The sequence below is a fragment of the Leisingera sp. McT4-56 genome (genome assembly GCF_020514995.1).
Taxonomy (GTDB): domain Bacteria; phylum Pseudomonadota; class Alphaproteobacteria; order Rhodobacterales; family Rhodobacteraceae; genus Leisingera; species Leisingera aquaemixtae_A.
The window spans coordinates 1-57,671 of sequence record NZ_JAJALF010000025.1; the positions used below are offsets into that span (position 1 = coordinate 1).

Genomic DNA, 57,671 nt, shown 5'->3' on the forward strand with positions numbered 1-57,671 from the left:
ACGTATCTGGAATGCGGGCACACTAAAACTGAAAAAATGCTGAGTGACGCCTGTCTGTGGCTCTGCGGATGCAAGTCGCGCCAGGCAATATTGAGCCCAATCATTGGCAGGTCAAAATGCTGCACTGAGCGCAAACGCCCGATCTGGGAACGCTGCGCTGCGGCCTCGGACCTGTCCGCCAAAGGCCGGTTTGGGCCGGCCTCGTCCGCCAGGGTCTGAAGGACGCGCCCATGGCCGCTGCGACGCAGAGATCGGCCGGTTTGAGCCCTTCTCGGTTATCGACCTCCAAGAGAACCCTCGCGTGTGCTGCATGCCACGAAAGACGCACTGCGGACATCCAGTTGATGATCGAGGTAAGTCAGCTTTGTGAATGAAACTTTCCTGTTGAGGCGGATGTGCTTTGCCCTATCACCGGCAGCAATCGTTGATCAAATTCTCCATAAACCACCATCCCTCTTGGAACTGGTCCATTAGAATATATTCGTCCGGCTGGTGCGCCTGGGCAATATCGCCGGGGCCGCAGATGACCGTGGAATAGCCGCTCCGCTGGAACAGGCCGCCTTCGGTGGCGTAGCTCACAACACGGGCGGAATTGTCGCCGGTGAGTCGACGGGCCAACTCCTCGGCAGCAGCATTTGGTTCAGGGGCCAATCCCGGCGCGTTAAAGTCTTGCAAAAAGGTGATCCCGGCCTCCGGATGAACTGCTTTCATTTGCGCGTCCAGCCGGGCGGCCTCAGCCTCGAAACGGGATTCCCACTGGCCCTGATCCTCGCCCGGGACTACGCGGAAGTCGATCTCAAAGCGGCAATTGCCGGCGGTTATGTTATGGGCGGTGCCGCCCTTGATGGTGCCCACGTGGACGGTGGTGTAGGGAGGCACGAAACCCGCATCCAGCGGCCCGGGAGTGCGGGCGGCGTTTGCCGCGTTCACCCGGTTGGCCCAGCTGACCAGCTCTGCCGCCATCATCACCGCGCTGACGCCTTCGTGCATGATCGAGGAATGCACCTCATGTCCGCGCACATCAACGATGTAGCCGAAGCCGCCCTTGTGGCCCGAAACCACCTGCATCATCGAAGGTTCGCCCACGATCACTGCCTTCGCCTTAGGAAACCTGCTTTGAAGCATGCGGTCGATCATCGGCGGCGCGCCGGTCATACCGACCTCTTCATCATAGCTCAGCGCGATCTGGATCGGGCGCTTCAGCGGGCTTTTCCGCGCCAACGGCACTGCGGCCAGCGCCAGTGCATCGAAACCCTTCATGTCGCAGGTGCCGCGGCCATAGAGCTTGCCGTTCCGCTCCGTCATCGTGAATGGATCGCTGCTCCAGTCCTGGCCTTCGACAGGCACCACGTCGGTATGTCCCGATAGCACCACGCCGCCCTCAACCTCAGGTCCGATATGGGCAAAGATGGACGCCTTGGTGCCGCAGGGGGACGGCACGCGGACAGGCGTCACCCCATGCGACCGCAGGTAACCCTCGACGAAATCCACCAGCGCGAGGTTGCTTTCACAACTGACGGTAGGGAAGGACACAAGACGGTCGAGAATCTGGCGTGAATTGAGTTCCATAGAGGTCAGCCTTTCGCTCGGGTCAGCATGCCGAACAGATCGCGGGGATCATCCGGGTCGGCCAGAAGGTCCAGATCCGCGTAGAACCCGGTGCCTTGAATTGCGCGGTGGATGTAGCGCAGCGCGCTGAAATCCTCGATTGCGAAGCCCACGCTGTCGAACAGGGTGATCTGGCGGGCGTCCTTGCGGCCCTCCTGCCGACCGGTGATCACCTGCCACAACTCGGTGGTGGGGTGGCCCTTCTCCAGTTGCTGGATCTCGCCTTCGATCAAGGTCTGCGGCGGGTATTCGACGAAAATGTCCGAACGCAGCAGGATGTCGCGGTGCAGCTCGGTCTTGCCGGGGCAGTCGCCGCCGATGGCGTTGATGTGGACGCCGGGGCCGACCATGTTGTCGGTAAGGATCGTCGCATACTGCTTGTCAGCGGTGCAGGTGGTGATGATCTCCGCGCCTTCCATCGCCTCTTCACTGCTCTTGCAGGAAACCACGGTGAGGCCGCGGTCCGCGAGGTTGCGGGCCGCCTTTTCTGTGGCGACCGGGTCGATGTCGTAAAGCCGCACGGTGCCGATGCCGCAGACGGCCTTGAAGGCGAGGCATTGGAACTCCGCCTGCGCGCCGTTGCCAATCATCGCCATGCAGTTCGCGCCCTCTGGGGCCAGGTGTTTCGCCGCCATGGCCGAGGTCGCCGCGGTGCGCAGCGCGGTCAGCAGCGTCATCTCGGTCAGCAGTTTCGGATAGCCGGTGTCGACATCTGACAGAAGGCCGAAGGCGGTGACGGTTTGCAGCCCCTCCTTAGTGTTCTTGGGGTGGCCGTTCACGTATTTGAAGCCGTACATCTCGCCGTCCGAGGTGGGCATCAACTCGATCACACCGACAGGCGAGTGGGAGGCCACCCGCGGGGTCTTGTCGAAGCTCTCCCAGCGTTTGAAATCGCTCTCGATCTCGGCGGCCAGATCCTGCAGCAGCCGTTCGATGCCAATGTGGTGGACAAGGCCCATCATGTGTTCGACAGAGACAAAAGGCACCATGGCAAGATTGGAAGGAAGCGGGGGCATCAGGCATCTCTTTTCTGCAGGAGGGACATAGCCAGGCCGGAGGCGATGATCACCACGATCCCGGCCCAAACGAGGTTGGTGGCCGCCGTGCCCCAGAGCAGAAAGCCCCAGAGGCAGGCGAAGATGAGGAAGGAGTATTCGAAGACCGATACAAAAGCCGGCGTGCCGATCCGGTATGCCTGCGCGATGAGCGAGACGGCCACCACGGCCCCGGCGGCCTGGAACAGGGTCAGCCACAGGAAGCGCGGGCTGGGCGAGACCCAGGCGCGGGTCAGGAAGGGCCCGGCAGTGTCGGCACCGGGCATCAGGCTGACGACGGCCAGCATGACAATGCCTGCCGTGCCGATGAAAAGGAAGATCCCCATTGCCAGTGCCGGGGCGCTTTCGGTTGCGCAGATGTGGCGCGTCAGCAGCATGCCGAGCCCGTAAAAAAGACCCGCGGCCAGCGGCATCAGCGAGGCAGGCGTCAGCGCCGCGAAATCGGGCTGAAGCAGCATCAGCGCGCCGCCGAAACCCGTCAGAATCGCCAGCAGCTGCAGGCCGCTCAGCCGCGTGCCGAACAGGAGCGCTGACAGCAGCAGCACCCAGATCGGCGCGCTGAACAGTCCCGCACCGGCCTGCGCAACTGGCAGCGTGCCAAGGGCGGCAAAGTAGATCAGCAGGCCAATGGATACTGCCGCGCTGCGCAAGGACAGCCGCGGCAGGTTCACCGCCTTCAGGGGCTGGCGCAGCAGATGCGCGCCGAGCAGCAGCATGGGCACCGCAAAGAGCGTGCGGAACAGCTGGAACTGCCAGAGCCCTGCCTCCTGAGAAACCGCAAAAACGAAGTTGTCGATGAAGCTGAGGATGGCGGAGGCCGCCATCGCCAGCCCTGCGGCTGCAAGGTTGCTGTTGGTCTGCATTGTCGTCGTCCTTGGCCGGGGGTCAGCCGCCCGTTTGATCCATGGCGCCCAGAACCTCATCAATCGACCGGATCGCACCGTGCTGGAGGTATTCCATCGCCTTCAGAGAAGCATTGTGAGCTTCGATGCTGGACCCGGCAACGCAGTCTTCGACCACACGGCAGAAGTAGTCGCCCTGGTGGCCGTCAACGAAAGTGTAATGCACGCAGACGTCGGTCAGCCCGCCGGTCAGGATCAGGGTTTCGGCTTTAAGGCCGCGCAGCAGGATCTCCAGATCGGTGCCGTAGAACGCAGAGTAACGCCGCTTGGAGATACGGTAATCGTCGGGGCGCATGCCCAGTTCCTCTTCGGCAAAATCCGTGAGCGGATTGCTGTCAAGACAGTGGATCTCCTCGTCCCCGTCCAGCTCGCGGCCGAAGTCGATCTGATTGGCGCGGTGGATCTCCTGGATGAAAACAACGGGGATGCCCTTTTCGCGGGCCTTGTCGATCACCACTTTGGTGCGCGCCATGCGTTCCGCATAGTCAGGCATATGAGCAATGGAACGTTCGTCGTCGGGGATCGGAGCAAAGGTTGATTTCTGGATATCAATGACGATCACTGCAGCACGGCCTTCGATCAGCTCGCGTTTCTTAGGATTTGCATTGGTCATCGGTGTACCTTTCGACATTTGTTTTGGGATGTGCCAGCGCGGGAGGGTCCGGCACGAGAAGGGAAATTCAAGCGGTGGCTTTGGCCTGATCTGAGGGGGTGGTCTCACGCGGACGCAAGTGGCGCAGGTAGCGTTTCTCGGCCATGCGGAAGGCAATGGAGATCAGGAAGACGATACCCATGTAGAAGACCATCGCGGTGATGAAGCCCTCGTAAGCCAGATAGTAGCGCCCGTTCAGCCATCGGCCCACACCCAGAAGATCCTGAAGGGTCACGGTGCTGGCGATGACCGATCCATGCAGGGTGAAGATCACTTCGTTGGAATAGGCCGGCAGCGCTCGGCGGAAGGCGCTCGGCAGCACCACCAGCCGCATCCTTGTAAAGGGGGACATGCCGCAAGCCTTGGAAGCTTCGATCTCGCCCTCGGGGGTGGTTTCAATCGCGCCTTTCAGAAACTCTGTCGTGTAGGCGGCGGTGTTCAGAGTGAAGGCTATCAGCACGCACCACCATGGGTCGCTCAGGACGGGACCCCAAAGGAAGGAGTTGCGCACTGCTTCAAACTGGCCAAGGCCGAAGTAGAAAAGATAGGTCTGTACCAGCAGCGGCGTGCCGCGGAAAGCGTAGGTATAGCCCCAGATCGCCTGGCTCCACCCCGGCTTGCGGTACGCGCGCGCAATGGCCATGGGAATTGCCAGGAGGCCGCCCAGGAACAGCGCCAGGAATGTCAGTTGCAGGGTGAGCAGCGCGCCCTCGAAGAATTTACCGGCGTTGTCATAGATCAGCAGGAAATCCAGCGGCGAGAGGTTCTCGCTGATGTGGCGGAGGTACTCAAGGAAAGTGCGTTCGGTTTCCATATCGTCAGGCCCTTTTCACGCCAGCGCTGTAGCGGCGGTCGACCCAGCGCAGCAGGAGATCGGAGATGCCGGTGATCACCAGGTAGATGACCAGCACCGCAATCATGAAAGTGAACAGCTTGTGTGTGGAACGGCCCGCAGCAAAAGCGTTCCAGACCAGATCGTGCAGCCCGATCACCGACACCAGCGCGGTGGATTTGATAAGCACCAGCCAGTTGTTGGTGAAGCTCGGCAGAGCATAGCGCACCATCTGCGGCCAGGTGACCAGCCGGAAGATCTGGCGCGGGCTCATGCCCACCGACATCGCCGCTTCGATCTGCCCGCGCGGGATAGCAAGGATCGCGCCGCGGAAGGTCTCGGCCATATAGGCGCCGAAGATGAAGCCCAGTGTCAGTACGCCCGCAATGAACTGGTTGACGTCCACATAGCCCCAGAGGCCGGTGATGCGTCCGATATCGTTCAGCATCACCTGGCCGCCGTAGAAAATCAGCATCATCAGCACCAGGTCCGGCACGCTGCGCACGAAGGTGGTGTAGGCATTGCCGGCCCGGCGGATGCCGGGGGACTGGGACAGCTTGGCAAAGGCGCCTGCCAGCCCGCAGATCACCGATAGGATCAGCGACAGAATAGCAAGCGAGACGGTGACGCCGGCGCCTTCCAGAAGGATCTGCCGGTATTCGTAAATCAGCTGCATGTGCCTCTGCCCCTTGCGGTGTCAGTTGGAGAATGAAAGGGCGGCGGGGACGCGGACCCCCGCCGCCAAGGCGCATCCGGCGGGATCAGTTCCCGTAGATGTCGACGGGGAAGTACTTGTCGTTGATGGTCTTGTAGGTGCCGTCTGCACGGATTTCCTTGATTGCCGCGCTCAGCTCTGCCGCCAGCGGATCATCCTTGCGCACGGCAATGCCCACCCCCTCGCCGAGGCAGGCCGGATCATCCAGGTCCTCACCGTAGAAGGAAAAGCCTTCGCCTTGCGGTGTGTTCAAAAACCCGTCCAGTGCGCCCAGCGTGTTGTTGAGCTGCAAGTCCAGACGCCCGGCGGTAAGGTCGGCAAAGACATCTTCCTGAGTGTTGTAGAGCTTGATGTCGGCATCGGGGAAATGCTTCTCGACATAGCACTGCAGCGTGGTGCCGCGCAGCACACCGATCTTCACGCCCTTGGTGCCTTCGGCGGTGAGCTCGAAGGACGCACCGTCCTTGGCGATGAAACGCGACGGGGTGTGGTAATACTTCTCCGAGAAGCTGACCTTCTTCTTGCGGTCCTCGGTGATCGACATGGAGGCGATGATGGCGTCGTACTTGTTGGCGATCAGCGCCGGGATCATGCCATCCCATTCCTGCTCAACCAGCACGCATTCGCGCTCCAGCTGTTCACACAGCGCATAGGCCATGTCGATGTCGAAGCCGGAGAGAGTCCCATCTGCCTCTTTCTTGGAGAACGGTGCGTAGGCGCCTTCGACGCCAACGCGCAGCGCCTCGGCCATTGCAGTGCTGCCCATCAGGGTCATAGCTGCCGCAGTAGCGGCAAGGATAGTTTTCTTGAAAGTCATGCGGATGGTTCCCTGTTGCTTGTTGTGAAACTGCATGTCCGGCGCGGTCATTGCCGGGTATTGGAGAGGAAGTCGCTGAACCGTTCCGAATTCGGGTTACTGAACATCTGAGAGGGGTGGCCCTGCTCCTCGATCAAGCCCTGGTGCAGGAAGATCACCTTGTTGGACACATCCCGGGCAAACCCCATCTCATGCGTCACCACGACCATGGTGCGCCCCTCTTCGGCCAGCGAGCGGATCACCTTCAGCACCTCTCCCACCAGCTCAGGGTCAAGGGCTGAGGTCGGCTCGTCGAAGAGCATCACCTCGGGCTCCATCGCCAGTGCGCGGGCAATTGCCGCGCGCTGCTGCTGGCCACCGGAAATATGCGAGGGGTAGTAGTCTCGCCGCTCGTACATGCCGACGCGCTGCAGCATGGCTTCGGCCTTTTCGATGGCTTCGGCACGAGGCTGTTTCAGGACGTGGATCGGGGCAGCGATGACATTTTCCAGGATGGTCATGTGCGACCACAGGTTGAAGGATTGGAACACCATGGCCAGGCGCGACCGGATGCGCTCTACCTGCTTGGCGTCCGTAGGCTTGAACACGCCGTGCCGGTCAGTGCCCATCCTGATGTCCTCGCCATGCACGGTGATCGTGCCGGCATTGGGAGTTTCCAAAAGGTTGATGCAACGCAGGAAAGTGCTTTTGCCCGACCCGGACGAGCCCAGCATGGAAATCACGTCGCCCTCGCGTGCCTCCAGCGAGACGCCTTTCAGAACTTCCAGCGCACCGTAGGACTTGTGGAGGTCCGTCACCCGAAGCGATAGGCCGGTATCCGGTTTTGCTTGCTGATCGGCCATGCGGCCCTCCGTTTTCCTCTGTGTGCCTTGTGTTCCAAAACGGTAGCGGTGGGCGGTAAATTCGAAAAACGGGTAAATCTTGCCCTCAGCGTCGGTTTTTTCTACGGTGATCCATGCTTGGTTCGCTCCGCCACTTGAACGCTCTGCGCGCCTTTGAGGCCGCCGCCCGCCACAGCAGTTTTGCCAGGGCGGCCGCGGAGCTGAACGTGAGCCACAGTGTAATCAGTCAGCATATCAAGACCTTGGAGCAGTGGCTGGGCACGGAGTTGTTCCGCCGCCTCGGCAACCGGGTGGAATTGAGTGAGGACGGCCGCGCCTTGCTGCCGCAGGTCTCCAACGGGTTTCAGGTGCTGAATGACGCCTGCGACGGGCTGCTGCGCATGACACAGAGCGGCACGCTGGTAGTCAGTGCGGAACCGGCGTTGGCCTCACTCTGGCTGCGCAAGCGGATCACGGAATTCTGCGAGGAGTATCCCAAGATCGACATTGATCTGCGCCCGGCGTGGCAGCCCCCGCAGCTGGGTGAAGGACACGCCGATGTTGTGATCCATTTCGAGACACGGCAATCGGCTGGCGAGGGGCAACAGCAAAGGTTGTTTCCAATCATCGGCTTTCCAGCTTGCACTCCCGAACTGCACAACCGGCTGCTGGCTGACGGGCCTTGTGACTGGAACAGCGTGCCGCTGGTCCACGACAATGGCAGGGAGATCTGGCACAAGTGGTTTTCCGCGCATCAGCCGTCATCCCTGTGCTGGCAGGAAGGGCGGGTCTACTCTGACTTGTCACTCGCTATCGAAGCGGCTGTAGACGGTGAGGGAGTGGTTCTCGCGGACGAGGTTCTATGCGCCAAGGCCTTGCAGTCCGGAGCGCTGGTAAAGCTCGATCCGCGGCAGATCGAATGCGTCTGGTATACGGTCGCTTCGCCAAACAGCACACGTGAGGGAACAGCAGCTGACAGCTTCGTGTCATGGCTCGGAAGCGGTGTTCCGGTGATAGAGACACAGAAAGACTAAACCTTTAGTCCCAAAGCCGCCATAGGCGGGCAGGTCAGCGAACTCGCGCTGTCCACCCTTCGCGACCGATAGATGCTCGCTTGGCGCCAAATTCTTGGACCCGCAGCGAATATATGGAAGGTCCCGAGCCCTGTCATTGGCAGGTCAACAATGCTGCACTAAGCACAAATGTCCGATCTGGGGACGCTGCGCTGCGACCTCGAACATGTCCGCCAATGGCTGATTTGGGCCGCTTCTTCCTTACGCAAAGTGATCATGCGCCTAGATGCTTCAGGCCTGCGGCTGACGGGTCGAACTGAAGCTGAACGATGCCAATGATACTCTAATAGCAGTATTGCAAGCTCACAGATTGCGGGCGTTTGCTACCGGTACTGGCCTCGGCTGCTTGCCGTTTGGAGTGTTGTCATAGTGAAGTTTTCATTGACTCTATGACGTCATGATCATAAATCGTACTTAGCGTTCAGTTTTTGACGAAAGGTCAAAACTGCCGCGTGGAGGTTGCTAGTCGCAACATCAACCGGAGGAGGGAGGCGCGACAGAAATTGCTGTTTTTACAGTTCGAAAGTCTGGTCAAACAGCTTTTGGATGGCTCGGTCGCACCCTCAGACCCATAGGGAGGAGATTATGGTGTCGAAATTTTTCACCCTGGTTCAGGCAGTTGCTCTGGCATGTGCCGCAGCAACCGCGTCGGCCGAGACTGAACTGACGGTTTATACTGCTCTGAACGCAGATGATCTGGACCGCTATGCTGCGTCCTTCAATGAAACTAACCCGGACATCAAGATTAACTGGGTCAGGGATTCCACTGGGATCATCACAGCGAAGCTGCTGGCCGAGAAAAACAACCCGCAGGCAGATGCGGTGCTGGGGCTGTCTGTCAACTCAGTGATGGCCCTGAAGCTGGAAGGCATGCTGGAGCCCTACACCCCCTTAGGCGCCGATACGCTGAATGCCCAGTTCGTGGACAATGGTGATGCCCCTAGCTGGGTTGGCATGAATGCCCTGTTTTCCGCGATCTGCTTCAACACCGTCGAAGGCGAGAAACTGGGCATCGCAGCGCCGCAATCTTGGGATGACCTGCTGAAACCAGAATATGCAGGCCATATTGTGATGCCGAACCCCAACTCTTCGGGTGCGGGGCTGCTGAACGTCACTAGCTGGCTGTCGCTGAAAGGGAGCGAGGAAGGCTGGGGTTACATGGCCGGATTGCATGAAAATATCGCGCGCTACACGCACTCCGGGTCGAAGCCCTGCAAGTTGGCCGCTTCGGGTGAAAACCTTATCGGCATCTCCTATGCGCTGGCGGCAACCAAGCTGAAGGGCAGCGGCGCACCGATCGACATCATTATCCCGACGGAAGGTGTTGGCTGGGATATGGAGGCAACCGCCATCGTCGCGGGCACGCCGAAGCTGGAGGCCGCCCAGGCGCTGATGGACTGGACGGCGACAGAGGACGCCAATGAGGTTTATGCAAAAGTATATGCCGTCGTTGCCAAACCTGGCGTGTCCAATCCGAACGAGCACTACCCGTCCAATGTCGTGGACGCGATGATCCCCAGCGACTTTGCGAACATTGCCAAGAACCGCGACACCATTCTGAGCGATTGGCAAAGCCGTTTCGGCCATAAGTCCGACCCTCAGAACTGAGGGGCGGCATTCACCCCGGGCTGCTGCTCCCTGGCCCGGGGTTTTTTCTTTCTTCACCAAAAGTGCGGCGGCAAATGATCGCGCAATGAACCAGCCCCGGTCGTCCGGCAGCGGAGAAATCCCATGGCAAACCCATATGTTGAGATCTCCGATCTCGAAAAATTTTATGGCAGTTTCTGCGCTCTGAAGGGCGTGTCGCTGACCATTCTGGAATCCGAACTCGTCTGTTTTCTTGGCCCGTCGGGGTGCGGCAAAACCACATTGCTGCGTGCGATTGCCGGGCTCGATCTGCCCAGTTCCGGGCAGATCCGGCAGGGCGGGGACGACATCACCAGCCTGCCGGCCTCGTCCCGTGACTACGGGATCGTGTTCCAGTCCTACGCGCTGTTCCCTAATCTCACCATCTCCCGAAACATCGGGTTCGGGCTTGAAAACCGGGGGCTTGGAAAGTCCGAGATTCAGGCCCGTGTTAACGAATTGCTGGCGCTAGTCGGCCTGCCTGACCAGGGCGGGAAATACCCGTCTCAGCTTTCCGGCGGGCAGCAGCAGCGCGTGGCCCTGGCCCGGGCCATGGCGGTTTCGCCGGGCCTGCTGCTGCTGGATGAGCCGCTGTCGGCCCTGGATGCCAAGGTGCGGACCCACCTGCGCCACGAGATCAAGGAACTGCAGCGGGACACCGGTGTCACGACAATTCTGGTGACGCACGACCAGGAGGAAGCCCTGTCGATGGCGGACCGGATCGTGGTGATGAACCACGGTGTGATCGAGCAGATCGGGACTCCAACCGCAGTCTACCGGGAACCGGAAAGCCTGTTTGTGGCCGATTTTGTGGGGGATACCAACCAGCTGCCCGTCGCGTCTGTGGGTCCTGATTCAGTATCGAACGGCATTTCGACGTTCCGCTGCCGCAATCACGGCCATGCCGCAGGCAAGGATCTGGTGGCGGTTATCCGGCCGGAGGATGTTGTGCCGGTTGAAGCCGGCGCGGCACCGTCGCAAGGCGCCAGCCGGATTGAGGTGATGATCCGGGAGATGGAATTTCTCGGCTCCTTCTGGCGCTGCGACCTTGACAGTGCGGCCTTTGGAGGCGCGCATTTCTATGCGGATTTCTCAATCAATGCAGTGCGCCGGCTAGGGCTGGCGCAGGGGGCAAACCTGACGGTTGAACTGCCGGCGGACCGCCTGATGGCGTTTGAGCCGCTGCGGGAGGCTGCACAATGACTGATGCCGCGCACCCGCTGCCCAAAACCAGCGTGAAGGCCAGGATGTCCCGCGACGACCTGGTCATACGCGGCGGTATCGTCGCCATTTTCCTGTATTTGCTGGTCGCCTTGGTCTTCCCGATGGGGGCCATGCTGGCAAAGGCGTTCTCGACCTATGCATTCCAGCTGGAGCAGTACGAATTCCAGGTCAGCGATGAAGCCGGCACATTTGATGATACGGTCCATACGGCTGCAGTCTTGAATGCCGCAAATGAGACGCTTCCGCAGGAAAAGCTGACAGCAAAGTCGACCAGCAGCATTTCGGCCACGGCGTTTTTTCCTGAGTTCAGCTTCCGCAGCCCGGAGCTCTACCGGATCCGGACCGCGTCTGAAGATGCGGCTTTCTTGAAGGGCGCCCAGCTCCATTCCGGCCCGGAGTGGGTTGAGATGAGCTCCAACGAGTTTCGTCAGGTGCTGCTGAAACCGTCGCGCAGCTACGGGTTTGGTAACTTCACGACATATTTCTCGACGCCGGTACTGTTCAAGTCCATCCGTAATTCTTTGCTGATCTCGGTGATCAGCACTGCGGTCACGGTTTCGCTGGCTTTTGCCTTTGCCTATGCGCTGCACCGGTCCTGCATGGCCTTCAAGGGCACGTTCCGCCTGGCGGCCATGGCACCGATCCTGGTGCCGTCGCTGCTGCCCGGCATTGCGCTGGTCTATCTGTTCGGCAATCAGGGCATGCTGAAATGGATGCTGATGGGGGAGACTATTTACGGACCTATCGGGATCTTGCTGGGATCGGTTTTCTTTTCCTTTCCCCATGCGTTCATCATCATCGCCACAGCGCTGACCCTTTCGGACGCGCGTTTGTATGAGGCCGCCGCCTCGCTGCGCAGCAGCCCGTTCAAGACTTTCATGACGGTGACGCTTCCCGGCGCGCGATTCGGCCTGATTTCCGCAAGCTTTGTGGTTTTCAGCCTGGTGATGACAGACTTCGGCCTGCCCAAGGTGATCGGCGGGCAGTACTCCATGCTGGCGGTCGACATCTATCAGCAGGTGATCGGGCAGCAGAACTTTGAGATGGGTGCGGTTGTATCCTTCCTGCTGATCATCCCGGCGCTTATGGCGTTTACCGTGGACCGGCTGGTGCAGGGCAAACAGCAGTCTTTGCTGTCTGCGCGCTCCGTGCCATATGAGCCCGCACCGCGGCCTCTAACGGACAAGCTGTGCTTTGCCTTCTGTGCAGCCATGTGCGTCTTTTTGCTGGGGATCATCGGCGTCTGCCAGTACGCGGCGCTAGTCAAATTCTACCCCTATGACCTGAGCCTCAGCCTGAGCAACTACCGCTTCGACCTGCTGGACGGCGGCTGGGCGTCCTATTTCAACTCGATCAAGCTAGCGCTTCTGTCGGCCGTCTTCGGAACCGCCGTGGTGTTCCTGGCCGCCTACTTCGTGGAGAAGGGCAATGCCTTTTCGGCGGGGCGGGGGCTGCTGCAGGGGATCGCCATGCTGCCGATGGCAATTCCAGGCATGGTGCTGGGACTGGCCTACATCTTCTTCTTCAACGATGCTGCCAACCCTTTCCACTGGCTGTATGGAACCATGGCCATTCTTGTGGTCAGTACGGTGACTCACTTTTTCACGGTTGCCTACCTGACATCGGCCACGGCCCTGAAACAGGTTGATGCAGAGTTTGAACCGGTGGCCGCGTCACTGAAGCAACCGGTGTTCCGGCTGTTTTCGACGGTGACGGTGCCGATGTGCGCGCCGGCCTTGCTGGAAATCGGTATCTACCTGTTCGTCAATGCGATGACCACAGTGTCGGTGGTGGTGTTCCTGTATTCACACAATACGCCCCTTGCTTCGATCGCGATCCTGAACATGGATGATGCGGGCGATATCGCCCCAGCAGCTGCCATGGGCATGATGATTTTCTACACCAACCTGGCGGCGCGGCTGTTCCATCTTTGGGTGTCCCGCGTTGTCCTGAAGCGGTCGCAAGCCTGGCGGACGCGCTGAGTTTCACCACCGGCGACGGGCCAACCTGTCTATGCTCGCCATCGTTGAAAATTCAGGGAAAGGTTACTCTGTGCAGATCCTGAGTTTTATCTTTCAATTGGCCGGGTCGGTCATGATGCTTTTGTTCGCAGTCCGTATGGTACGAACCGGCATTGAACGGGCCTTTGGTTCGGCATTCCAGAGATTGCTGACTGCGCCGCGAAATCCGCTGATGCTGGCACCGCTTGGGATATTGCTGGCCTGTGTCCTGCAAAGCTCGGCCGCAGTTACACTCCTAGTGGCGGGCTTCTCAGGGGCTGGGGCACTTTCCTTTGTGCCTGGCATTGCAATTGTCCTGGGTGGAGATCTGGGCTCAGCCATGCTGATCCAGGTCTTGTCGCTTCGGTTGGACTGGCTCATACCTGTGCTTCTCACCACGGGTGGTTTCCTGTTCCTAAAGACCGACCAGCGCAGTTTGAAACAAGCCGGCCGGATTCTACTCGGTATTGCCTTCATTCTGGTCTCGCTGAGCTACCTCCGGCAAACAATGGAACCGTTCCGCGAAAGTGCGTTTCTGCCAGCTGTCGCAGGATACCTGGCACAAGACTTTGTGACGGCATTCCTAGTTGGGGTGATTTTGGCATTTGTCATGCACTCATCTGTGGCCGCCATACTCATGATCGTTGCGGTCGTCGATATCGGGGCAATTTCGCTAGCGACTGGCCTGTCCCTAGTGCTAGGCGCCAATGCGGGCTCTGCTTTGATACCTGTCTGGTTGTCTCGCGGTATGGAGCCAGTAGCGCGGCGCGTGCCAGTGGCAAACATGCTGCTGCGCGGAAGCGGCGCTATCTTGGTTGTTTCTCTTTTAAACAGCAGTGCTGGTTCTGATGTGTTCCTGGCGAGTGGAGATCCGGCCCAAACCGTGATTATTGTTCACATCGCCTTCAATGCAGCACTGCTATTGACTGTGCCTATTGCTGTTCAACTGGAAGCACCAGTTGCGGCCATCTTCCCCAAAAACGAAGTACGGGGTGAGGAACTTTCATCGCGCTACCGGTCGGTTTTAAACCGCGCAGACTTGGCCAGTCCTTCGCTAGCATTGGCCGGGCTGAGGAGGGAAGTATTGCGCATGGCAGGGTTGGTGGAGGAGATGACTGCCCCTGTTATGGATTTGTACAGGCGGGCTGATGAAGACACACTGGAACGGCAGCGGGGGTGCGAGGACGCGCTTAATTCTGCCTTGAATGAGGTGCGCAACTATTCCGCCGAGATTGATCAAACTGTGATTGGTCGGGAACTTCGCGCGGAATTGCGAGCTCTGGTAGACTACGCAATCGCACTGGAGGCTGCGGGGGATATCGTGGTTAAACGGCTGGTTCCTTTGACACAGGAAAAACACCGCAGCAGCTTGGAGTTCAGTCCGGCTGGTTTTTCCGAGCTGCTTACGCTTCATGCAAAGGCAATGTCTAACTTAGACAAAGCTACTAATGTTCTTATTGGATCTGACTTGGAGGGCGCGCGCCTTTTGCTTGAAGAGAAGGCCGAAATAGCCCGCATAGAAAGGAACAGCCGCAAAGAGCATCTCAAGAGATTGGCAGAGGGAGAGCTAAACAGCTTTCGCACAAGCGACCTTCATTTGGAGACCGCTTATTCTTTTAAAGAATTCCATTCGTGGATCGTTACAGTAGCTCACCCGATCTTGCAGCGCGAAGGACAGCTGCTTGAGACTCGTTTGATCCGCAAACCGGAGCCAGCGCGAGCAAACGCTAAGGCATGAATGGTCAGGCGGCAGGATCGCTTTCGGCTCGCAGTGCAAACTGGAATGGAGAAATTCCGTATTTTTGCCGGAAGGAATTGCGGAAGTTGGAAGCCGAATAAAATCCGACACAGGCTGCGACCTCGCCTACGGTCAAATCGGTCTGCATAAGCAGAAGTCGGCCACGGCAGAGGCGGGCATCCTTAACGAACCGGGCAGGCGTCATCCCGAGTTCACTGGAGAAGAGCCTCTCAAGCTGGCGTCTTGAAATGCTGTGGCGCAGGCACAGGGTTTCGATGGAAATGTCGCTGCTGAGGTTGGCGCGTATGTCGTTGAGAACCGAAAGTAGCGTTTTGTTCCGGGTTGCAAACCGCTGGTTCAGAGGCATCTTCTGCGCTACGCCGCTGTTGCGCGGGCCGTTGTGCAGGCAAAGGTCGGCAATCTCCTGGGCAAAATTGAACCCATGATCGCGTTCAATCACTTGCAGGATCAGGTCGCTCGCCGAGATGCCGCCGCCGCATGTTAAAATCCGCTGGTCGATGCAGAACCTGTGATCGGAAGGGCAGAGATGCCAATGGCTTTCAAAGAATGACGCGCGGGATTGCCAGTGCAGGGTGAACTCCCTCTCTGCGAGAATACCGGCATTGGCAAGAAGCTGCACCGCGGTGCCAACCGCGCCAATACGTGCGCCGCGCCGCCAAGCGGCGCGCAGATCGCCTCCCAGCTGTTTGGAAACCGGGTGGTCCGCAGCAGGGCCGAACACCAGCATGATGTCTGCACTGCGAAAATCATCAAACCCGGATGCCACGCCGAGTGCTGCCCTGTTTGTGTCTGTGACTGGCTTTCCGTCCGGGCTGTGCAGTGTCCAACGGTACAGCTCGTTTCCAGCCAGAAGGTTGGCTTCTCTAAGCGGTTCGGTCACCGCACCGAGGGATAACAGGTCGAACCCAGGAACCAGAAGCAGAGCCAAGGTTGTTGCATCTGCAGAAACTGGGTGTTCAGGGATCATGGCAGAATTCTTGTTTTGAACAAGGTGGGTGGCATGCGCCGGCCAAGGGGGGACAAAAACCGGCGCATGCGCTCTTACTACGACAGAAGCTTCTTGCTTTGGGGGTCGTAGAATCCGCGCAAGCTGACAGTGGCATCCACGGCCTCGCCTTCGATCAGAACCTGATAGTGGCCGTCTTCAAGGTCAGCCTTGCCTGACGCGCCTTCCGGCAGGTCAAGAAGGCACAGGCCGGTGGCGGTGCCTTGAATGTAGCTGTAGGCCGCACTGTTGATGGAGCCGAGCACCTCGCCATTGCGAAGAACAGGCTCGCGCCCGAACAATAGCGGTTCGGCATTGTTCAGCTTGATCGCGCACAGGAAAGGCCCTTGTGCCTTTTCCTTGCGGGCCAAATAGGCATCGCGCCCGATGAAGGGGATGTCCTTTTTGGTTTTGCATAGGAACTCGACACCCAGCTGATGCGGGGCTTCCATATAGGCCATGTCGGTGCCCCAATGCAGGTATCCCTTGTCGATACGCAGAGCGTTGAGTGCATCCGTGCCCAGCAGGCGGATGCCGTATTCGTTCTGTTTCGCCATGATGGTATCGAACACATGCTCGGCCAGATCCGGGGTCATGTAGAGTTCGAAACCAAGTTCGCCGCTGTAGGACAGGCGCTGGGCCCAAACCTCGGCATAGCCAATGCGGATGGTCTTGCCGGAGTTGAAGGGGAAGGCCTCATTCGACAGATCGGCATCTGTCAGCGAAGACAGTAGTTCCCGGCTTTTCGGCCCCATCACCGACAAGGCGGCATAGGCGGTAGTCACGTCGCGGATACGCACGTCCTCGCCGGGATTGACATGATCGCGTAGCCGGTTCAGGTCGCGGCGGCGGCGTCCGGTTGAGCTGGTGACGATGAAGCGGTCTTCGGCATGGCGGGCGACCGTCATGTCGGTCTCGATTCCTCCGTCTTCGTTCAGCATCAAGGTGTAGGCCAGGCGTCCTGGGGCAATTGCCATGTTGTTGGTACACATGCGCTGCAAGAAGCTTTCGGCGTCTTTACCTTCGACTTCGGTCTTTCCCATCGGGGAGTAGTCGATGATGGCCACGGCCTCACGCGCCGCCTGCTGTTCGGCCTGGGCGTATTCGAACCAGCTGGTGCGGCCAAAGGAGTATTCGGCCTTCGCCTCGGCCCCGGCAGGCGCGTACCAGGCCGGGCGCTCCCAGCCCATGGATTCACCGAAATATGCGCCGCGGTCCTTGAGCAGGTGATGGAACGGCGTCTTGCGGATGCCGCGCGCGGTGTGCCGCTGGTGATGCGGATAGTGCAGGGCATAGGACAGGGCGAGCGTTTCAGGCGCGCGCTGCTGCAGATAGGCATCGCCTGCCTGGAAGCTCTCCAGACGGGCCGGGTCGACACCGCTGAGATCGCGCATCGGCTTGCCGTTGACGATCCATTCCGCCAGAGCGCGGCCCGCGCCTGCACCGCATTGGATGCCAGTGGAGTTGACGCCTGCGAGAATGAAGTACCCTTTGATGTCCGGCGCTTCGCCAATGGTGGCGCGGCCGTCGTGGGTGAAGCTTTCGGGGCCGTTGAAGAAGGTCCGGATGCCGGTTTCCTGAAGCACCGGAACCCTTTCCAGCGCCTCCTCCATCACATCCATGACGTGTTCCTCGACAAAGGGCAGCGAGTCGAAGCTGAAGTCCTCTGGGATGCCGTCTTCGCCGTAGGGAACCACGATACGGTGGCCAAAGCCGACCAGGAGCTTGCCTGCGTCTTCCTTGAAATAGGTGGCATCGTCATAGGACCGCAGAACCGGCAGGTCCTTGGGCAGGTCCGGGATCGCTTCGGTGACCAGGTAGTAATGCGCGCAGGCGTGCAGCGGGATTTCGACACCGTTCTGGCGGCCAAGTTCGCGCGCCCACATGCCGGCGGTGTTCACCACGACGTCGGCCTGAATGTAGCCCTTGTCGGTGCGGACCCCTGTCACACGGCCGTTTTCCACCACGACTTCCTCGACCTTGGTGTCTTCGAACACCTGGACGCCGCGCCCGCGGGCGCCCTTGATCAAGGCTGTGGTCAGGTCCACCGGGTTGATCGAGCCGTTGCTGGGGATCCAGACGCCGCCTGCAACACCGTCCAGATTGACCAGCGGGTAGCGTTCCTTGATCTCGTTGTGGCCGATTTCACGCGCTTCGATATCGAACAGCCGCGCAAAGTCAATCTGGCGGCGCAGCTGGCGCATCCGGTCGGGGTAGCGGGCCACCGTGACGGAACCAGTTTGGCGGAAGCCGGTGGTCTGGCCGGTTTCGGCTTCAAGCTCCTCGATGATCTCGGTGCCGTAGGAGGCGAACTCGGTCGACAGCGTGTCGCCGCGCAGCCGCCCGACCAGGCCGGCGGCGTGCCAGGTGGTTCCGCAGGTGAGCTGCTTGCGTTCCAGCAACACCACGTCGGTCCAGCCCTGTTTGGCCAAGTGATAAGCGACAGAGCAGCCATGCACGCCGCCGCCGATGATGACGACCTGAGCACGGTCCGGGACTTGATTTGCCATTTTTCATTCCTTTGCAGATGGTTGGCCGGCGGCATGCGGAGGGGCGCGCGCCGGGATTGAAGGGGTTAGACGGGGTTTGACAGCGCCTTGCGGAGCCGGAAGACCGAAATCAGGTGCAGGGTGACCGCCAGCACGATCAGGCCGAAAATGGTGGCGGCGATGGGGCGGTTGATCATGTCCAGCGGCGTTTGCACATTGGCGAGTGCGATGCGCAGCTTCACTTCCATGATGCCGCCCAGAACCATGCCGAGGATGATCGGCACGATCGGCAGGTTCAGCCGTTTCAGCACCATGCCCAGCACACCAAAACCGGCAGCGATGGCGCAGTCCGTCACCGAGTTTCGCAGCGCGTAGACGCCGACGAAAGAAAGCGTGAGGATGATCATGCCGAGGTACCGGTTGGGAATGATGATGACCCGGGTCAGCTGGCGCGAGAACAGAATCAGGAAAACCAGCGCCAGCACGTTCAGCGCCAGCAGGCACAGGTAGAGGCCGAGAATGAACTCCGGCCGCTGCTCGAACAGGCCCGGGCCAGGGATCACGTTGTGGACGTAGAACACGGTCAGCATCATCGCGGTCAGGGCTTCGCCCGGGATGCCGAGGGCCAGCAGCGGGATCATTGCGGCGGCGGGCACCGCATTGTTGGCGGCCTCCGAGGCAATGATCCCTTCGGGAGAGCCATTGCCGAATTCTTCAGGTGTCTTCGAGGTTTTCTGCGCCAGAGAGTACGAGAAGAACTGGGCCAGGAACTCTCCGACACCGGGAATGATGCCGAAGATCACCCCAAAGCCGGAGGAGGACAGCACGGTCTTGGGAAACCGCAGCACTTCGAACAGGTGCTGAAACACTCCGCGGCCGATTTTCGGCTCTGCCGCATCCTGATCCTCGCCAAGCAGCAGGACAAAGGCCTGGCTGAGGGCGAAAAGCCCCAGCACCACGACGATGACGTCTATGCCTGAGGCCAGCCAGGTCTGATCGAAGGTGAAGCGTTTCGAATAGCGGATCGGTTCCAGCCCGATGGTGTTAATGAAGATGCCAAAGCACAGCAGCGCCCCGGCGGCCATGTTCTGGCCGCGGTGGACAATGACGACCAGAACCATGCCCAGGAGGGCGGCAAGAAAGATCTCCTTGGCGCCGAAGTTCGGAGCGATGCTGGCCAGAAGCGGCGACAGGGCAATCAGGGCCAGAACCGAAATGACCCCGCCGCAGAAGGACGCGCCATAGGCAAGCGAAATGGCACGGGTGGCTTCACCCCGTCGGGTCATCGGGTAGCCATCATAGGTTGTCAGGGCGTTGACCGCGGTGCCGGGGGTGTTCAGCAGAATCGCAGGCAGCGCGCCGCCGAACATCGAGGAGCCGTAGATGCCCAAAAGCAGGGTCAGGCCGGTAAGCGGCTCCATGGCGTAGGTCGCGGGAAGCAGGATGGCGATGGCAACCGCCGGTCCCACGCCGGGGATGGCGCCAATAATGATGCCGCCCAGTGATCCGGCAACCAGAGCAATCAGGATGTCCCAGCGGGCCAGCATCTCGAGCGCGGATAAAAGCAGATCCATGACAGCCTCTTACAGATAGATCAGGAACAGGTTGCGGAGACCGGCGGGCAGCAGCTCATAGGCGGCGCCGGCAGGGATCTTCACCTGCAGAAAGCTGCGGAAGAACAGCACCACAGCCAGTGACAGGCCCACGGACACCCATATGAACCTGGCGCTGCGGTAGCCCAGCCGCAGTGTGAGCGCGGTGCTGAACAGCAAGGTGGACGGCAGGTAGCCAAGGCGGGGCACGATCAGCACGTAGGCCAGAAACCAGCCGGTAAACTCTGCCGAGCGCAGCCAAAACAACAGTTCCGGCCCCATTGGCGCTCCCTGGCGTGTGGACAGGTTGCGGCGGATGCAGATGCCCAGGTTCATCACGCCAAACCCCAGCATTCCGTAAATCGACAGAAGCGACCAGAAGCCGGGCTGGTTGAGCGCGCTTGCACCCTTTACCGTTTTCAGTTCAGCGCCGGTGTTGAACCAAAGAAAAACTGCAAACAGGAAGGCGGCCGCCGAGAAGGCCAGTTCAGCACGCACATGCGGCGGTTCGATAATGCCGATGGCATCTTGATGTTCCGGTTCTTGCGGCATGGCTGCCTCCCTGCTTGCAGCGGCAGGGCCTTGGGAGAGGCCCTGCCAAAGGGATCAAAGGCCCAGGCTTGCATTGATCTTGGCGATTGCACCGATGTTCTTGCCGATCAGGTCTTTCGATCCGTCGGCATCCAGCCAATAGAGCTGGGCGCCGGTCTCTTCGCCGAATTTGCGGGCGCGTTCGCTGGCGATGGTCTTCTCTGCCACGGCCGCGATTTTCTCGCGCACATCTGCCGGGGTGTCCTTATGCACGAACAGGCCGTTCCACAGGGTCAGGTCCAGCTCGGGAACGATTTCTGCAACGATCGGCGCATCCGGTGCGTGCGGCAGGCGCTCGGGTGTGATTGCGGCCAGGACCTGAATATCGTCGAGGCAGGGCAGCATCAGCTGGATCGTGGTGTTGCCGACATCCGCGTCGCCAGAGGCGAATGTGTTGCAATCGACCAGGTCAAATGCTGCGTCAGAGGCATATTCAAACCCCAGTTCCTGCGCCAGCGACAGGGTCACCTTGGTCGGGGTCAAGGGTGCGCCGAAATGGGCCAGAGTCACCGGGTTGTCCTGCGCGTGAGCGGCCAGTTCCTGCATCGTGCTGTAGGGCTTGTCCTTCGAAGTCACGATGACAAACGGGTAGGTCAGGAAAATGCCCAGGGGATCAAACGGGTCCGGCGATAGCTCGGGGATCCCCAGTGAAGGGCCAACCACCGGAACGCCGATTACAAAGGAGCCGATTGTATATCCGTCAGCCGGCGCTGAGGCGACTTCCACCGCGCCGGGGAACGGGCCGCCGCCGCCACCGGGCTTGTTCACCACCGCGGCAGGCACGCCGTATTCGGCCTGAAAGTCCTCGGCGATCATGCGGGTCAGGACATCTTCCATGTCGCCCGGCGGCCAAGGCACCACAAATTGCACCGGCTTCTCCGGATACTCCGCCCAGCCGGGCACAGCTGTGATTGTTGCCATGGCTGCCGCCACGGTCACTGCGGTCATCTTCGCAAATTTCATTGGTCTCCTCCCTTAAGGACGCTGAGGTTTGCGTTTTGCCTCCCGGCTGAGCCGGTTCGTTCAAAAATAGAACTATTAGTTCGATTATTGACTGTAAGGATATTTTCTGACATAAAATTCCTAATCTGTAAACGCTTCTTGCCTGGCTTGGCGTCCAACAGTGCAAATTCAGGCTAAAACGCCGGAATCGCACTAAAGTCCTGAGGCAGGGTTCTGGGGCCGTCTGATTTCTGCGCGGGGAGGCGCGGAAAACAGCCAAATGGGAGAGAGAGTTTGACCGAATCAGCAGTTGTTCAGGACACCGCCGAATTCGATGAGCGCATTGCCCGCATCGTGGCTCAGGTTCCCGGATGGGACGATGGCAAGGCCACATGGAAGTGGCTTTCAGGTGGCGGGGCTCATAAGAATTTCCTGGTGAACAACGGGGACGGGACCGCACAGTCCGTCGTCAAGTTGTGGAACCGGGACTGGGAATCGCTTGGAATTGTGCCGCCCAGTGCGGTGCCGATGCTGAATACCGTTGATGCCGGGCGGGCGGGCATCGGCGCGCCGGTCATCGCCATTGTCGACGATCCGCTGGCCCTGATGATTGAGTTCCTGCCCGGCAAGCCTGTGAATCTCAAGGATCCTGACGTTCTACCCCGCGTCGCAGCAAAGGCGCGCCAGCTGCATGAAAGCGGCCTCAACTTCCGCCGCGATTTCAACCCGTTTGCCGAGGCGCGTGTGATCCTGGCATCGGCTCAGCGCGCCGATGTCGCCTTGCCTTACGACTACAACGAAATCCTGCCTGTCTTGCAGAGGATCGAGCACGCGCTGGACTTACGGCCGCGCGATTTCGTGCCCAGCCACAATGATCTGTACAGTGCCAACCTGCTGGAGCAGCTGGACGGGACAATCCGGCTGATCGACTATGACCTCTCCGGCAACAGCGACCGCTGCTATGATCTGGGTCTCATGGCCACATTTGAAGACTTGGACCCCGATCAGGTCAGCCGCCTAACCGAAAGCTACTTTGGCACCTTCGATAGACGGATGCGGGCGCGTGTCGAGATGTTTGCCATCGCATCGGATTATTGCCAGTTCGCGCTGTTTGCCACAGCCCTCGCGGTGGCCGACATGAATGACGACTACGACTATGCGGGTTTCATGACGCAGAACTGGAGCAACATCCAGAAGCGGACCAGCGGCGCGGGCTTTGGCGCCTTCCTCGCAGAAGTTTGATCAGCCAGGGACTGCCAGCGGCAAGGCACTGCCGTCCGGCAGATCTTAAACTTGGTGTTCAGTGATTGAATGCCTGTTAGTTATTGAAACGCGCGGTTAAACTCAAATCCGACAAATTCGGAAGGAGGCCCGACGCATGGCCGAAGGAGAAAAACAACTTTCTCTGCGCGAGCGCAACAAGCTGCGGACACGCAGGGAAATCCACGCTGCGGCGCTGGAGGTGTTCCAGGAGGAAGGCTTCGCAGGCAGTTCGGTTGACAAGATCGCGAAGACGGCGGGCACATCGAAAGGGACTATTTACGTCTATTTTCCCGATGGGCTCAACGACATCTACCGCGAGATTTACGCCGACCTGAGCAAAAAGATCCTGAATGCCGGATGTAACGCGCGCGATGCTGAATCAGATCCAGTGAAACGCATAATGGCCTTGGCCGCAGCTCTTTTGGAGTTGTGTGCGCAGCCGGAAACTGGGCGGTTCTACAGTTTGCTCAGTCCAACGCTGCGGCCGGTTCTTGCACCGGTTCTGGGCCAGGCCTCGAGTGAGTTCACCGTCATGGTGGCTGAGGATGTCCAGGCGCTGCGCAACAAAGACAGTGCTGCGGACGCCACCGTTTTTGCGGAGCTGCTGGTTGGTGCCATGCGTGAGGCCGCAAAGATCGTGAGCGACGCGCCGCGCAAAAAGAAATCGCTGCTCGCCGGGCTGGAAGCCCTTGCCGCCGGTCTGGCGCGCAGCCCCGACCGAACCGCTTAACACCGTGGCCCGTCCGGCATTGCCTGTCTGGCCGCATGAGCCTGAACAGACAATGCCGGAGGCGCATAATGAAAACTTACTCCCTGATCATCGGCGGGAAATCCGTCCCCACACCCAAGCATTTCGAAGTCCGCAACCCGGCAAACGGCGGTGTGGTCGGAAGCGCGCCCTGTGCCACCAAGGAGCAGCTGGACCAGGCGGTCGATGCCGCTGAAAAAGCCTTTGAGAAATGGCGCAGAAGGTCGAGCAAGGACCGCGCTGCGGCCTGTGAGAAGATTGCCCAGAAAATTCAAGAAAACGCCGAGGAGCTGGCGCAGCTGATCACCCGCGAGCAGGGTAAGCCGCTCAATGGCCTCGGATCCCGCTGGGAAGTTGGCGGCGCCGTGGCCTGGACTGGCTATACCGCCACGCTGGATACCCCCGTCGAAGTGCTGCAGGACACCAATGAAGGCAAGGTGGAGATGTACCGCAAGCCGTTGGGTGTTGTCGGTTCGATCACCCCGTGGAATTTCCCGGTCATGATTGCAATCTGGCATATCATCCCGGCAATCCGCGCAGGCAACACGGTTGTCATCAAGCCGTCGCCCTTCACACCCTTGGCCACGATCCGGCTGGTGGAGCTGATGAATGAAGTTCTGCCGCAAGGTGTCGTTAATTGCATCACCGGCGAGGATTTCCTTGGCGCCGAAATGTCGTCGCACCCCAAGATCCGCAAGATCGTGTTCACCGGCTCCTGTGCCACCGGCCAAAAGATCATGCGCAGCGCGGCGGAGACCATGAAACGCCTGACACTGGAGCTTGGCGGTAACGATGCTGGTATCGTGCTGCCGGACGTGGATCCCAAACAGATCGCCGAGGGGCTTTTCTGGGGGGCGTTCATCAATGGTGGCCAGACCTGTGCAGCCCTGAAGCGTCTTTATGTGCATGACAGCGTTTATGATGATGTCTGCAAGGAACTTGCCGAGTTCGCCAGGAACATCGAAGTTGGTGACGGGATGCTCGAAGAGAGCATCATCGGTCCGGTTCAGAACAAGGTGCAGTACGACAAGGTGTCCGAACTGGTTGAGGATGCCAAGAAGGTTGGCGGCAAAGTGCTGCTGGGCGGAAAGGCACAGCACAAGGGACCGGGGCATTTCTATCCGCTGACTCTTATTGCGGATCTGGACAATGGCACTCGGCTTGTTGACGAAGAACAGTTTGGCCCGGTGCTGCCGATTATTCGCTACAGCGACGTGGATGAGGTCATCAAGCGGGCTAATGACAACCCGAACGGTCTGGGCGGGTCCGTCTGGAGCCGCGACAGCAGCAAGGCCAAGGAGGTAGCCTGCCAGTTGGAGTGCGGGTCTGTCTGGATCAACAAGCACGGCGCCATTCAGCCTAATGCCCCGTTTGGCGGCGTGAAAGCCTCGGGGATCGGTGTCGAATTCGCCAAGGAAGGCCTTGAAGAATACACCGATATCCAGGTCGTGTTCTCGTGAGAGCCGAGACTTCTCTGAACAGGGGGTTTGCATGAAAAATGCTTTTGACAAGCCAAAGATGTCGGCGAGGGCGCGGTTGATGATGGCCAGAAGGGAACGGCTCCTGGGGCCGAATAATCCGACCTTCTACGATGATCCGGTGCATTTTGTGCGCGGTGAAGGTGTCTGGCTGTTCGACGCGGACGGCCGACGCTATCTGGATGCCTACAACAATGTGCCCCATGTGGGGCACTGCCACCCGCATGTGGTCGAGGCGATCTCGCGGCAGGCCGGCCTGTTGAACACTCACAGCCGGTATCTGCATGACAATGTCCTGGACTATGCCGAACGCCTGACAGCCACTTTCCACCGCAGCCTGTCAACGGTCCTGCTGACCTGCACCGGCAGTGAAGCCAATGACGTGGCGCTGCGCATGGCGCGGGCTATAACCGGCAAGCACGGGGTGATCGTCACCGACTTCACCTATCACGGAAACACCAGTGCAGTCATGGAACTGGCCACGCTGATCCCGCGCGAGGACGGGTTCAGCACGCATCTGCGGACCATCCCGGCGCCGGACAGTTATCACCTTGAGCCGGGTGAGAAGGATGAAACCGATATGGCCGCCCGGGTGCTGGCGCACCTGGATGCGGCAATTTCCTCCTTGGAAGAGGCGGGGCACGGGGTGTCCGCAATCATGTTGTGCCCGATTTTTGCCAATGAAGGCTTCCCGGATTTGCCCCCGGGTTTTCTGGACCGCGTAGCCAAACGTGTGCGCAAGGCAGGCGGTGTTGTAATTGCCGATGAGGTGCAGCCGGGTTTCGGGCGGACCGGTGCGGCGATGTGGGGCCATCAGTACTCCGGGTTCACCCCAGACATCGTGACAATGGGCAAACCCATGGGCAACGGCCATCCCATTGGCGGCGTGGTAACCACTCATGACATCATGCATGCCTTCCGGACCAAGAACGTCTACTTCAACACATTTGGCAGCAATCCGGTCTCCTGCGCTGCCGGCCTGGCTGTTCTAGATGTGATCGAAAATGAAAACCTGATCGCGAACGCGGCGGAGGTCGGGGCCTACGCCAAAGAGCGTCTGGAAAAGATGGCGGAGAAGTTTGGTTTTCTTGGTGACGTCAGAGGGGCGGGCTTGTTCTTCGGAGCAGAGATTGTTCATCCAGGTGAACAAATCACAGCGGACAAGAAACTCGCGAAGAAGGCGGTGAACCTGATGCGCGAAAACGGAGTGATCATGGGGCTTCTAGGAAGGAAGGAAAACCTGTTCAAGATCCGTCCGCCGATGCCGTTTTCCAAGACAAATGCTGACCACCTTTTTGAAGTGATGGATCATGTCCTGAGCCGACTGTAGGAGTGCAGGTTAAGCCGATGCTGAAAGTTGGAAGGGCGAGAGAACGCTTAAGGGGGGCAAGCCTGCAGGCGGACATGGAATTCGTCTCGTTGGGCGGCGGCTACACAAATGTAGAGAGGGCAGGTAGGATACGGCGGTTGCCTGCTCCCGCAACCACTTTTACTGAACACTCAAGCGTGTTCCCGTAAAGCCCTTCTCCGGAAGGGCTTTTTGCGTCTTGGGCCAGACCGATCATCGCTGCCAGCGCGCCTTCGAGAGCCACCGTGACCTGGCCGTTCTCATGACTCACCACCACGCGTTCGATGAGCCCGCGCACGGTCTCAAGAGCCTCTGTGCGGATCTCGGGGTCTGCCAGGGTGGCAGCCAGTTCAGCAACCTTCTTGCGGTAAAGTTCCGAGAGAATGGGATTGAACCGAACCTGCGCCGGGGCAGGAGCTGTGAGCTCGGTATCGATTTCTGAGATGCGCGCCTCCAGTTCTTCCAGCCGGACCTGAAGACCGGATGTGCGGAGGCCTTCGGCAATCGCATCGTAAAGCCCGTCAAGTTTGCGGCTGGTGGTGGCGCGTTCGGCCTTGAGCCGCGCGCGAGCCGCTTCCTGGCTGTCAGCTTCGGTGTTGGCGGCCTTTGTGAATGCCTTGACGAAGGCGGCGACGGCATCGGGCTGCATCAGCCTGGCGCGCAACAAGTTCAGCACGGCCTCTTCCAACACCGGCCGGCGCACGGATTCCTTGTGGCTGCAGGTTCCGAGCTTACGTGCGGCGGAGCAGGCAAGGTAGTCCCGGCCCGCAGCCGCCAGCGGCCCGCCACAGCTGCCGCAGAATGCAAGCCCGGTCAGGAGATGCAGCTTACGCCGCTTCTCCCAGAAGCGGGTAGCTTTCATGGCCTGTACCCGGGGCTCGGCCTCAATTTTCCCCTGGCGCGCTTTCACGGCCTCCCAGAGGCTGTCATCGACGATGCGCAGCTCCGGCACCTCTGTGGTAATCCAGTCAGACGGATCATTGAGGCGCGAGACACGCTTGCCGGTTTGCGGATCTTTCACGTAGCGAAGCCGGTTCCAGACGAGGCGGCCGATATAGAGTTCATTGTTCAGGAGCCCGGTGCCGCGCACGCGGTGTCCGCGTATTGCCGTATCCCGCCAGAGTTTGCCGCGGGGGCCGGGAATGGCCTCGTTGTTCAGGCGCCGGGCAATGGCCTTGGGAGAGTGCCCGGCAGCGAAGTCCGCGAAGACGCGCCGGATGATGGCGGCCTCGGCTTCATTGATGCGCCGCTCACCGGTCACCGGCAGCCTGTCGGCGCCAAGGCGGCGGATCACGTCGTAGCCATAGCTGTTACCACCGCCGGAGCGCCCGGCTTCGACGCGCCCGCGCAGACCGCGGCGTGTCTTTTCAGCCAAGTCTTTCAGGAAGAGCTGATTCATGGTGCCCTTGAGGCCCACGTGCAGTTCGCCGATCTCTCCCTCGGCCAAGGTGACGATACGCACTCCGGTGAAGGAGAGGCGTTTGTAGATCGCCGCAATGTCGGCCTGATCACGGCTGAGCCGGTCCAGGGCTTCCGACAGCACCACATCGAACTGGCCGTCCTGTGCGGCTTGGAACAGCGCTTGCAGGCCGGGCCGCAGCATGGAAGCGCCGGAGATGGCGCGGTCGGAGAAGTTGTCGGCGACACGCCAGCCTTCGGATGCGGCACGTTCCCGGCAGAGCCGCAGCTGGTCCTCAATCGACGCCTCGCGCTGCATCTGGCTGGAATAGCGGGTGTAAATGGCAGCTCGGGTCATTGGCGATTCTCCTTCAGCCGGGCAATCAGGGAGGCATAGTCGCGTCCTGCCTCGATAGTCTGTGCATGGATGTAGTGCCGTTCGGCTGTTCTGAACCCCTTGTGTCCGAGGACGCCGCGAATGAGGCGCGCACTTTCGGGCGAGCTTCTTGCCAGGGTCGTGGCTGCGGCATCGCGAAAGAAGTGGGGTGGAACCCGAACGCCGGTCATGCGTAGGGTTTGCCGGGCGATGCACCGCCCAATGCCTGCGTAGCGCAAGCCGTTCCCTTTGCGATTAAGCCAAAGGCTGGAGATGTTGCTTTGGCCGCGCTGCGCCAAAAGGGGGCGGGCTTTGTCAATATAGGCACGCAAAGCTGTCGCAGCCTGAGGAGGAACCTCTGCCTCCCAGGGCTGGCCGGTCTTGCTCAAGTCTTCCGGAATGGAAACCAGGATGAGATCCTGACCGACAGTGACCGAGCTACCGAGTTCCAAGCCTGCGAGTGCGCGCAGGCGCATAGGCATTAAGGCTAGAAGTGCGATCGTCGCGCCGTCCCGCATTTCAGTTGCCGCGAAGAGCGAATGATTCAGGCGCTGCGCCGAAGTTTCGACCAATTCAAGCCCTGCTTCCAGCAGGACGGCGCTTGAGAGTATACGGCCCTGCTTGCGGGTTTGCGCGCCGCGCCCGGCGCGGCGCTTCAGGCGCGCGCGTAGCCGTGCCTCTTCGGACCAGCAGCAGCCAGGATCTGCGGTCATGGCGACCCTCAGCACCCCGTCCACGAGCATGAGGCGCGTCATGTCCGCCAGGCGCTCAAGACTGCTTAGCCAATGCACCAGCCGTGCGTGTGTCACCCTGTCTGTGGGCGCGCAGGTAAGCGCGGCGGGCTCTGCCATCGCCAGCCACTTCAGCCACTGCCCGTAGCGCAGTGCCAGCGTATGGCGCGATGTCTCGCGCAGATGGACGAGCGGGCCCTGGCCGTCGAGCGGGCCGCCTTCTGCGAAAAGGGTGTGCCACATCGCCTGGTCTGCGGCGGGCCATTCGGGGATAGGCAGGATGAGGCTCATACGTTCCCCTCCTTAAGCCCGGCAATCAGATCGGCAAAGGCGCGGGTCGCGGATTTGGCTTCCATGCCCGAGTACATGTTGATCGTGTGGCTCAGCTCCGCGTGCCCAAGCAGGCGGCGCGCAGCCTCGTAGCCGCCGGGATTGGCATCGAGCCAGTTCATCACCGCGAAATGGCGAAAGAGGTGCGCATTGACCGTGAGACCGGTCTCCTTGCGCACACGCCGCGCTATGCGCCCTGCGAGAACCGAGGGGTCGACGGCGCCTTCACCCGACCGCTGCGGAAAAAGGTAGGGTGTGCCTGCCGGGCACATGTAAGGAACTCTGGACGCAAGGTGGGTATCGACAAGACGCACTAAATCCGGTGGAAGCTCAAATTCGATCGGGCGGCCGGTTTTTGTGTCGTCTTCAGTGAGGCTAAGAAAGACGCGCCCATCACCGGGGCGCTGAATATGGCGATCAAATTCCAGACCGGCGAGGTTCTTCACCCGGATGGGGCACACCAGCAGGATGGCGATGGCCAGCGCGTCTTCATGGGCGAGGGCGGTTAAGTACGGCTGTTTCTTGCCCGGCGGTCGCTCAAAGATCTGCTCCGGCAGCTGCAGAAGGCGGAGCCTGTGTTTCGGCTCCTGTAGCAGACGGAGGCGTTCCCGGTTCTTTGGCGTCATGCCATTCTGCGGGCGGGCAGCCACCTTGGAGGCAAGCATCGTCAATTGTTCGCGCGTTTCCTGAGAAGCGTCGAAGACCTTGGCAAGGTTGCGCAGCAGCGCTGCCATCTCACTGATGCTGCGGGATGTCTTGTTCCCGTTTCTGGCAAGCATCTGCCGCAGGCCGCGTTCGGCAATCGCGGGATCGAGCAGGAAGGCAACACCGGTGATCTCCGAGGCGTCCAGGCCCGAATGCACCAGCTCGGAGGCAAAGTGCATGATCTGGCGGCGGTACTGCTTCAGGGTTGCGGGGCGCAGAGCGCGGCTCCGGCCGCTTTCTGACAGCGGATCTGCATTGCCCAGGCTGGCAATAAGTACATTGGCATCATCTTTGAACGCGGCCGGGAACGCCTCCTCCGAGATGCGGATTTTCTTTTGGCGGTTGGGCAGCGCAATGGGATTTGCAGGCCAGCCCGGAACCCGCCGAATGGCGAGGTTCCATCCATTGACCGCCGCTCTGTAGCTCGTTTCCGGGTTCTTGCTGATCTCGTTGTGTTCGAGGGCATCGCGATAGGCTAGAGCGTGCTGTTCTCTCACTGCGCCAGGGTCAACCGCAATGCGGTTCAGGAAATGCACGAAGCGGACAAGTGCGGTCTGCAGGGTCTTGTCGTCCATCGCGCGGACCTGTTCCCACAGAAGGCGCCAGGGTTCGCTCAGATCGCCAATGCGGCGATGGCGCCGCTCAAGGATGCCGTGTTCGGCCATTGCCGCCCGGGCATTGCTCACCGCGTTCTGCCATGTCTTTGGCTGGATGCCGATCAGCGCAGGGCTGACCTTGGAAAGCCGGGGTTGAAGCCACCGGCCGTCGCAGGGAATGTCACTGGGTGGGAGCCCGAGCGCATGTGCGACACGCTTGAGACCAGAGATCATGTCGCGCTGGCGGGTAGGGAACAGCGAGCCCTGTGCGGAGATGCTGTCGATCAGATCCTGGAAGCTGAGTGCGCCTGCCGGAACGAACGCATGATCGAGAGAAATCGCCGTCTGCTGTGTCATCGGGATGGCCTCACACTGGTCAAAGTTGGTCTCGGGTGGACAGCTGGGGACAGGCCGCCCGATTCGGGAGAACTCTAGCACAGATAGTCCGCAACTTACGGGCAGGGGGTCTTCCCGAAAGGTGGGTAAGTTGTTGACTTAAAGGGACTTAGAGGGTCGCTGTGCCTGCCAGGCGCAGCGGCGGCGGTAGGCAACGTGAGCCTCCGGATGGATGCGAACAAGACGGCCGCCGGGGCCAACCCGGATCACCTCGAGCAGTCCCGCGGAGATCGCGCGGCGTACGGTTTTTTCTGACACGTTGTCTTCCAGCGCGACTTCCTTGACCGTCTTCAAACGGGCGCTTGGATTATTTGCAACTTTTGTCTTTGCGGGCATTGGGATTGGCCTCCTCTTGGCAGTTGCCGGAGACATGCGCGTCTTTCGCAGCCGCATCGCCTAGCAGGCGGGCGAGGGTGAGGGCAGCATCGCTGACCTGGTCTAGGTCAGATGTACCTTGCTGTCGTTTGGAGGAAGCACGTGTCATGGGCTGACCATGACCGCGCAGCTATGACCACTCTAAGTGTATTGATTGCCGAATTCTGGAGGAGCCCAGAATTCTTCCTCTTCGCGGGTGAGCGCATCACGAAAACGGTCAATGTCCTTGCGGATCGTTTCGCCGCTTAGCCTGTGGCTCGGGACGGTGACCATCCGGACTACAGTTTGGATGAACTCGATCAGGAGGCCCTGCCGCTGGCCACCTCTTCGGCCATCTGAGAATGTCGTGTAGGTCAACGGATGGCCGGCGTCTTTCCAAGCGTAGCAACAAGTCTCTACGATGTACTGGCGCCGCTTGTCGTGTGCCCGGCGTTTATCGCGTGGAGACATATCTGCCGCTGCGCCAAGTGTTCTGCGAAGGCGCTCAAGGGCAGCATGGATGTCCGGCGTGATTGCTTCTGAGTTTTCCAAGGCGGATACGGCTTGCGGCAGCAAGGTTGCGTCCTCAGGGCTAGCCGCAAAATATGGAGATAGCTTTATAAGATCCGCCAACAGTTCTTGTCGCGTGCAAGCACCGTTCTTGAACTGACGGACCAGCTTTCTGAGAAACGTCCTGCCCTTCTCAATGGCCTGTGCCCGGTTAACCTCGAGCAGATTGATCGCGACGTCGTTATCGTTATTGAGGCAGTGTCCCAATTCAATCGAAAGCCGCTCCACAAGTTCATTTGATAACGAAAACCTGTTCAATAGATTGGTTTTCATATCAGCCGTGAGCGCCCCATCCACGCCGTAGCTGCCAAGCCGCCAAGCTGTAGAGCATTTCACGCCGTCCATATGCAGGTAGATCGAATAATCCTCCGCCTCGTACGCTTCTACTTCATTGGCTTGTCTAGAGGCTTTGGTTTCTTCCTGCATCGCTACCCTCACGTTGGCCAAAGCGCCGCGGTTGCTCTCTTCCCCTGTAACCCATCCAAAAGGATAACTTCAGGACATTTTCAGGAACGATGAGATGCGAGGCGACTCAATTCCCAAAACCGTTACACATTCGAATGAGAACAGAAAGGGAACAATTTGGCCGGTGAAGATACTGGCAACCACGCTGGCCCGAACCGCCTGCGCTATGTGAGGGCTACGGCGCTTCGGGCCAGCTCTCGTTCTGCCAAAGGCAGGTTCGGGTGGCGGGGAACAAAAACGCAAATCAATACACTTATACAGTAGAACCGCGAATACGGAGGTTTCAGGCCGGGACCGGGCTCAGCCCGTCTCCGTTGCGCCTGGTTTACACTCGTTGCTTTTCCTCGCGAACGACCTTGAAAAGCGGTGACCACGGCGCGCTCGCCTGCCGGCCTCGAAAGACGAGCTATGGTTCGGGGACTACCCCATCCCGCGCCGACGTGGCTCCTTCTGGCCCGGCGCAGAAACGTGACAACAAAACCCACCGGCCGGTGAAGCTGCCCTCAGGCGGCTTGATGGATCGGGGATCGCCAAGATCATGCGTGACCGGGGCGGGGCAGGTGAGAAGCCTGCGGGGAAGCGGCTGGCCACCGACAAATGGCATCGCGTGGATACGAGCCAGGAAGCGAAGGGCCTTCCCCTGCAAGACGGGGGGAAGGAGCGGGGGCCGGGTATTGTCCAGTTAAAATTCTAAGTTTCAAAAGTTGTTATGCTAAACGTCAAACCGTGCGGCTAGGGGCGGTTTCTGAATTAGTAGACGCGGCGATGCTTGCCGCACTTGGTGCATTCCTGACCGATGCCAGGCGCCAGCGCTTGAAGTCGCGTCACCCGCCAGTCGTGGCGGCAGATCAGTGGCCGGACTGTGCGAAGCGCGGGAATCGTTAGGCCTGCAGCGAGAGCGAGGGCGAACATCCAGGCTATGAGCGTGCCGATGATCGCCATCAGTACGGCGAAGAAGGGAACTTCGTTGGCTTGCGCCCAAGCAAAAATGCATCTGCCATAGTACCTCCGGGCGGTTTCTGGACGCATGGCTGCGGAGGTCAGCGAAGGGCCGAAACGAGCCCTTAGCTGCCGCTAGGTTGGCCCATCCACGTTGCTCTTGCAGCGTGATACGATGGTCTTACAATCGACCTTGGTCAAGCATCATGGCGGAAGGCCTCAAATGCTCGCGGAAGCAGAAACCTATCGTAAAAAATTGCAATCCACTCGAGCTTTTCATGAAGCTTAACTTTTTTAGCGTTGATTAAAGGTTGGTCGGCGTGACCGACGATGCGACTGAGAGCATTCTGCAACTCTGAAGCCCTTTCACTTTCGGGAGTTGTGCTGAAATAGTGTGAGGATTTTAATGAGTATCCGGAAAAAACTTTTTCTTATCCTGTGCCTATTCCTTCTTCAGCTGGCAGTGATTGCAGGAGGGGTATTTTTCCAAAACAAGACTGACGAAACATCGATTCGAAAAACTAGGTTGGCGCATGAGAACCTGGATACCTTACTGGTACTCTCGGAAGTTTCGGTCAGACAGTTAAAAGAGATCGCCGACTTTCTATTATCTGACGAAACACAAGACCTATATGAACACCGCGCATTTGGTGGGGAGATAAAGGAGTTATTCGCACTGCTGGGGCAGCTGGCCGAAGAGGAAGTCCAGCTAAATCAAGTTCTTGGAAAAGAAGCGGCCGAACAAAACAGAACGCTTCTCAGAGAACTTGGAACCTTGCATTCTGAAATCAGCCAAGAAGTGTCAGTGACGCTCTCGCTCGCAGCGGACGGCCGTAAAAATGAAGCAATCGCGCGCCAGGAAGATGTCATCGAGGAATTGTTTGATGAGCGGTACTCACCGCTGATTGAAGAGCTGAAAGAAAACTGGCACGCAGCAGCGGATCAGGTAGCAGTCAGCGCAAGCCGTAACGCAGCTTTTGCCAGAGATCTAGTAATTGCAGTCTCCGCTCTCCTCACTGTCATCGCCATGTTCATCGCATATCAGGCCGTCAGGGGAATTTCTGACCAAGTATCGGGTTTGATACATGCTGCTCAGAGGATCGGCGAGGGACATCTGGATACGCGGATCGTTGCCAGCAGCCGGAATGAACTCGGTAGCCTAGCTGCCGCGTTGAACTCTATGGCTGAGAAACTGCAGGATTATACGGATGCATTGGCCCAGGCCAGATCAGAAGCCGAGGCCGCGTCCAATGCCAAGGGCGAATTCCTTGCAAACATGAGCCACGAGCTTCGGACCCCAATGAACGGCATCCTGGGCATGACCGAAGTTCTGAACGAGACCGATCTCGACGAAGAGCAGCGCGAACTCACCAGCACTATTTCCAGCTCGTCCAACGCTCTCCTCTTGGTAATCAACGACATTCTAGATTTTTCAAAGATCGAAGCCGGCCAGCTCCGGATCGAGGCTGCACCGTTCGAACTGAACGCGGTCGTTGAAGATGTTGCAGCGCTATTGTCGCCGCTGGCTCAAGAGAAAGGACTTGAGATCTATTCCGATTTCGAGCTGCCTGTACCGGTGCGGGCAAACGGAGATGCTGGCCGTCTTCGTCAGTGCTTGATCAATCTGGCTGGCAACGCTTTAAAATTCACAGAGGAAGGCCACGTCCGTATTCTGGTCCGTCCGGCTCTTGGTTCGCAGCTCGTAATTGAAGTGCAGGACACAGGTGTTGGGATCCCCGAGGATAAGAAGGAGGCAGTATTTGCGGCATTTGAACAGGTGGAAAACGGCTATACCCGAAGCTTTGATGGCACCGGGCTCGGACTATCGATCACGCAGCGCCTCATAAAGTTGATGGGTGGAACTATCTCGCTGACCTCGCAGCCTGGGAAGGGATCGGTCTTCGCTATACAGCTTCCGCTCCTGGAGGCGCAGCCAGCCCTTCATCCGGAGCGGTCCAACAATGCACTTCTGAGCGGGCAAACTGTGTCACAAGCCTCGCTCTCATCATGAGCAGTGCAGCTGTAAGCGTCAGGCCTGTATGATCAGAGGTGCTTTGAGCCCTTTGATCGTACGGGTAAATCGGGAAAGAAAGCGAATTGGATCTGAACACCATCTCAGGCACACTTGTGAAGCGCCGAACGGCGTCTCAGGATCTCAAAACCTAGCCTGTCCCGTAAGATGGTAAGCAGTTCTGTTTCGAGCTTGTGCGTGGTGATAGGCGCGTTGTGGAAGGCGACGAAATGCCCAACCGTGTTTCCTAAGGCATCGTCTACCCGAACACCAAGATATGCATCAAACGGAGCGGTGCGGTATCTTTCTTGATTAGGATAGGCATCCGCCAACCCGCTCTGGATCCGGAACTCTTCAAGGGTTTCCAGATGTTCACATGGTCTGCCCTCATATGTGAGAGATTTACCTTCCATCTCCCGCAGCCATTGCCCGCCCTCGCAATAAGCAAGAATGTTGAAAAGCCTTTTGTCAGCTTGCGAGCATTCAGCCGCAAACACGGCGTTAACGCCTAATAGCGCTTGAACCTGCTGTGTAATCAGGTGAAACACTCCCCCTGAGGAATGTATGTCCGGTCCGCGAGCCAACGCTTTCAGGATCCGCATCATGCGCAGATTCTCCAACTCGGCCGCAATCCGGTTGGCAAAATCACTGATCGTGTCGAGGATTTGGTCGCACTCCGCTGAGGAGGTCTGACGCCTCCAGCCAAGCTGTATAAGACCGATCACTTCTCCATGTATGTTGGAGACCGGATAACCGATGAAGCTCTCCAGACCCTTTTGCTGGAGTAAGTCATCCTTCGGAAATGCGGTTTGCACATCCTTGTGTACCAATACCAGCTTCGCGCTTTTGATTGCTTCCAGACAAGGTGTGAAACAGGCATCATATTCGAACTTCTCAAGCGACTCGTCATCCATCCAACCCGCCTGGACTTGAAAGCGCTCCCTGTCGGTCACTCTCAACTCGCTGACTGCGATAAAATCCACCTGAGCAACCTCCTGTAAGAGATCGACGAAAGTTTGCAGGAACTCCTGGCCGGTTCTTGATGAAAGCAGTTCGAGGTCATTTGATAGCTTGGCCAATTTCAGTTCTCCTGATGGGCCAACGAGTGCTTGTACTTCACGCACGATTGACCCTCAGCCCGTTGTTTTCAATGTCTTTCCGCATCAGGTCAGGACCATCAGCAAAAGGCCGTCGATGCCAGGCTGCACATGTGTCTAGGCTGAAGATGCTACCTTCCCGCGCTTTCCGTCAAGTTACCGCAGAGCGTTTGCGGTTAGCAGCCTGATCGACATCGAACGTGGCTTCATTGTCGACGCCTAAGTGACTTCCGCAGGCTGGCTAAGCTCTTTCCCTCACCGCAGCAAGTTCGAAAGCCGTGGGCTTTCTTCCCATCCACTGCAGCGTGCTTAGGCGCGCGGTTTGAGCCCATATTACCGACCTAGCAGTTGCAGCAATTTGCAGTTGCAGCGGAACTGCGCGAGTTATGCCAACACAAAGCCGGTTTTGAGGGAACGCAGCAACTGTTGCACGGCGGCCTGCAAAACCCGACCTTGCTCCACTTCGGAGCACGATTGAAACTGAGATCAGGCGACTAGGAATAGACAGCCTTTAACAGAAGCGTCAGCGCGGGCCTTCTAAGAAGTGGGAAATGTACACAGAATATGCATCGGCCAGAGGTGTTCCGCTCAGCAATTCGTTGGGTGCGGGCAGCACCGTTCAGGCAGGGGCGCCGCCGGTAGGTCTGCAGGCTCCACTCTTCGGGAACCAAGAAAACACGCCGACCGGATCGAAGCTAACGAAGCGTTCTCAGATTCGTGCAGTTAACTCTCGGCACTCAAAAACACAGCCCGCAGGTGAACCCCCTCACTGTGAAGCAATGCCAGGAGACAAAAACAGCGTTCTCCAACAGTCGGAAAAATGTCTTTCGTAGTTGTGAGCGCGCCCTAGCCCGCGGGGGCGCGGCGGTGCTGCAAAAAGCTCCTCTAGTGCGCTCTTCCAGGGTTTAATTCCTGCGCCGTCAACCAGTGCGGCTCCATGGGGCAAGTGATCCGTAAGTCCATCGACGTTGCTGACAAGCAGCCTGCGTCCCGCTGCCAGGGTTTCAATCGCAACCAGTCCGTAGGCCTCCCATCGCGACGGCATTATTACCGCGTCAAGACTGGCCAAAGCCATCACCGGGTTGGAAGAAAAGCCTTTGAATTGTATGCGGGGATCACCGGCGGCGAGGTCACGGAGTGGCTTCTCCTCCGCCCCTTGCCCGAAGATATGAAGGGCTAGGTTGGGGTCGCTGAGTTCGCGGAAAGCCTTGATTAGTATATCAAACCCCTTCTGCGGTTCCAGCCGTCCAATGGCACCGATTGTCTTCACCGCGCCCTCTGGCGGTGCCAGTTTCCGGAAAGCAGACAGATCAACGCAGGAGGGAATGACATGCAGAGCGTCCGGCCGCACGAAACCCTCATCCCTCAGCCACTTCCCCTGCGCGGCACTGACGGCAACGACATCGTGGAACAGGGCATATGAAAGCTTGAGGAGAGCGCCGAACCGCCGTTTCCGTCTTACATTCAGAACTGTGAAGCATTTGGTGTAACTGTGCTCGACATGAACAAACCGTGCTGCGGGGTTCAAGACACGTAATGCGGCCAGCAAGGGTAGAAGGCGCCAGCTTATCGCAAGATGCGAAATGATCACATCCGCTTCCACCCGCCCTATGCAAAGCCTGTTCCGTTTCACCTCCAGCAAACTGTGATCAGCCTCGCGCGTAAGATCAGGCGTTGTCATCATGTGGCCGACGACGCGCATCACACCGCCTGCGGTGGTGTCATCAACCAGGTGGATTACGCGGATAACGGTCATGACATTGCCTCGGTCCGGTGTGCCCGTGCGGCCAGGTCCATTGTTTTCCGCAAAGCCTTCGGCCCGGTCACGGCAAGCAGCGCAGTCGCCGCCAGGGTTGCTCCGGACTTCAACGGCTCCTCCCAAAGCGGCCGCAGGGAACAGGCAAGCCACGCCCTGGCAAGATGCACAGCGCGGCGGCTGTCCAGATCGCTGATGGCGCGCCGGTTGAGGTAGCGGAGCTGATATGCCCGCGCCACTCCTGTTTCTTCCGCAAAAAGCTTGGGGTTGATCTGTGACAGCTTGCGAACCATCCGCTCCCAGGCGGCAAGCTGGTGGTTTGTCGCCGCCGAAAGCCCGCCTGAATTGATCCGGTAGCGTGTGAGCAGGCCCGGGATCCCTTCGAATGCCCAGTTGGTCGTCAAGGCAATCCGCAGCCAGCATTCGATGTCCTCGGATTGGCGGAAAGTTTCGTCGAAATACCAGTCGCGCTCAGACTCGGACCGGGGCCGGAAAGCGATTTCGTCAAACACTGCCCGCCGGATCACGGCCGCAGATCCGTTTCCGACCGGGTTGCGCTTGAAAATGTGTTTGGCATCGATGTTTTGCAGCCGCGGCCGCTGCGCCTGGCCCGTAAGGGTGCCATCTTCCGAGATGAACGCAGATCCGGCATAGCTTATGCCTACATGGGGCTTGGCCTCCAGATGGCTGATATGGCGGGCCAGCTTTTCCGGCTCCCACAGGTCATCTGCGTCGCAAAACGCCACAACATCGCCCTGTGCGCCAGCAATACCCGAGTTGCGCGCTCCAGCAAGGCCGCGGTTTTTCTGGTGAATCACGCGAAAGCGCGGGTCGCTGCAGAAGCCCGCAGCAATTGCGGCTGTTGAGTCTGTGGAGCCGTCATTGACCACAATGACCTCAAACTCCGTACAGGTTTGCCTCTGCAAGGAAAGAAGAGTGTCAGCGAGCGTTGTCTCGGCGTTGAAAGCAGGAACGACAATTGATGTGAAGGCCATGGTTGTGAACCTCGAGAAAGTTAACGGGAAAACAGGTTCCGGCGCAGCGGCCGGGGCAGGAACGGTGCCAGCAGTGAGCCGACCAATGTCAGGCCGCCCCTGCGGAACGGGGAGAAAAATCCGCGCGGGCTTTTGAGAATGCCGGACGCAGCTTGTTTCAGCGCATAAGCCGGAGCCCCATTCAGACGAAGCGCCCGACGGGCAAGGTAGCGGTGGTGAATGGCATGAGAGGCGGCGCTTGGAACCACGCCAAAACCGGCGGCGGTTGCAATTGCCTGTTCACGGCCTGCCCGCATTGCCTCAAGATCCGCCGACAATCCTTCAACGGAAGTGCGGTAGTAGGTATGCAGGCTGTCAATTCCGCTCACACGCGCGCAACCGCCAACCAGGCGGATCAGCCACTCCAGGTCTTCGTTGTGGACCATTGCCTCGTCAAAGCCGCCGGTCGCCGCAAAGACCCTGCGCCGCACGGCAAAGTTCGACATGGTGCAGACCGGGTTTTCCCCCAGCAGCATGGCGATAGTCAGATCCTGCACGGGAACTGTTGAAAACACGCGTGCATTGGCCGGGTTGGCGCGGAAGAAACCGATCCGTCCATAGGCACCATCGACGGCCCCCTGCCGGAAGCTCGCTCGGAGCTGCGACAGCTTATCCCGGTGCCAGATGTCGTCCGCATCGCAAAACGCAATCACATCACCGCAGGCGTGTTCCATTGCGCCGAAGTTGCGGGCCGCACTGGGGCCTTTCCCGGGGTTGCGGACCAGCCGGATCCGGGCATCGGCAGCGGCAGCGGCCCGCACCAGGGTGCGGGTCTCATCCATTGAACCGTCATCAACCACAACCGCCTCCCAATCGGCGCAGGTTTGCGCCTGGAGCCCGGCCAGGGTTTCCCGGATCGTGGCGGCAGCGTTGAAGCTGGGAATGACTGCGGAGAAATACGGCATGTCTCAAACCTCTGCGGTGCGGTGGCGGAAGGCCATGGAAAGGGTTGGCAGCGATGCGCCCGTCATCATCAGCGCTGCGACTGCGGCATAGCCGGCGGCAACGACTGTCAGGCCGTAGGGCGCAAGCAGGCAGGTGTTCAGTATCAGCGCCCCGGTGGTGGCGAGCGTGACCCGGAATTCCTGCCCTGGCCGGCCGTTTGCCCGCAGCCAGCCAGCGGTTGCGGACCACAGCGTGGTCGGGATCGCAACCAGGCACAGGATCGACACAACACCTTCGATGCCTGCCCAGCCCGCCCCGAACAGGACCGGGACATAGAGCGGGGCCAGCAGCGACTGCGCGATGACAGCCGGTGCGATGATCCCGATTGCCAGCAGCACGCTTTGGCGCAGCGCCTGCAGCTTGTCCGCGCTGGCACAGAGATGCGGGAACAGAACGGTGGAGAAAGCCACGGTGAAGGAGTTGGAAAGGCTGAGACCGGCATTGAAGGCCATGAAATAGAGGCCAAGCGTCTCTGCCCCCATCAGGGCGCCCACGATAACCTTGTCGGCCTGCAGGCGCAGCGCCTTGACCAGTTCGACGCCCAGCACCGCCCATCCATAGGTTAGGAACGGGCGCAGCGGTGCAAAGCCTTGGGACGGGTCGGGGCTCCAGGGATGCAGGCGGCGCATTGCGACCAGCCAGAACGGCGCTGTCAGCAGGCGCGGCAGCACCAGCACGAGAGCGGACGGCCAAAGCAGCGCCAGCACCACCGACATCAGGTTTGACGCCACGATCTGCGTGCCCGAAATGGCGGCAGTCTGGCGCAGCTTTCCTGCCCGCATGGCGAGGCCTGCCTGCACCAGCCCGGCGGGCATGAACAGGTATTCACCCGCCAGAATGAGGATCAGCGCCAGCAGCATACCGCTGCCGCCGCTGGCATAAAGCACAAGCCCCGCCAGCGACTGGAACAGGAACAATCCGATGCACCAGACCCAGAAAATGCGTTGCGCGGTGGCACAGGTCTGCTGCAGCTGAGCCTGCGGGGCCGCGATGATCTTTTGAATGACGCCGTTTTCCGTCAGCGATTTGACGATATCGGCCGCCGCCAGGGCTGCCGCGGCATTGCCGATCTGATCCAGGTCGAGCGTGCGCGCCACCGCGACAACCACCAGAAGCCGCGAAACCTTTGCAGCCGCCTCAGACGCACCGTAGGCAAAGAGGTTCTTTGCGAAGGAGGGAATTTGCAAGGTGCGGGGCATCGGGACCTGTCCATAGAGCTGTTGGATCAAGTCATAGCGGGCTGGAGAACCTGCTGTCCCTCGCCCCCAGGGACAGGGCAATGGTGCAACAGAACTGTTCCATATCCGAAAGGATAGCGCTGCGATATCAACGGGCTCTCGACCGCTGTGGCCGAATTCCGTATCACCAGTACAACCCGCAGTGATCCCGCGAGCAGTTCAATGAAGAAACCCCTCAGAAATGGAACGGCAATTCTGGCGATCTTGTCTTTGAGCGGCTGCGCGCAGATCGACCCGCCTGACAACCTGGAGCCGGTTGCCTCTGGTGACGGGTATCAGGCGCAATACCGTGAACCGGAGGTGTCCCGTAGCGAAGCCGGTTTTCTGCAGTCTCAGACAATGAACGAGTCCAGGTGCCGCCCCGCCGCCGGCGGAACCGGCGGCAAGGGCGCTGGAACAGCGCAGGCTGCGTTGGCAGGCGAGCGGTTCACCCGCAATGACCTGGTGAACGTGCGTGTCGGCGATGATGAGACCTTCAATGGCGACTACGTCATCTCGCGGGATGGTACGCTGAAGCTTCCCTTCCTTTCACCGATCCGTGCGCAGGGCCGAACGGCCATCCAGATCGAGGAGGACATTGCCGCGAAACTGATCGCCGAAGACTTCTACTCTGACCGGCCGCGGCTGTCGGTCCGGGCAGCTGATTTTGCCTCGGTCACGGTCGGTGTTTCAGGAGCCGTCTTTGAGCCTAAAGCCGTAGAAATCGGCGGTGTTCCAGGTGACGAAGTGGATTCCCGCAGGCAGGGCGCACTGGGGGCCTCGACCGAAGCGCGCAACCTGTCTGCCGTATTGCGTGCGGCCGGCGGTGTACGCCCGGATGCGGACATTTCGGCAGTCGAGGTGCGGCGCGGCAGCAGCCTCTACCTGCTGGACATGCGCGGAGTGTTCGACGGCCAGAATGCGGTCGATATCATGCTGCTGACAGGCGATCAGGTGCATGTACCCAGCCGCGGGTGCTTCCAGGAAGACCTGATGAGGCCCAGCCCCATCAGTCCGCCGGGGGTGACACTGTTCTTGTCGAACCTCACCCAGCCGGCAGCCGGCAATGCGCTCGCTGCCATTGGCCGCGAGGTGCGCGAGTTTCCCTATGGCACACGGTACCTGCAGGCGGTGGTGGACACCAACTGCGTGGGCGGCGCCCGCGCCACCAGCGCCAACCGCTCTTCCGTCCTGTTCTCCCGCAATCCGGTCACACAGGTGTCTGTCGTCATCGAGCGGAGGATCGAAGATCTGCTGCGGCGCGCTGACAGGGACGACTATGACCCCTTCCTCCTGCCAGGGGATTCCATTGCCTGCTATGACAGCACAATCACCAACCTGGGTGAGGTCGGCAGGCTCATTGGAGCCTTCAACTACTAAAACAGATTGAGCACCGGCTTGGTGGAGGTCCAGGCATTTCTTAACGGGCTCAGCGCGTCTTCTGCCGCTTGACGTTCCTGGCTGAGCGCCGCTTTCTCGAGACGGATCAGCGCACTGCGAAGCTCCGGAAGCCCGAAGGTTGCGGCGCTGCCGGCAATCCGGTGGGCTTCGACTGCGGTTTCGTTCGCAGCCAAATCCTGCCCGTTCTCAAGGCTTTTGAGGAAGGCTTCCATTTCAGCTGCAAAGCGGTTCAGGAGGGGTTTCAACGCCTCGGCACCAACCGTTTCTTCCAGTTCGATTAGCTGCTGCGACCGCAGCGCAGCACCTTCCGGTGCTGGCGGAGCCGGGGAAGGGTGATCTGCAATCAATTGCAACAGGCCTTCACGCGTCAAAGGTTTGGTCAGCACATCATTCATACCGTCCTTCAGAAAGGCTTCCTGCTCCTCTGCCATTGCGTTTGCGGTCACGGCAATTATCGGCGCGCGCGCTGACGCGCCACCGCCTTTCCGGATCGCCCGCGCGGCGCTGCGCCCGTCCATGACCGGCATGCTGATGTCCATTAGGATCAGGTCAAAACCTGTTTCTTCTGCCATCTCGACCGCTTCCCGGCCGTTGTGCGCTTCGGTCACAAAATGCCCCTGTGCTGTCAGCATCTCCCGGGCGACATGGCGGTTGATCTCGTTGTCTTCCACCAGCAGGACATTTGCCCGCTTCCTGGCGGGCGCAGTAAACTGGGCCTCCCCCTTCGGCTCAGGCGCCGCAATGGCCTGAACAGGGAAGCTGATAGTGAAGACACTACCTTCTCCTGGAGTGCTTTCGACAGTGATGCGTCCACCCAGCGCTTTCACAAACCGCTGGGCAATCCCCAGACCCAGCCCGGTTCCCCCGACTTCCCGGTCATAGGAGCTGTCTCCGGTCGCGAAATCATCGAAGATATGCGGCAGCAGGCCCGGATCGATACCTATACCTGTATCCCGCACCGAAATGCGCAGGATGGTCTTTCCCTCTTCAGCGGCACTGGCCTGAGCGGTGATGGAGATCCGCCCGTCTTTCGTGAACTTGACTGCATTGCCGACGATGTTCATCAGAATATGCTGAATGCGGTCCCGATCCGCGTGAACCCAGTTGAGCGGTGCCCCTGTCCAGCCCCACTCCAAAGTGCTGCCGTTGCCCGCCGCAGCACCGCTTAGACTGTCCACGATGTCCTTCAGCAAAGTGCTGATATTCATGTCTACCGTGTGCAGCCGCAGTTTGCCCGCGTCGAATTTGGTAATGTCCAGAACATCCGAAATATGGCTCATCAGCAGTTTGCCGGACGTCTGCATGTTTCGGATGTAGCGCGATTGCCGCGTGCTGAGCCGTGTTTCCTCCAGCAGTGTCAGATTGCCCAGCAGCCCATTCAGCGGCGTACGGATCTCATGGCTCATGGTGGCCAGGAAATCGGTTTTGGCTTTCTCGCCGGCCATGGCACGGTCGCGGGCCAGAACAAGTTCGGCCTCTGCCTGCACCTGATGGGAGATGTCGCGCAAGAAAGCGATGAAGACCTCCCCGTCTTTGGTGTCCGCTGACTGGATGGCAAGCTCCACGGGGAAAACTTCGTCGTTCGCCCGCTTTGCCTCAAGCTTGAAACGCCCGCTTCCCACGACACGCTTTTCGCCGGTTTTGCGCAGGCGGGCCATGCCGGCCTCATGCGCAGCCCTGTGGTGATCGGGCACAATCAGCTCGCCCAGATCACAACCCACTGCGTCTTTGGCAGAATGACCGAAAATCTGTTCGGCGGCAGCGTTGAAATCCACGATACGCCCCGACGTATCGGCTACGACCACCGCATCAAGGGACGTGCTTGTCACGATGTTCATGCGCTCACTGGCTTCTAGGGCTTGGGTGCGGCGCCGCACGTTCTGCACATTCAAATATGCAAGATAGCAGGCCAGTACAGCCAAGGCGGCAACCAGCACAGCAATCGCAGCAGCCAGCTGCATCAAGGTTCCAGACAGGGCGTTGCGCCGACTATCGGACTCCTCGGCAAAATAATTGAGACCGGAAACGGAGAGGCTGCGGACATCCGGACGGATTGCCTCCGTTTGCGCCTTGAGGGCGGGCAAGGCCTCCTGCAAAGCGCTTGTTTCACTGTCAATGTCAGGCACTACGGCTTCCAGGTAGGCACCTACTGTTGCCAGATTGGCCGCAAACTCCGGCACTTCACGCAAATCGCTGTAAATAGACGCCTGCCGCAGCGTCCGGATGCGGCTGAAGAAAACATCAAACCGCCGCCGGAGGCTGAGAAAGTCCGGTGCCTCCTCCAGCTGCGCCTGCGACAACGCCAAGTTAAACTGAAGAAACTCCACTTCCGTCTGGGACAAAGTCCATTGAATGTTGTCGGAACTGGCCGAATTCAGCCGTGTGATGTCGCGGGAAACATTGAACGCAAGCAAGGCAATAGCTGCAAAACCCATCAGCGCAGGCAGACCAAATGCGGCCAGCCGCAACCAGATCTTGCTCCGTTTTCTGCCGGCCATTGCCATTACCCTCATGAGCGGGCAGCCAGGCGAACGAGTGCTCTTTCGGGCGGTTCGCTACTCGATCACTTCGATGCGGTCGAGCTGCCAGATGCTGCGGGAATAAACCACCTCTGATTGATATTCCGTTTTGCTGTCATAAGGGTAAACAATCCAGAGCGGCCCCTTGTCACGCACCGACATTTCCTCCCCATTGAGCTTGTAGGCAATGATCGGGCCGCCCTCGACAGCATCCGATAATGGGATGTCCACCGCATAGTCATTGATGGCGGTGGCCCGCAGCGTGGTTCCGGTGATGTCCAGACGGTCAACCAGCTGGTCCAGCGGCACGCCTTCAAAATGCTGCACACCCTGCGTCCAGATTGTCGAGGTTTCAAACTCCACGGCACCCAGCCCTTCCAGCATGGCCAGATCGAACTGCGCTGCTCCTTCGGCGTTGTCCGCTTTCACGGCGCCAGACACAGTCAGCACCACCTCACCGGCTGGCTGGTCAAGGCTCGCGGCTGCCAGCGGCTGCGCGGCGAACACGGAAATTGCAATTATCTTAAGCGCTTTAAAAAGCATCGCGCGGCCTCCTTGCTGTTTGATTCAGATATGGCACGACGTGGAGCGGACGCCAAAAGGTTAGACGGATACCCGCCTATCCTTTCGAATAGGTTCCGCAATCATGCGGCCTGCGGAACCGGGGCAACACGCTCGGCAAGAAAGCCAGACAGTTTATGGGCCAGTTCCGGCCGGTCCAGAGCAAAGGCCGCCGTCGCCTGCACAAATCCTTGCACACTGCCGCAGTCGAACCGTTCGCCGTCAAACTGGAACCCGGTTACACCTGCTGAGGGAAGGTCCGCGTTGATGGCGTCCGTCAGTTGCAGCTCTCCGCCTGCGCCCGGGCAAATGGTGCCTAGAGCCTCAAAAATCGAAGGTTCCAGAATATAGCGGCCAACGACGGCATGTGTTGATGGTGCCTGCGCTGGATCCGGCTTTTCAACCATCCCGCGGGCGTGTGCGAGTTTTCCGGCCTCCCGCGCAACATCCAGGATGCCATAGGAGGAGGTCTGCTCACGCGCGACTTTCATGGTAGCCACCATGTGGCCGCGGCTCACCGCATGCGCCTCCACCATCTGGCGCAGCGCCCCGCGCGGCGCCCGGATCACATCATCCGGCAATAGCACAGCAAAGGGTTCATCACCAACCAGGCGTGCGGCCAATCCCACAGCGTGGCCCAGGCCCAGCGGCTTGTTTTGGCGCACAAAGGACAGGGTGCCTTCCGGCATCCGGGTCCGTGCGATGGCCGCCAAAGCCGCTGTCTTGCCGCGCGCTTCCAGCGTGCTTTCCAGAGCGGCGGCAGTGTCGAAGTAGTCCTCCAATGCTCCCTTGCCTGCGGCAGTGACAAAGATGAACTCTTCAATCCCCGCCTCCCGTGCCTCGTCCACCGCGTATTGAATCAGCGGGCGGTCCACCAGCGGCAGCATTTCCTTGGGGATGGACTTGGTAGCGGGCAGAAAACGGGTTCCCATGCCGGCAACGGGGAAAACGGCTTTGCGTATATGTGTCATTTCTTGTCTCCTGGAATGGTAAGTCAGTAAGCACCGCGGCCGGAAATAACCGCGCCAAATGTTCTGAAGATGAGCTGGAGGTTCAGCTTGAGCGAGCGGGCCTTGATGTAGCCGAGGTCCATCTCAATCATTTCCTTGAAGCCGACCGAGGCCCGACCAGACACTTGCCACACCCCGGTGATGCCGGGTTTGACCTGCAGGCGGCCAAGCGCCCGGGGCGGATAATCCGCAACTTCGCACGGCAGTGCCGGGCGGGGGCCGACAATAGACATCTCCCCTCGCAGCACGTTGATCAATTGCGGCAGTTCATCAGTGGAGGTCTTGCGCAGCCAGCGGCCAATACGGGTGATCCGCGGATCATGGCGTGACTTGAAGCAGAGTCCGTCTCGGTCTGAGACGTTCAGGATCTCCGCCCGCCGGGTTTCCGCATCTGCCGTCATCGAGCGGAACTTGTACATGGTAAAGGTCTTGCCGTTCAGCCCGACCCGCGTCTGTTTGAAAATCGCCGCCCCCTTGCTATCTGCCCTTACTGCAAGCGCTGCCAGCAGCAGCAATGGTGACAGCAGCAACAGCGCCAAAAGTGCAACTGTGATATCAAGTGCGCGCTGCTGGACGTCGGCGAGGCGCTTCTGCCGCAGGGCTGCCAGCCCGGCATGGGCCAGGAAGCTGACGTTACCAGTCAGGTAGCGGCGTGCCATCCGGCGCGGCTCCATCGCCAGCCGCCAAACCCACTCCATCCTTGCTGCCCTGACCAGTTCCGGCGCCCGTGCAACCGAGCCGGACAGAAAATCGAACAGCGCGCCTACCCCAAGGGTGAGGTCGGCCTTCAGGTCATCTGCATTGCGGTGCAGCCAAAGTTCCTGCATTGGCACGCCAAGCGCGACCAGCACGATGTCGGCACCGCTTTCGTTGATGTCCGCGACAACGGCCTTGGTGTGCTGTGCTCCCGTATACCCATCGCGGGTGCCAGCAATGCGCAGGCCGGGAATATCGTAGACCAGCCGCGCCGCGGCTGCATCCGCAACTCCCGGCCGCCCGCCGAACAGGTAGACCGATTTGCCCATGCTGGCCGCACGCTGCAATAGCTGCGGCACAAAGTCGGTGCCGTTCAAATTGGCCGTCAGCGAATGACCGGTGAACTTTGCCGCCAGTTCAACTCCGATGCCATCTGGCAGCAGGATATCCGCCCCGGCGACAGCCTCGGCATAGTGCGGGTCGCGGCGGCGGATATTGCAGCAATGCGCGTTCATGAAGAAAGCGCGCCGGCGGCCAGGCGACAGCAGCTTGGCAACAGCCTGATCAGCGCTGCTGTCAACCAGATGGAGGTCCAGCGCAGGCAGGTAGGCCGTGTTCAGACGGTCGGTTTTGACTGCTGGGGCAGCACCGAAACTGGAAGAGGAATATGCAAGTGTCATCTGCTAAGTCCTTGAGCTGTCATTGGTTGCTCTCAGGCTGTTGCAGGCGGCCGCTCCTCTCAACGGAGCGGGAGGACAGGTCGCGGGTCCGTTGGCATTCCTCGCTTGCCTTGCGGCGTGCGAACCTATCCGCCCGGATCAGAATCTATCCAAATGCTTTCCAAGCTGCGGCGAATACGCACGACTTTTGCCGTGCAAGCGCCGCATTCACGCGGTACGTGTAGAGGAAGGGATCAAGGAGCATCTTATGAGAGTACTGATTGCCGATGACCACGACCTGCTGCGTGACACGCTTGTTCTGTTCCTGGAGGGGCAAGGGGCCATCAAGACCAGTACCGCGGCGGATCTGGATCAGGCATGCAAGCTGATCGAGACCGAAGATCCCTTTGATCTGATCCTGCTGGATCTGAATATGCCCGGCATGAACGGGCTGGCCGGCCTCAAGCGGGCGATGGCCATGAGAAACGGGCAGCGGGTTGCCCTGATGTCCGGTGCGGCCACCCGCCAGATCGCTGAACAGGCGCTGGAGGCCGGCGCCGCCGGGTTTGTCCCAAAGACCCTGCCGGCAAAATCAATGATCAATGCAGTCAAGTTCATGGCGATGGGGGAGCAATATGCACCCATTGATTTCATGACTGCCGCAGATCCGGAAACGGACCACCCGCTGGCGGAGAAGCTCTCGCCGCGGGAGCTTCAGGTTCTGAAAGGCCTGACCGAGGGCAAGTCCAACAAGGAAATCGCCCGCGATCTGGACATTACCGAACCGACCGTGAAGCTGCACATGAAAACGCTTTACCGGAAACTGGAAGTTGCCAACCGCACCCAGGCTGCTCTGGCCGCGCGGGAAGCCGGGCTGTTCTGACACCCTGCTCGGGTGCAGCACTGAAACCTACTCCTTTGGATAGCCGCGAATACGGATGCGCACCGGGATAGCCTTGCGCGCAGGCGCGGCAGGTAAGGCGCCGGGATAGTCTCTGGTTGAAGGAGACTGACATGCAGCAGAAACTTGCCGGAAAATCTGATGCTCCGCGGCGGCTTTGGCACCGGATATCCCTCCGCCGCATCATCGTCGGCGGGCGCTTGGGCGACACCAGCCGCATCCGCCGCTACCTGGCATTCCTGCTGCTTGGGCTGGCACTGATCTGGGCGCCGATCAACGGATACCTGCAAACCGCACCGCTTGCCTTCAAATCGCATGCGTCGCTCATCCTGCCTGGGTCCGGGGCGTCGGCCTCAATGAACCTCAACGGTATCGGGCAGGCGTCCTCCTACGCCAATTCCGCCTTTGCCAGCAACTCCGTCAGCCCGACCGAGACATACAAGCGCCTGATCGGTGCCGACCGTATCCTAGCCGCAGCCGCTGGCGCGATGGGACTGAGCCGCCGTGAATTCGGCAAACCGCGGATCCGGCTGGTGGACCAGACCAGCCTCATTCACATCGAAATGACAGGTCCCAGTGCAGAAAACGCCCAGCAGCGCGGCAATGCCCTGCTGCAGGCCTTCTTCGAAGAACTGGACGCGCTGCGCAAGGATGAGCAAGCCACCCGCGAGGACAGCGGTCTGGCCGCCATTGGTGATTACCAGCGTTCCGTAGCGGTCACACGCTCTGACATCGGCAAACTTCAGAAATCCTCCGGGCTGCTGTCTGGCGAGGAATTCGATGCAATGGTCGAAGACACCCGCGAACTGGAAGGCCGGGTTGAGGACATTGCCGGTATTCTTGAGGAAAAGACACAAAGCGTTGCCGCGCTTGAGCAAACCTTGGGCATCCAGGCCTCCGCCGCGGCAGCAACCCTGAAACTTTTTGCCGATGCAGACTACCTCGCTCTGAAAGAAGAAAGCGCCATCCATGCTGCAAAACTGGCCAAAGCCCGTGCGTCTTACGGCGAAGGGCACCCCAATGTGCAAGCCGCACGTGCAGCCCAGGCTGCGGCGGCACACAGTGCAAGCCAACAGGCAGCGGCAGTGACAGGTATCCAAATTGATAAGCTGAAAAGGCTTGATCTGGCCCCGGACGGAGCGCGGGCAGAGTTGTTGGCTCAGCTTGTGCGGATGGATGCAGAGCGCATGGGTACAGCCCGGCAGTATGAAGCTTTGGCTCAGCGTCTGGTGTTCGAGCAGACCCGGCTGCAACAACTGGCGGCTAGCGCAGCACGGCTGAAGGATTTGCAGCGAGATTTCTCTGTGGCTGAAGCAGTGTTTGCTTCTGCCATCGCCCGAACCCAGTCGACGAAATCGGATGTTTATGCCTCATACCCGCTGGTTCAGATACTCGAAAACCCGTCCCTTCCCGAACGCCCCTCTTCGCCTGACCGTAAGCTCGCCTTTGCCGCCGGGGCGGCGGCCACCTTCATGCTGCTGAACGCGCTGCTGCTGGGCTGGATCAGATCCGCGGTCATCGGCCGTCTTCTGGCCGCCCCCAAGGCAGCCGAAGCATGACCCCGCAAAACCCGGCAGAGGGGATGATCTACCGCTCCATGGTTCTGACTTGGCCCTTCTACGCCGTTGGTGCGCTATACGTCGTGGGCCCTGTTCTGGCCTGGGTTCTCGGCGCGCTGGCGGTGCTGGCACTCTACCTTGGCCCGGCGTTCCGGCCGGACCTGCGTGCAACCGGTCCGGTTCCGGTGCTGATCTGGGCCTGGATCATCGGCGTGGCCATTTTGCTGGTGGCCCTGTGGATCGGGCACCTCGACTGGGGGCTCGGCCAAAAGAAGACAATCAAGTCCTCGATCGGCTGGGCCAAGGGCTGGGCACTGCTGGCATTGTTCCCGTTGGTTGGCGCGGTGCTGCCGATCCGCCGCGAGATTCTGATCCGCGGTCAGTGCGTGGTCGGGGCCTGGACCCTGGTGCTGGCACCAGTCCTGCTGGCAGCGCCCTACCTTGGCTTGCCGGAACGCATCTTCACCTCGCCGCTGAAGGCAGTTGGCGGGCCGGGGCCGGAGTATTTCAGCCTTTACCTGTTCACCTACGATCCGGCTAGCTGGACACCGCGCTGGCAATTCTATGCCCCCTGGTCGCCCTTCGCTGCCCTGCTGGGGGTCATCATGGTACTGTTTGCGCTGGAAGAGAAAAACCGAAAGTGGATGCTGGCCGGTGTGGCCGCCGGGGTCCTGATGATTTTGGCGTCAAAGTCCCGAATGGGGCTGGTGGGGCTGGCGGCCTGTACCGTTGCACCGCGCATGATGCCCCTGATCCTGCGCGGCTGGGCCTGGCATGTAACGGCAGGGCTGACCGCCTCACTGGCGGTGACCGGCAGCACATTGGCGGCGCTGGCTGGCGACGCAGTGGCCGCATTCAAGGGTGCCCGGGCCGACAGCACCCGAGTCCGTGAAACACTGCAGCGGATCGCAAGCGAGCGCTGGCAGACCGAAGCCTTCTGGTTTGGCCACGGCACAGTTCAACCCGGGTCCCATGCTGTTGAATACATGCCCATTGGCAGCCATCACACCTGGTATGGGCTGCTGTTCGTCAAAGGTGTTGCCGGTTTTGCCGCACTGCTCATTCCGCTGGTTTGGCACATCGGCTTTGTCATGGTGGATGCAGCAAAACACATGCGGGGCCGCCTGCCGCTGGGAATACTGATGACAATGGTTCTGCTCTCTTTCGGGGAGAATATTGAAATCGAAGCCTATATGCTTTGGCCAGGCCTGATCCTGCTGGGCGTGCATCTTCGCGAAGCCGGGGCGGCTTAGGCCAGTAGCGGTTTCCTGCCGGAAGAATTCGCCCGGCCCGCTGATGTCGCCGCAACTGCAGCACCGATCACGCGTCTGCGGCGAAAGACCGGTTTGTCCCGCGTGGCGGCGATTTCTGGACTCTCGGCAGCGAAGGGCGGCAAGGAGCCCCAAAGGGACGTCCCTCAACAAATGTTCGATGGTGGATACGTGCAAGGTAGCTGTCGTTTGGGTAATCCCGGCCTGATGCTTTCCACACGCGGATTCCAGTCGACATGGATTCTCTTCACATCCGACGGTAATCTGGTGGCGAGAGGAGAATTCCCTTGGAACGCAGGCTTGCCGCAATACTGGTTGCCGATGTGGTTGGCTACACGCGCCTTATGGAGCAGGACGAGGCAGGCACACTAAAACTCCTGACGGCTGTTCGCAGCGAAGTCATCGAACCTCTTATTACTCAACACCATGGCAGAATTGTTAAGCTCTTAGGCGATGGTTTGCTGGTAGAATTTGCCAGCATTGTCGATGCGGTCACCTGTGCAGTGGAGTGGCAGACGGCCCTGATCCAACAAAATGTGAAGGGCGATGGGCCTACGCGCCTCAGTTTCCGTATCGGGCTCAATCTTGGGGATGTAATTGTTGATGGCGATGATCTTTATGGGGATGGTGTAAATATTGCTGCCCGTCTGGAAGCCCAAGCTGAACCAGACGGTGTCTGCTTGTCTGAGGACGCGCACCGGCAAGCCAAAGGTAAAACCGAAGCAGAGTTCGAAGACTTGGGTGAGCTCGAGCTCAAGAATGTAAGCCAACCTGTTCGTGCTTATCAAGTTGTGCTGGGTGAGGCTGTTCGACTAGACGGATTGCCACCAACACCGCCCCCTAGCTCGAAGAAGCCATCCATCGCCGTCCTTCCGTTCCATAACTTGAGCGGTGATAGTGATCAGGAGTATTTCGCAGACGGTGTTTCAGAAGACATCATTTCCGCCCTGTCCCGAAACCGGTGGCTGATGGTGATCGCTCGCAACTCCAGCTTTGCATACAAGAACGAAACAATAGCTCTGAAAGAAGTCGGCAGACAGCTTGATGTGCGCTATGTGCTTGATGGAAGTGTGCGAAAAGGGGGGAGCCGAATCCGGATCACCGCGCAACTGATCGACGCCAAGTCTGGAAAGCAAATCTGGGCCGAGCGATATGATCGGGTTCTAGAGGACATTTTTGAGGTCCAAGACGAGGTAACCGAAGCAATCGTGGCGGCCATTGCTCCAGAGCTGGACAAGGCAGAGCAACGGCGCGCCACTGGCAAGAAGTCAAGCAATCTGAACGCGTGGGAAGTTTACCAGCGTGGTATGTGGCACCTCTACAAGCGCACGAAAGTGGACTTGGCGGAAGCGCGAAAGCAGTTTGAGGCAGCGCTTTTACAGGACCCCAGCTTGTCGCTGGCTTGTTCTGGCCTGGTTGACGCCTACTACTACGAAGTAGTGCTTGGTCTGGCGGAGTCGCCCGCCGAGAATTGCGAAAACGCACTTCGGATTGCCAGAACCGCAGTGGAACTGGATCCAGATGACGCGGCCGCCCATTGCGCTATGGGCAAAGCCCGGATCGTCAACCGTGAGCATGAGAATGCTATTCCTGATCTCAAGCTGGCTATTGAACTCAATCCCAGCCTTGCATGGGCTCACTACGGTCTCGGCGCCGCCACAGTGTTCTTGGGAAAGGCTGACGAGGCGATCCCACACTTGGAAGGTGCCATCCGCCTGAGCCCCCGCGACCAGCACATGGGATCATATATGGTGAGGCTGGCCGAGGCGCACTTGTTGAAGCGCGACTACGGGCTAGCGATTGAATGGGGAAGGAAAGCGCTTCAACAGCAAGGGTTCCAGTGGTCCCGTTACGCTGTCGTTCTAGCAGGTCTCGGCTACTTGGGCAAAAAGGAGGAAGCTGCGCGTGTATTCGGTGAATGCCAGACCCACCGTTCCGATTTCTCTGTTTCAATGGTCCGAAGGTGCCATCTCTACACGCATGCACCGACGCTTGAATATTATCTCGAAGGACTGCGAAAAGCCGGAGTGCCGGAATGAGCGCTTCAATTCACAAGTGGACATAGGAACCCACGTACTTATTTGCAGGTTTGTCCCGGATCCGACCTTCACCATACCTCTGGCTTCACACTTGCAGCGAATGGCCACTCTCGGGAAGCTGCACTGCGGCGGCTTTAGGTGGGGTGAACGGCAGGAAAGGGCCGGGAGCGATGGCAAGCCTGGCCGGCCTTGCGCCCTACTGCCGCGTCGCCGCAAGTCAGCCTCGAGCCCACAGCTGCCGTCGGCCTTGTGGTAGCCTCTCGCAGGTGCGGCAAGTAGTTAACGGAGCCTTGCGGACCTTCAACGCTCAACTACAGCAAGACCGCTACGCGGTCAGTTCTGACCAGCGCATTCAACCGCAGCGAACTCAGCAACGCCCTCATTTCGCCCATCCGAGAAGCTCGCAACCGTGACCGGCTCCTTCAGATCAGGAAAATGATAGACTGCGTTGACGCTGAAGGGCCCCCCGCCGGAATGCCCTACAGTGCGACCGACTCTCCCGCACCGGCCGCTCATAAGGCCAGTTGCATAGCCACATTTCGTCCAAGGCCGACCTTCAATAGCACCGCCAAGAGGATGACGGATCAGCATCTGTTCAAGCGTAACCGCGTTGAGCAGCCTTCCCGTAAACAGAGCATGTAATAGCCGTGCAGCGTCTGCGGCAGTTCCAGTAAGACATCCATGGTATACCCATCCTGGATGATACCTCTTTGCTCCATCCCAGTGAACGCGTGAGAGGTGTTTTCTAGCCGTCGCAAGCTCAATGCTGTCCAGCCCGAGAGGGTCGCAGATCATCTCACCGACAAGGTTGGAGAATGACGAACCAGCGACGTCTTCAATTAAATCGCGGGCCAGCATGTAACCAAAGTTTGAATAGGCCCAGCCTTCACCCGGTGTAAACAAACTGCCTTGCGCCATCGTGGCATTGAACAGGTGCTCAGCAGGCCAAGGTTCTTCATCATTCGCAACCGCTTTCCTGTAGCCCGGCAGGGAATAGTAGTCCGGCAAGCCAGCGGTGTGATTCAGTAACTGGCGAAGCGAGAAGTCATGGTCTGCGAGATGTTCGTCCAGATCGAGCTTGCCCAGTTCCACGATCTTTAAGGCACAGATTGCGACTACGGTTTTGGTAAAACTCCAATAAGGAAAAACCTCTGCGCCCGAGCTTCGTTGAACACTCAAATTGGGGCCGGTTTCCCGATGGGAGAAGATTTCTTGGTTCTCATTCATCAGTCCTAGTAACCTCGTTGGTGCAATCGCCACAATGGGCTCGATCCTGCCGCCCGCTGAAGTAGGCTTAGGCTGGTTTGAGCCCAATGCCGTCATCCGCCAACTGGCATCCTCTCGCATGCGCAGCACGTCGCTATGCGGCGCTAAACAGACGTTCATTTTATTAACTAGAGATACGTCAAAGGCGCGGCGCAAACTTATGAATGGTAGTCACTCAAATCCTCGGGTGCATGAAGCAATGTCCCGTTGTACTTTGTGAGATCATCGTTCATCTGAAGCCAAGACAGCTTGCTCTGGTAATTCACGTGAAAGGTTGGCTTGAAGTCCTCTGGATTTTCCAAGGACGCTGCATATAGGTGCATCCCTCCGGCATAGTGGTCAGCTTCAAAACCAATCGGCGATCCGCAGTCTTTGCAAAAATGCCTAAAAACGCCTTTGGAACTTTCAAGCGTCTTTGGCTCCTTACCTGTCCACTTGAAATTCTTGATCGGTACACCAAGCCAGGCGACAACCGGCGCAGCACAATTTCTGCGGCAATCGTCGCAATGACAGTAGCAGGCCCAAGTCACTTCGCCTTCAAATTCCCACCGCGTTTCTTTGCACAAGCAGTAGCCACATGTTGCCATTTGTCCCTCCAGCTATCGAACCAAGTAGCAGAAACACCTGACCGGAGTATCGGCTCCCCATTGTCAGGATCTATCGCACGCTCCCCTACTTCTGCCGGGCAGAATTTGGACTGATTACATTCTCGATGCGACACGGGCCCAATACCCAAGTTGGGCTCATCATTGCCGCACTTTTCTCCAAGCTGGGGCAGTGTTGAGCCCATAGCAGTCTTTGATCACATGCCGGGTCTTCGCGTGTGCAGCACTTTGCGAAGCGGCGCTAAGCGGCCATTGACAGGTTCGCAAAGGAAAGACGGCAGTGCGCAACGAAGCTGCTGTTCAGTTGTGGACCAATCTGGAAAAACAACCGTTGTTTTGCTTCGACTGTAAGTCAACAAAGAGAAACGTGACAAGAGGGAGCAACAATGCGTGTAGCTGAAGCGACTGATTTGCAGGGAGCCAAGATAGCCGTCATCTGTGATAACGCGGTTGTGGCATATCTGAGAGATGATTTCGACCACATTCCTAACCCAAATCAATGGGACCTGCCGGGGGGCGTGTGCGAATCTGACGAAACCGCCCTAGAGTGTGCGTTACGTGAAACACGGGAGGAGTTTGGCATTTGTTTGTCAAAGAGCCCGATTGTTTACGAATCGACATACTTCGCTGAAGCTGCGGGCTTTCTGCCCAATCGCGAAGTTGCCCTTTTTGCGAGCATTGTGTCGGAAGACGTTATTTCGACGATTAGACTTGGTGAGGAGGGACAATGTTGGCGGATGATGCCCATCCGAGAATTCGTCAACCGCACCGACGTTGTACCTGAGTTGCAAGTCGCGTTTCAGGTATTCTGGGAGTTGTGATGGATGAATGCGAAACGTATCTGCGGGATGAAAAAATGGCCGCTTCGGGCTCCCTCCTGCCATCTGCTGCGGCGAGCACCGACGGCCCGTTCCGAGCCCACTGCCGACATTGCTAGTCAGCCTTATTCTGCATGCGTACAGAGCCGGTCGCAGCCCAAACCCGCCGCTTCTAAGCGGCCCAACTTGGCTGCCGTGAACGGCGCTCAAGTGGAATCCAGTTTCAGTTCCGGCCACGCATCAGTCACGCGCTGCTAGTAGGAACGCCATCTTGATCCAAGACGCGAAGACCAAACACGAGCCCACCATTTTCGATCGAGAACATTTCTTGCAATGTATCTGCGGTAACGCATTCCTGCTCGGCACCAGTATCTTCACATGCGTGCTGCTCAAGTATTTCATCCAGTTGTTTGGCCAGCATCAGATCGTCGCACTCAACCAAGAGCAGCCCGAAATCCGAGATATACCCCCGTTTGAGAAGCGCCTCGCAGTCATGGTCGGTCACGGCGTCAGGAAAGGGTAATTGTTCTTTCGCAAACAGCCCGGCATCTCTCCAGCTGGCCAAGACTACTGATGCGATTTCAGACGCCTCATGAATACCGAAGGGTGTAACACCGCAGACATGTTTGAAAGCCAGGATGCTATTGCCTTCGCATCCTCACAAGCCACTAACCCAGACAAGAGCTCGCTCCCAAGCCGGTTTATACGGACAATTCCCCGGATGCAGGTGCGAACAATACGGACCCGCCACCCAATCCGGCGCTCTCGGTCAAGCGCGCCGGATTGCCCAGCATCTTCAGGTCTTGGAAAAGTTTTTGCACACTCTTGGTGTCGCGGGCATCGATCAACTGCGTCACATGCTCTGAAAAATGCTCAGCCTTTCCGAGCGGGATTAATCAATCGTCACCCCGGCCGCGCCCCCGGCC

At 59.2% G+C, this 57,671-nt stretch carries 47 protein-coding genes; 16 read left to right on the plus strand and 31 right to left on the minus strand.

What is annotated here, in order from left to right; genetic code table 11:
* Positions 1-408: 408 nt before the first annotated feature.
* The 8 genes from argE to LHL23_RS20275 all read right to left on the minus strand — a co-directional run bounded on the left by argE (position 409) and on the right by LHL23_RS20275 (position 7,423).
* Entirely contained in the window at positions 409-1,569 is a 1,161-nt protein-coding gene (gene argE, locus LHL23_RS20240; protein ID WP_413229486.1) for an acetylornithine deacetylase, read from the minus strand.
* A gap of 5 nt (positions 1,570-1,574) precedes the next feature.
* Complete coding sequence (locus LHL23_RS20245; protein ID WP_226431298.1) at positions 1,575-2,624, minus strand: ornithine cyclodeaminase; 1,050 nt, start codon at positions 2,622-2,624, stop codon at positions 1,575-1,577.
* On the minus strand, positions 2,624-3,526 hold the full coding sequence (locus LHL23_RS20250) for a DMT family transporter (RefSeq protein ID WP_226431299.1): 903 nt from the start codon (positions 3,524-3,526) through the stop codon (positions 2,624-2,626). Before LHL23_RS20250 ends, LHL23_RS20245 begins: the two co-directional genes overlap by 1 nt.
* Before the next feature lie 22 nt (positions 3,527-3,548).
* Positions 3,549-4,196: a cysteine hydrolase family protein gene (locus tag LHL23_RS20255; protein WP_226431300.1), complete on the minus strand. Its 648-nt coding sequence runs from the start codon at positions 4,194-4,196 to the stop codon at positions 3,549-3,551.
* A gap of 49 nt (positions 4,197-4,245) precedes the next feature.
* Positions 4,246-5,031: an ABC transporter permease gene (locus tag LHL23_RS20260; protein WP_226431301.1), complete on the minus strand. Its 786-nt coding sequence runs from the start codon at positions 5,029-5,031 to the stop codon at positions 4,246-4,248.
* A 4-nt stretch (positions 5,032-5,035) separates the two neighbouring features.
* Positions 5,036-5,725, minus strand: a complete 690-nt coding sequence (locus LHL23_RS20265) for an ABC transporter permease (RefSeq protein ID WP_226431302.1) — start codon at positions 5,723-5,725, stop codon at positions 5,036-5,038.
* Positions 5,726-5,810: 85 nt separating this feature from the next.
* On the minus strand, positions 5,811-6,581 hold the full coding sequence (locus LHL23_RS20270; RefSeq protein WP_226431303.1) for a transporter substrate-binding domain-containing protein: 771 nt from the start codon (positions 6,579-6,581) through the stop codon (positions 5,811-5,813).
* Between the two features lie 47 nt (positions 6,582-6,628).
* Positions 6,629-7,423, minus strand: a complete 795-nt coding sequence (locus LHL23_RS20275; RefSeq protein ID WP_226431304.1) for an ABC transporter ATP-binding protein — start codon at positions 7,421-7,423, stop codon at positions 6,629-6,631.
* Between the two features lie 113 nt (positions 7,424-7,536).
* Here LHL23_RS20275 and LHL23_RS20280 point away from each other — a divergent pair, with 113 nt between their 5' ends.
* The 5 genes from LHL23_RS20280 (at position 7,537) to LHL23_RS20300 (ending at position 15,063) form a co-directional block, all read left to right on the plus strand.
* Positions 7,537-8,436 carry a LysR family transcriptional regulator gene (locus LHL23_RS20280; RefSeq protein ID WP_226431305.1) on the plus strand — a complete coding sequence of 300 codons (900 nt, stop codon included), beginning with the start codon at positions 7,537-7,539 and terminating at the stop codon, positions 8,434-8,436.
* A 624-nt stretch (positions 8,437-9,060) separates the two neighbouring features.
* Positions 9,061-10,083 (plus strand): putative 2-aminoethylphosphonate ABC transporter substrate-binding protein, encoded by a 1,023-nt coding sequence (locus LHL23_RS20285; RefSeq protein ID WP_226431306.1) that lies wholly within the window; start codon positions 9,061-9,063, stop codon positions 10,081-10,083.
* 123 nt (positions 10,084-10,206) lie between these two features.
* Positions 10,207-11,304: a putative 2-aminoethylphosphonate ABC transporter ATP-binding protein gene (locus tag LHL23_RS20290; protein ID WP_226431307.1), complete on the plus strand. Its 1,098-nt coding sequence runs from the start codon at positions 10,207-10,209 to the stop codon at positions 11,302-11,304.
* The gene (locus tag LHL23_RS20295) at positions 11,301-13,307 is read left to right on the plus strand and encodes a putative 2-aminoethylphosphonate ABC transporter permease subunit (protein WP_226431308.1); all 2,007 of its coding nucleotides are present in this window, start codon (positions 11,301-11,303) and stop codon (positions 13,305-13,307) included. The genes LHL23_RS20290 and LHL23_RS20295 overlap by 4 nt, the downstream gene beginning before the upstream one ends.
* A 31-nt stretch (positions 13,308-13,338) precedes the next feature.
* On the plus strand, positions 13,339-15,063 hold the full coding sequence (locus LHL23_RS20300) for a Na/Pi cotransporter family protein (protein ID WP_226431309.1): 1,725 nt from the start codon (positions 13,339-13,341) through the stop codon (positions 15,061-15,063).
* A 4-nt stretch (positions 15,064-15,067) separates the two neighbouring features.
* On the opposite strand, the gene LHL23_RS20305 is transcribed toward LHL23_RS20300, so the two are convergent.
* The 5 genes from LHL23_RS20305 to LHL23_RS20325 form a co-directional block, all read right to left on the minus strand.
* The gene (locus LHL23_RS20305; RefSeq protein ID WP_226431310.1) at positions 15,068-16,051 is read right to left on the minus strand and encodes a GlxA family transcriptional regulator; all 984 of its coding nucleotides are present in this window, start codon (positions 16,049-16,051) and stop codon (positions 15,068-15,070) included.
* A 77-nt stretch (positions 16,052-16,128) separates the two neighbouring features.
* Positions 16,129-18,579, minus strand: coding sequence for a GcvT family protein (locus tag LHL23_RS20310; protein WP_226431311.1), 2,451 nt, complete (start codon positions 18,577-18,579; stop codon positions 16,129-16,131).
* 65 nt (positions 18,580-18,644) lie between these two features.
* Complete coding sequence (locus LHL23_RS20315; RefSeq protein ID WP_226431312.1) at positions 18,645-20,132, minus strand: tripartite tricarboxylate transporter permease; 1,488 nt, start codon at positions 20,130-20,132, stop codon at positions 18,645-18,647.
* Between the two features lie 9 nt (positions 20,133-20,141).
* The gene (locus LHL23_RS20320) at positions 20,142-20,702 is read right to left on the minus strand and encodes a tripartite tricarboxylate transporter TctB family protein (RefSeq protein WP_226431313.1); all 561 of its coding nucleotides are present in this window, start codon (positions 20,700-20,702) and stop codon (positions 20,142-20,144) included.
* Positions 20,703-20,756: 54 nt separating this feature from the next.
* Positions 20,757-21,704: a tripartite tricarboxylate transporter substrate binding protein gene (locus LHL23_RS20325; RefSeq protein ID WP_413229487.1), complete on the minus strand. Its 948-nt coding sequence runs from the start codon at positions 21,702-21,704 to the stop codon at positions 20,757-20,759.
* Between the two features lie 273 nt (positions 21,705-21,977).
* Here LHL23_RS20325 and LHL23_RS20330 point away from each other — a divergent pair, with 273 nt between their 5' ends.
* From LHL23_RS20330 to LHL23_RS20345, 4 genes are all read left to right on the plus strand, one after another.
* Positions 21,978-22,925 carry a phosphotransferase gene (locus LHL23_RS20330; protein WP_226431314.1) on the plus strand — a complete coding sequence of 316 codons (948 nt, stop codon included), beginning with the start codon at positions 21,978-21,980 and terminating at the stop codon, positions 22,923-22,925.
* A gap of 136 nt (positions 22,926-23,061) precedes the next feature.
* On the plus strand, positions 23,062-23,676 hold the full coding sequence (locus LHL23_RS20335; RefSeq protein WP_226431315.1) for a TetR/AcrR family transcriptional regulator: 615 nt from the start codon (positions 23,062-23,064) through the stop codon (positions 23,674-23,676).
* Positions 23,677-23,744: 68 nt separating this feature from the next.
* Positions 23,745-25,154 (plus strand): aldehyde dehydrogenase family protein, encoded by a 1,410-nt coding sequence (locus tag LHL23_RS20340; protein ID WP_226431316.1) that lies wholly within the window; start codon positions 23,745-23,747, stop codon positions 25,152-25,154.
* Between the two features lie 79 nt (positions 25,155-25,233).
* Positions 25,234-26,502 (plus strand): aspartate aminotransferase family protein, encoded by a 1,269-nt coding sequence (locus LHL23_RS20345; RefSeq protein WP_226431317.1) that lies wholly within the window; start codon positions 25,234-25,236, stop codon positions 26,500-26,502.
* 100 nt (positions 26,503-26,602) lie between these two features.
* On the opposite strand, the gene LHL23_RS20350 is transcribed toward LHL23_RS20345, so the two are convergent.
* The 5 genes from LHL23_RS20350 to LHL23_RS20370 form a co-directional block, all read right to left on the minus strand.
* Complete coding sequence (locus tag LHL23_RS20350) at positions 26,603-28,276, minus strand: recombinase family protein (RefSeq protein WP_226431318.1); 1,674 nt, start codon at positions 28,274-28,276, stop codon at positions 26,603-26,605.
* A complete protein-coding gene (locus tag LHL23_RS20355; protein ID WP_226431319.1) occupies positions 28,273-29,316 on the minus strand; it encodes a tyrosine-type recombinase/integrase in 1,044 nt (347 codons plus the stop codon). The genes LHL23_RS20350 and LHL23_RS20355 overlap by 4 nt, the downstream gene beginning before the upstream one ends.
* Positions 29,313-31,013: a site-specific integrase gene (locus LHL23_RS20360; RefSeq protein WP_226431320.1), complete on the minus strand. Its 1,701-nt coding sequence runs from the start codon at positions 31,011-31,013 to the stop codon at positions 29,313-29,315. The genes LHL23_RS20355 and LHL23_RS20360 overlap by 4 nt, the downstream gene beginning before the upstream one ends.
* A gap of 138 nt (positions 31,014-31,151) precedes the next feature.
* Positions 31,152-31,388, minus strand: a complete 237-nt coding sequence (locus tag LHL23_RS20365; protein WP_226431321.1) for a helix-turn-helix domain-containing protein — start codon at positions 31,386-31,388, stop codon at positions 31,152-31,154.
* Between the two features lie 180 nt (positions 31,389-31,568).
* A complete protein-coding gene (locus LHL23_RS20370) occupies positions 31,569-32,402 on the minus strand; it encodes a hypothetical protein (RefSeq protein ID WP_226431322.1) in 834 nt (277 codons plus the stop codon).
* A 1,384-nt stretch (positions 32,403-33,786) separates the two neighbouring features.
* Here LHL23_RS20370 and LHL23_RS20375 point away from each other — a divergent pair.
* Positions 33,787-35,391 (plus strand): ATP-binding protein, encoded by a 1,605-nt coding sequence (locus LHL23_RS20375; protein ID WP_226431323.1) that lies wholly within the window; start codon positions 33,787-33,789, stop codon positions 35,389-35,391.
* Positions 35,392-35,495: 104 nt separating this feature from the next.
* On the opposite strand, the gene LHL23_RS20380 is transcribed toward LHL23_RS20375, so the two are convergent.
* The 5 genes from LHL23_RS20380 to LHL23_RS20400 form a co-directional block, all read right to left on the minus strand.
* Entirely contained in the window at positions 35,496-36,515 is a 1,020-nt protein-coding gene (locus tag LHL23_RS20380) for a GAF domain-containing protein (RefSeq protein ID WP_226431324.1), read from the minus strand.
* 739 nt (positions 36,516-37,254) lie between these two features.
* Positions 37,255-38,244: a glycosyltransferase family 4 protein gene (locus LHL23_RS20385; RefSeq protein WP_226431325.1), complete on the minus strand. Its 990-nt coding sequence runs from the start codon at positions 38,242-38,244 to the stop codon at positions 37,255-37,257.
* A complete protein-coding gene (locus LHL23_RS20390) occupies positions 38,241-39,239 on the minus strand; it encodes a glycosyltransferase family 2 protein (RefSeq protein ID WP_226431326.1) in 999 nt (332 codons plus the stop codon). Before LHL23_RS20390 ends, LHL23_RS20385 begins: the two co-directional genes overlap by 4 nt.
* 20 nt (positions 39,240-39,259) lie before the next feature.
* Positions 39,260-40,183 carry a glycosyltransferase family 2 protein gene (locus LHL23_RS20395; RefSeq protein WP_226431327.1) on the minus strand — a complete coding sequence of 308 codons (924 nt, stop codon included), beginning with the start codon at positions 40,181-40,183 and terminating at the stop codon, positions 39,260-39,262.
* Between the two features lie 3 nt (positions 40,184-40,186).
* Entirely contained in the window at positions 40,187-41,422 is a 1,236-nt protein-coding gene (locus LHL23_RS20400; protein ID WP_226431328.1) for an oligosaccharide flippase family protein, read from the minus strand.
* 201 nt (positions 41,423-41,623) lie between these two features.
* Between LHL23_RS20400 and LHL23_RS20405 the strand changes: the two genes are divergently transcribed.
* The gene (locus LHL23_RS20405) at positions 41,624-42,820 is read left to right on the plus strand and encodes a polysaccharide biosynthesis/export family protein (protein WP_226431329.1); all 1,197 of its coding nucleotides are present in this window, start codon (positions 41,624-41,626) and stop codon (positions 42,818-42,820) included.
* Here LHL23_RS20405 and LHL23_RS20410 read toward each other — a convergent pair.
* From LHL23_RS20410 to LHL23_RS20425, 4 genes are all read right to left on the minus strand, one after another.
* The gene (locus tag LHL23_RS20410; protein ID WP_226431330.1) at positions 42,817-45,339 is read right to left on the minus strand and encodes an ATP-binding protein; all 2,523 of its coding nucleotides are present in this window, start codon (positions 45,337-45,339) and stop codon (positions 42,817-42,819) included. The two genes, LHL23_RS20405 and LHL23_RS20410, sit on opposite strands and share 4 nt — an antisense overlap.
* Before the next feature lie 57 nt (positions 45,340-45,396).
* A complete protein-coding gene (locus LHL23_RS20415) occupies positions 45,397-45,903 on the minus strand; it encodes a molybdopterin-dependent oxidoreductase (RefSeq protein ID WP_226431331.1) in 507 nt (168 codons plus the stop codon).
* A 101-nt stretch (positions 45,904-46,004) separates the two neighbouring features.
* Entirely contained in the window at positions 46,005-46,892 is an 888-nt protein-coding gene (locus LHL23_RS20420) for a UTP--glucose-1-phosphate uridylyltransferase (protein ID WP_226431332.1), read from the minus strand.
* A gap of 23 nt (positions 46,893-46,915) precedes the next feature.
* Complete coding sequence (locus tag LHL23_RS20425) at positions 46,916-48,307, minus strand: WecB/TagA/CpsF family glycosyltransferase (protein ID WP_226431333.1); 1,392 nt, start codon at positions 48,305-48,307, stop codon at positions 46,916-46,918.
* Positions 48,308-48,554: 247 nt separating this feature from the next.
* On the opposite strand from LHL23_RS20425, the gene LHL23_RS20430 reads away from it, so the two are divergent.
* The 4 genes from LHL23_RS20430 (at position 48,555) to LHL23_RS20445 (ending at position 54,056) form a co-directional block, all read left to right on the plus strand.
* A complete protein-coding gene (locus tag LHL23_RS20430; RefSeq protein WP_226431334.1) occupies positions 48,555-49,169 on the plus strand; it encodes a response regulator in 615 nt (204 codons plus the stop codon).
* A gap of 131 nt (positions 49,170-49,300) precedes the next feature.
* Positions 49,301-50,746, plus strand: coding sequence for a hypothetical protein (locus LHL23_RS20435; RefSeq protein WP_226431335.1), 1,446 nt, complete (start codon positions 49,301-49,303; stop codon positions 50,744-50,746).
* Positions 50,743-51,999, plus strand: coding sequence for an O-antigen ligase domain-containing protein (locus tag LHL23_RS20440; RefSeq protein WP_226431336.1), 1,257 nt, complete (start codon positions 50,743-50,745; stop codon positions 51,997-51,999). Before LHL23_RS20435 ends, LHL23_RS20440 begins: the two co-directional genes overlap by 4 nt.
* Positions 52,000-52,304: 305 nt before the next feature.
* Positions 52,305-54,056 carry an adenylate/guanylate cyclase domain-containing protein gene (locus LHL23_RS20445; RefSeq protein WP_226431337.1) on the plus strand — a complete coding sequence of 584 codons (1,752 nt, stop codon included), beginning with the start codon at positions 52,305-52,307 and terminating at the stop codon, positions 54,054-54,056.
* A 333-nt stretch (positions 54,057-54,389) separates the two neighbouring features.
* Here the strand turns inward: LHL23_RS20445 and LHL23_RS20450 are convergent, their stop codons facing one another.
* The gene (locus tag LHL23_RS20450) at positions 54,390-55,283 is read right to left on the minus strand and encodes a serine hydrolase domain-containing protein (RefSeq protein WP_226431338.1); all 894 of its coding nucleotides are present in this window, start codon (positions 55,281-55,283) and stop codon (positions 54,390-54,392) included.
* Between the two features lie 197 nt (positions 55,284-55,480).
* Positions 55,481-55,909 carry a GFA family protein gene (locus tag LHL23_RS20455; RefSeq protein WP_226431339.1) on the minus strand — a complete coding sequence of 143 codons (429 nt, stop codon included), beginning with the start codon at positions 55,907-55,909 and terminating at the stop codon, positions 55,481-55,483.
* A gap of 404 nt (positions 55,910-56,313) precedes the next feature.
* On the opposite strand from LHL23_RS20455, the gene LHL23_RS20460 reads away from it, so the two are divergent.
* Positions 56,314-56,748, plus strand: coding sequence for an NUDIX domain-containing protein (locus tag LHL23_RS20460; RefSeq protein ID WP_226431340.1), 435 nt, complete (start codon positions 56,314-56,316; stop codon positions 56,746-56,748).
* Positions 56,749-56,989: 241 nt separating this feature from the next.
* On the opposite strand, the gene LHL23_RS20465 is transcribed toward LHL23_RS20460, so the two are convergent.
* Complete coding sequence (locus LHL23_RS20465) at positions 56,990-57,250, minus strand: hypothetical protein (protein ID WP_226431341.1); 261 nt, start codon at positions 57,248-57,250, stop codon at positions 56,990-56,992.
* Positions 57,251-57,446: 196 nt separating this feature from the next.
* A complete protein-coding gene (locus tag LHL23_RS20470) occupies positions 57,447-57,602 on the minus strand; it encodes a hypothetical protein (RefSeq protein ID WP_226431342.1) in 156 nt (51 codons plus the stop codon).
* Positions 57,603-57,671: the final 69 nt, after the last annotated feature.

Bases quoted from the DNA above. Each gene is read 5' to 3' on its own strand.
- LHL23_RS20395 (WP_226431327.1), bottom strand. From the start codon at position 40,183: ATGCCGTATTTCTCCGCAGTCATTCCCAGCTTCAACGCTGCCGCCACG.
- LHL23_RS20260 (WP_226431301.1), bottom strand. From the start codon at position 5,031: ATGGAAACCGAACGCACTTTCCTTGAGTACCTCCGCCACATCAGCGAG.
- LHL23_RS20250 (WP_226431299.1), bottom strand. From the start codon at position 3,526: ATGCAGACCAACAGCAACCTTGCAGCCGCAGGGCTGGCGATGGCGGCC.
- LHL23_RS20275 (WP_226431304.1), bottom strand. From the start codon at position 7,423: ATGGCCGATCAGCAAGCAAAACCGGATACCGGCCTATCGCTTCGGGTG.
- LHL23_RS20405 (WP_226431329.1), top strand. From the start codon at position 41,624: ATGAAGAAACCCCTCAGAAATGGAACGGCAATTCTGGCGATCTTGTCT.
- LHL23_RS20435 (WP_226431335.1), top strand. From the start codon at position 49,301: ATGCAGCAGAAACTTGCCGGAAAATCTGATGCTCCGCGGCGGCTTTGG.
- LHL23_RS20295 (WP_226431308.1), top strand. From the start codon at position 11,301: ATGACTGATGCCGCGCACCCGCTGCCCAAAACCAGCGTGAAGGCCAGG.
- LHL23_RS20335 (WP_226431315.1), top strand. From the start codon at position 23,062: ATGGCCGAAGGAGAAAAACAACTTTCTCTGCGCGAGCGCAACAAGCTG.
- LHL23_RS20270 (WP_226431303.1), bottom strand. From the start codon at position 6,581: ATGACTTTCAAGAAAACTATCCTTGCCGCTACTGCGGCAGCTATGACC.
- LHL23_RS20415 (WP_226431331.1), bottom strand. From the start codon at position 45,903: ATGCTTTTTAAAGCGCTTAAGATAATTGCAATTTCCGTGTTCGCCGCG.
- LHL23_RS20400 (WP_226431328.1), bottom strand. From the start codon at position 41,422: ATGCCCCGCACCTTGCAAATTCCCTCCTTCGCAAAGAACCTCTTTGCC.
- LHL23_RS20420 (WP_226431332.1), bottom strand. From the start codon at position 46,892: ATGACACATATACGCAAAGCCGTTTTCCCCGTTGCCGGCATGGGAACC.
- LHL23_RS20310 (WP_226431311.1), bottom strand. From the start codon at position 18,579: ATGGCAAATCAAGTCCCGGACCGTGCTCAGGTCGTCATCATCGGCGGC.
- LHL23_RS20285 (WP_226431306.1), top strand. From the start codon at position 9,061: ATGGTGTCGAAATTTTTCACCCTGGTTCAGGCAGTTGCTCTGGCATGT.
- LHL23_RS20425 (WP_226431333.1), bottom strand. From the start codon at position 48,307: ATGACACTTGCATATTCCTCTTCCAGTTTCGGTGCTGCCCCAGCAGTC.
- LHL23_RS20300 (WP_226431309.1), top strand. From the start codon at position 13,339: ATGCTCGCCATCGTTGAAAATTCAGGGAAAGGTTACTCTGTGCAGATC.
- LHL23_RS20315 (WP_226431312.1), bottom strand. From the start codon at position 20,132: ATGGATCTGCTTTTATCCGCGCTCGAGATGCTGGCCCGCTGGGACATC.
- LHL23_RS20350 (WP_226431318.1), bottom strand. From the start codon at position 28,276: ATGACCCGAGCTGCCATTTACACCCGCTATTCCAGCCAGATGCAGCGC.
- LHL23_RS20280 (WP_226431305.1), top strand. From the start codon at position 7,537: ATGCTTGGTTCGCTCCGCCACTTGAACGCTCTGCGCGCCTTTGAGGCC.
- LHL23_RS20360 (WP_226431320.1), bottom strand. From the start codon at position 31,013: ATGACACAGCAGACGGCGATTTCTCTCGATCATGCGTTCGTTCCGGCA.
- LHL23_RS20455 (WP_226431339.1), bottom strand. From the start codon at position 55,909: ATGGCAACATGTGGCTACTGCTTGTGCAAAGAAACGCGGTGGGAATTT.
- LHL23_RS20385 (WP_226431325.1), bottom strand. From the start codon at position 38,244: ATGACCGTTATCCGCGTAATCCACCTGGTTGATGACACCACCGCAGGC.
- LHL23_RS20450 (WP_226431338.1), bottom strand. From the start codon at position 55,283: ATGAATGAGAACCAAGAAATCTTCTCCCATCGGGAAACCGGCCCCAAT.
- LHL23_RS20440 (WP_226431336.1), top strand. From the start codon at position 50,743: ATGACCCCGCAAAACCCGGCAGAGGGGATGATCTACCGCTCCATGGTT.
- LHL23_RS20430 (WP_226431334.1), top strand. From the start codon at position 48,555: ATGAGAGTACTGATTGCCGATGACCACGACCTGCTGCGTGACACGCTT.
- LHL23_RS20410 (WP_226431330.1), bottom strand. From the start codon at position 45,339: ATGGCCGGCAGAAAACGGAGCAAGATCTGGTTGCGGCTGGCCGCATTT.
- argE (WP_413229486.1), bottom strand. From the start codon at position 1,569: ATGGAACTCAATTCACGCCAGATTCTCGACCGTCTTGTGTCCTTCCCT.
- LHL23_RS20320 (WP_226431313.1), bottom strand. From the start codon at position 20,702: ATGCCGCAAGAACCGGAACATCAAGATGCCATCGGCATTATCGAACCG.
- LHL23_RS20340 (WP_226431316.1), top strand. From the start codon at position 23,745: ATGAAAACTTACTCCCTGATCATCGGCGGGAAATCCGTCCCCACACCC.
- LHL23_RS20460 (WP_226431340.1), top strand. From the start codon at position 56,314: ATGCGTGTAGCTGAAGCGACTGATTTGCAGGGAGCCAAGATAGCCGTC.
- LHL23_RS20355 (WP_226431319.1), bottom strand. From the start codon at position 29,316: ATGAGCCTCATCCTGCCTATCCCCGAATGGCCCGCCGCAGACCAGGCG.
- LHL23_RS20245 (WP_226431298.1), bottom strand. From the start codon at position 2,624: ATGCCCCCGCTTCCTTCCAATCTTGCCATGGTGCCTTTTGTCTCTGTC.
- LHL23_RS20370 (WP_226431322.1), bottom strand. From the start codon at position 32,402: ATGCAGGAAGAAACCAAAGCCTCTAGACAAGCCAATGAAGTAGAAGCG.
- LHL23_RS20365 (WP_226431321.1), bottom strand. From the start codon at position 31,388: ATGCCCGCAAAGACAAAAGTTGCAAATAATCCAAGCGCCCGTTTGAAG.
- LHL23_RS20325 (WP_413229487.1), bottom strand. From the start codon at position 21,704: ATGAAATTTGCGAAGATGACCGCAGTGACCGTGGCGGCAGCCATGGCA.
- LHL23_RS20390 (WP_226431326.1), bottom strand. From the start codon at position 39,239: ATGGCCTTCACATCAATTGTCGTTCCTGCTTTCAACGCCGAGACAACG.
- LHL23_RS20345 (WP_226431317.1), top strand. From the start codon at position 25,234: ATGATGGCCAGAAGGGAACGGCTCCTGGGGCCGAATAATCCGACCTTC.
- LHL23_RS20375 (WP_226431323.1), top strand. From the start codon at position 33,787: ATGAGTATCCGGAAAAAACTTTTTCTTATCCTGTGCCTATTCCTTCTT.
- LHL23_RS20265 (WP_226431302.1), bottom strand. From the start codon at position 5,725: ATGCAGCTGATTTACGAATACCGGCAGATCCTTCTGGAAGGCGCCGGC.
- LHL23_RS20305 (WP_226431310.1), bottom strand. From the start codon at position 16,051: ATGATCCCTGAACACCCAGTTTCTGCAGATGCAACAACCTTGGCTCTG.
- LHL23_RS20290 (WP_226431307.1), top strand. From the start codon at position 10,207: ATGGCAAACCCATATGTTGAGATCTCCGATCTCGAAAAATTTTATGGC.
- LHL23_RS20255 (WP_226431300.1), bottom strand. From the start codon at position 4,196: ATGTCGAAAGGTACACCGATGACCAATGCAAATCCTAAGAAACGCGAG.